The sequence below is a fragment of the Bradyrhizobium sp. Kon58 genome (assembly GCF_055807455.1).
The window spans coordinates 1-55,542 of the sequence record NZ_JBVVOT010000025.1 but is presented as its reverse complement, the minus strand read 5'-3'; the positions used below and the strand labels follow the sequence as shown (position 1 = coordinate 55,542).

Genomic DNA, 55,542 nt, shown 5'->3' with positions numbered 1-55,542 from the left:
TCCGACACCATGGCGTGACAATTGTCGAACCATAATGGTCGGGAATGATTGAACTCTTAAGGATGGCCCCGCGGAATTACGGGGATTCGAATCGATCCCGCGTGCACGATTTGGGGATGGTGCACGATGCAGATCGTATCGGGTTGCTGCTGAGCGGCGCGCTCAGGCCTTGCCGCCACTCCAATTCGCCGCGCGCTTCTCCGCGAACGACGCCAACCCTTCCGCGGCTTCCGCACTCTGGCGCTTGAGCGAATGCAGCTGCACGAGCCGCGTGTAAGCCGCATCGTCCACCGCCATTCCGCCGAACGAGCTCTCCAGCGCCAGCCGCTTGGTCTCGGCCATCGCTTCAGGTCCGTTGGCAAGCAACTGCTCGACCACCTTGGCACCGGCGGCGTCGAGATCGGTGAGCGGCACGACCTCGTGGACGAGGCCGATGCGGCGGGCGTCCTCGGCGCCGAAACGTTCACCTGTCAGCGCGTAGCGGCGGACTTGCCGTACGCCAATGGCATCGCAGAGCTGCGGGATGATGATGGCCGCGGTCAGGCCCCAGCGCACTTCGGTGATCGAGAACAGGGCGTTGTCGGCCGCGATCACGACGTCGCAGGCTGCGATCACGCCGGTGCCGCCGCCAAAGCAGCCGCCCTGCACCAGCGCGACCGTCGGGATCGGCAGTGTGTTGAGCCGCTGCACGGCCTCGAATGTCGCCCGCGACGCGGCCTCGTTCGCCTCAGTCGATTGCGGCCGCACGCCATTGATCCATTTGAGGTCGGCGCCGGCCTGGAAATGCTTGCCGTTGCCCTTGAGCACGACGACGCGAAGGTTGGGCTTGCTGCCGAGATCGTCCATGGCCGCAAGCACCCCCGCGATCAATGCACCGTCATAGGCGTTGTTGACCTCCGGCCGGTTCAACGTGACGGTCGCAACCCCACGCGCATCCAGGGTCCACAGGACGGGGCTGTCGGTCATCTTTGTTCCTCCGCTCGTTTGTTTGGCGCGCACTATGACCGAGGCTCCGCACCCTGATCCATATCTTTCGAGCGTAGGGCAGCCGCGTCCATCGCATGGCGGGTTGTGTCATGCTGCCGCGGGGCAGCATCAAGGGATCAGGGACGGACATCACATGCGCATCTGCATTTTCGGCGCGGGCGCCGTCGGCAGCCATCTCGCGGTCAGGCTGGCCCGCGCCGGCCACGAGGTCTCGTGCGTAATGCGCGGCGCGCACCTGGAGGCGGTCCGGGCCAACGGCCTCAAGCTGCGCGTCGGCGATTCCGAGGTCTCCGCCAAGGTGAACGCCTCCGGCGATCCGGCCCAGCTCGGCCCCCAAGACGTCGTGATCAGCACCTTGAAGGCAACCGCGCTGACCGGGCTGGTCTCCAGTCTCAAGCCGCTGCTGCAGGACGACACCGCCATCGTGTTCGCGCAGAACGGCATTCCCTGGTGGTACGGGATCGGCCTGCCGCCGCGGCACCCGACCCCGCCCGACATCTCCTTCCTCGACCCGGGCGGGCGCTTGCGCGCCTGCATCCCAAAAGAGCGGATCGTCGGCGGCGTGGTCTTCTCCTCCAACGAGGTGATCGCGCCCGGCGTGGTGCAGAACCTGACGCCCGACCGCAACCGCCTGCTGATCGGCGAATGCGACGATCGCAATTGCGAGCGCATCACGACGCTGCGCGGTGTCTTCACCGACGCGCGGCTGGAATCGCCGCCGGTCGCCGAGATCCGCGAGGCGATCTGGTCAAAGCTGCTGACCAACATGTCGCTGTCGGTGCTGTGCCTGCTCACCGGCCAGACCGCGCGCGGCGTGCGCGACGATCCTGCGTTCGCGGAGGTCATTCCGCGGATGCTGAACGAGGCCAACGAGATCGCCCAGCACTTCATCCCCGAGGTCAAGCGTGTATCACGCAGCGGCCCCGCCCCCAATCACAAGCCGTCGCTGCTGCAGGACTACGAGCTCGGCCGCGCCATGGAGATCGACGTCCTGGTGAAGGCGCCCCAAGCCTTCGCGCGCACCGCCGGCCTGTCGACGCCGACCCTCGATCTCATTGCCGCGCTCGCGATCCAGAAGGCGCGCGACAAGGGGCTTTATTCGGCGTGAGATTCAAGTGAGCCCGTCGATCCAGGCCGCGAGCGTATCAAGCACCTCCGCAAGCGCCTCTTCGTTGGTGCGGCCGGACTTCTTCAGCACCGCGAAGGAGTGATCGCCGCCCTCGACCTCATGCAGCGTCGCCTTCGGGGCAAGAGCGGCGATGACGGGCTTGAGGAGGCCGAGATCGGCGAGCCCGTCGCGGGTGCCTTGCAGGAACAGCATCGGGATCTCGACACGGGCCAGGTGCTCGGCGCGCTCCGTCGACGGCTTCTTGTCGGCGTGCAGGGGAAAACCGAGGAAGGCGAGCCCTTTGACATCAGGCAGCGGAGTCTTGGACTGCGCCTGCGAGGTCATGCGTCCACCGAAGGATTTTCCGCCCGCAACGAGCTTCACACCGGGGCAGAGCCGCGCGGCTTCCTCGACTGCCGCGCGGATCGCGGCATGGGCGACCGCCGGCTGGTCGGGACGGCCCAGCTTGTTTTCCATATAGGGAAAATTGAAGCGGAAGGTCGCGATGCCGCGAGCAGCGAGCCCCTCCGCAATCCTGTCCATCGATGCGTGCCGCATCCCTGCACCGGCACCGTGCGCCAGCACGTAGCAGGCGCGCGCATTGTCCGGCTGCGTCAGGATCGCGGAGACCGTGCCGATGCGCGCGATCTCGAGCTTGAGCTCTTGAATTTTGACAGCCACAATCAACCATTCCGACAGACGCTACTCCGGCCGCCTTGGTAGCGTCACCGGCGCAGCCTGAAAACACAATAATTGCCGCTGCCGACTGGCCTACCAAGCCGGAACACTGCATCAACCGAGGTTTCCATGTCCTACCGCTCCTCCTGGATGACCGAAGAGCTCGAAATCTTCCGCGATCAGTTCCGGAAATACCTTGCCAAGGATCTGGCCCCGCATGCCGAAAAATGGCGCGAGCAGAAGATGGTCGACCGCTTTGCCTGGCGCGGGCTCGGTGAGATGGGCGCGCTGCTGGCGAGCGTGCCGGAGGAATATGGCGGCCTCGGCGCCACCTTCGCCTATGACGCCGCCGTGCTCGACGACCTCGAAAGCACCGTGCCGGAGCTGACGACCGGCGTCTCCGTGCACAGCGCGATCGTCGCGCACTACATCCTCAATTACGGCTCCGAGGAGCAGAAGAAGCGTTGGCTGCCGAAGATGGCCTCGGGCGAGATGGTCGGCGCCATCGCCATGACCGAGCCCGGCACCGGCTCGGATTTGCAGGCCGTCAAGACCACCGCCAGGAAGCAGGGCAATTCCTACGTCATCAACGGACAGAAGACTTTCATCACCAACGGCCAGGCCGCCGATCTCGTCATCGTGGTCGCGCGCACCGGCGATGTCGGCGCCAAGGGCATTTCGCTGATCGTGGTCGAAACCTCAGGCGCGGATGGATACAAGCGCGGGCGCAACCTCGACAAGATCGGCCTGCATGCCTCCGACACGTCCGAGCTGTTCTTCGACAACGTCGCGGTTCCGCCGGACAACTTGCTCGGCGGCGAGGAAGGCCAGGGCTTCGTGCAACTGATGCAGCAATTGCCGCAGGAGCGCCTCGCGCTCGCCGTCGGCGCGGTCGCCGCGATGGAGCGCGCGATAAAACTCACCGTCGACTACACCAAGGAGCGGAAAGCCTTCGGCAAGCCGCTGATGGATTTCCAGAACACCGCCTTCAAGCTCGCCGAGCGCAAGACCGAAGCGATGATCGCGCGCGTCTTCGTCGACTGGTGCATCGAGCGGCTGGTCGCCAAGGACCTCGACACCGTCACGGCGTCGATGGCGAAATACTGGTGCTCGGAGAAGCAGGTCGAGACCGCCGACGAATGCCTCCAGCTGTTCGGCGGCTACGGCTACATGCAGGAATATCCGATCTCGCGCATCTTCATCGATTCCCGCATCCAGAAGATCTATGGCGGCACGAACGAGATCATGAAGCTGTTGATCGCGAGGTCGCTGTAATCAGGTCGCTATAGCCGGCTATCTCATCCGCTTGTCGGCCGCGACGAAGTCGATGAACGTCCGGACCTTGGCGGAAAGGTATTTGCGGCTCGGATAGACCGCGAACAGCTTGCCCTCGAAGAGGACCTGCCCGGGCATGACGTGCTCGAGGCGGCCGGCCGTGATATCCTCCGCGACCAGCCATTTCGGCAGGAAGGCGAGGCCCATACCTTCGAGCGCTGCCATGTGCAGCAGCGTTTCATTGCCACTGCGCAGCACCGGATTGAGCTTGACGGTCTCGGTGCCGTGCTCGCCCTCGAAGGAGAGGCTTTCACCCGGGTACAGCGCGTAGTGCAGCATCGCCTGGCCGGCGAGATCGGCAAGTTTGGTCGGGCGCCCCGCGCGATCGAGATAAGCGGGCGCGCCGACCATAAGGAACGCAACCTTGGTGATGGGCCGCGCGATCAGCGCCTCATCGGGCGCGCCGGTGGCGCGAAGTGCGAGATCGAATCCCTCCTCGACCAGATTGACCATCCGTCCGCTGAGATCGACATCGAGGCGCACCTCCGGATAGCGCGCCTGGTAGTCCGCCAGCACGCCCGCGAAGATCGTGTTCGCCATCCACACCGGCGCGGTCAGCCGCAGCGTGCCGCGTGGAACGACCGTCGCATTGCTGACGGCGGCTTCGACCTCGTCGAGCGAATCCAGCATCTGCCGCGCCTGCTCGAAATAGAGCGCTCCGCTTTCGCTCAGGCTGACGCGCCGACTGGTGCGGTTGAGCAGTCGCGTGCCCAGCCGCTTCTCGAGCTGCATCACGTGTTTGCTCGCCATCGCGGGCGAGATGCGCAGGCGTTGCGCCGCGGTCGCGAAGCTCTTCAGCTCGGCGACCAGGCAGAACACCCTCATGCTGACCAAAGAATCCACGAAATCATCAACACCCAGGAAATGAACTAATCCTGGGACGCATAATGATCAAATATGAGGAAACTATCAAATGGTTGCGACCGTCATCTTTTGGAGAACCACCGTGTCCACCACCGCCTTCGAGACTGCCTCCCCCGGCCGCGCCATTCGTATCGGCCTTTGGATCGCACAGGGCCTGCTCTTTTTCGTTTTCACCGCAGCCGGGCTGGTCAAGCTGCTGACGCCGATTCCAGAGCTTGCCGCGATGATGCCCTGGGCCGGCCAGTATTCCGCAACGTTCGTCCGGTTCATCGGGCTGGTCGATCTCGCTGGCGGAATCGGCATCCTGCTGCCGGCACTGACGCGGGTCCTGCCCCGGCTGACGGTGCTGGCCGCGCTGGGCTGCTCCATGTTGCAGGTGTTGGCGCTCGTCTTCCACATCTCGCGCGGCGAGGCGCCGGTCACGCCGCTCAACGTCGTTCTGCTCGCGCTCAGCCTGTTCGTGCTGTGGGGGCGCGACCGCAAGGCGCCGCTCGCGCCGCGCCGGTTCTGATCGGCGAGCGCCGCGGCCATGATCTCCGCCAACGGATGGTCCCGCAGGGGCCTGCTCGCCGGCACCGCGATCCTCACGGCCGGCGGCACCGCCGCCGCCAAGGAGGATCGCCTCGCCGACGGCGTCGTGATCCTGATCGACAGCAACGAGCCCTATGTCATGGGACACGCGATCAGCTACTCGGCTAACCTCTCGAAGCACTTTGCGGACAGGGGCGCTCGATTGCTGATCGAGGTCGTCGCCAACGGCAAGGGCATCGACGTCTTCCGGGCGGACAAGACCACGCTGGTCGAGCCGCTCGCGACGCTGCGGCAGTCGGTGCCCAACCTCGCCTACAGCATGTGCGCATCGTCAAAAGCGATCGCCGAAGCCAAGGAGCAGGTCTCGATTCCGCTGATAGCAGGTGCCAGCCTCGTGCCGTTCGGCATCGGCCGCGTGGTCGATCTGCAACTCAAGGGCTGGGCCTACATTCATGCGTGACGAGGCGCCCGAAAGCGGTCCGATGCCGTCGCGGCGATCGATCCTGGTGGCCATGCCGGCGCTTGTTGCCTCCTTGCGCGCGGCCGATGCGCAGGAAGGCTGGCCGCCGGTGTTCGACGCCGGCCGTAGTCAGTTCACGCTGGTGCGGCCGCGCGCGTCGATGCCCACGCTCAGGCTTCAAGACATTGGCGGGAAGGACGTCGCGTTGAGCGCGAAGCCGGGCCGCATCACCCTCGTCAATTTCTGGGCCACCTGGTGCGCGGCCTGCCGGCTCGACCTGCCCGGGCTCGCAAGTCTCGCGGGATCACGGCCCGACCGGCTCGATGTTGTCGCGATCTGCACGGATACCAAAGACCTGCGCAAGATCCGCACCTTCCTCGGCGGCCTCGCCGTGCCGAACCTCGCTTGCTATGTCGACGCCTATGGCGCGGCGGCCGAAGCGTCGACCGCGATATTCTCCATCGTCGGCATGCCCATCACCTATCTCGTTGGAACGAGCGGTCTCGTCGAGGGCTACATCGCCGGTGCGCCCGACTGGCTTTCTCCGGCAGGCGCGCGGCTGCTGCAATTCTATCGCGAGCGGGGCTAGCGCCGCTCAATTCGGATGCCACCAGCGGCCGCCGATCACGACGCCTTCGGAGACGATCTTGCGATCGCCGATCAGGTGCTCGCCGACGACGTCCTCATAGTCGAACTGGCCTTCCCTCACCGAGATCAGCGTGGCGTCGCCGACGCTGCCCGGCTTGAGGCTGCCGAGCTCGGGCCGCCGGAGCGCCATCGCGGCGTTGACCGTCGAGGTTGCGATGACGTCGTACAGCGGCATGCCCATGCACAGGAATTTCGACAGGGTCGTCACCTGGTCGAAGGCCGGGCCGTCGATGCAGAGCTGATGAATGTCGGACGAGATGGTGTCCGGATAGAAGCCGTTGGCGAGCATGGCGCGTGCGGTCTTGAACGCGAACGAGCCCTTGCCGTGGCCGATGTCGAACAGCACGCCGCGCTCTCGTGCGTCGAGCACCGCCCGCTTCACTGTACCCTGCGCGGTCGCGGGCGTGTTGGGGAAGGGCCGGAACGCATGGGTGAGCACGTCGCCGGGGCGCAGGCGCGCCAGTACCTCCTCGTAGCTCGGCGGCGGATGATCGATATGCGCCATCAGGGGCATGCCGACTTCGTTCGCGACCTCGAGCGCGATATCGAGCGGCACGACGCCCGACGTGCCCGAGGAGTGCAGACCGACGCGCACCTTGATGCCGACGATGAGGTCGCGGTTGGCGTCGGCCACCTTGGCCGCCTCGATCGGATTCATCAGCCGCAGCTCCTCGCTCTCGCCGACCATGATCCGGTGCGAGAAGCCGAAAATGCCGGCATGCGAGACGTGCAGATAAGCGAGGATACGAACCTGGCTCGGCTCGATCACATGCTTGCGGAAGCCCGCGAAATTGCCAGGCCCCGCGCTGCCGGTATCGACCGCGGTGGTGACGCCGGAGAGGCGGCAGAATTCCTCGGCATCGATACCGAGCGACGTGCCGCCCCAATAGACATGGGTGTGGAGATCGATCAGCCCCGGCGTCACGATGTAGCGAGACACGTCGCGCACGTCGGTGCCCGGATCGGCCTTGAGCCCGGTGCCGACCGCCGCGACCTTGCCGCCGGCAAAGGCGACATCGGTCACGGCGTCGAGCTTCTGGGACGGGTCGACCACACGGCCGCCGCGCAGGATCAGGTCGAAAGGCATTGTCGTCTCCGGATATGGCAGCGAGGCGGGGCTGGCAGTCAGCCCGGGCCAGGAAGGAAGCTTTACGCTTCTAGCAATTTTTGCGCCGACGAGCGTGGCAAACGCGACGATTGCTCACTGAAAAACTGGCGATCCCGGGAAGACTCGAACTTCCGACCTACGGTTTAGGAAACCGTCGCTTTATCCGGCTGAGCTACGGGACCGTGGAACCCGCCGCGATGCTAGTGGTAGTAAATAGCAGAGCGGGTGCTCTGCCCGAAGTTGGTCGGATTTATCTCGCAACGAAGTCGGCATGCGAATATCTGCACAACCATTGGCCACCTATTGCGATTTTCTCCCGTTTATGGTGCAGTTGGTCGTTTCGAGATCGGGATCGTTGTGGGATGAATATGCGGGGCTATTCGAAGGCTTTCCTGCGAAATTTTCTTCAACGAAGGCGAGTGAATAGACTCATACTGATTGCGGGCCTTGCGCTCGCTGCAAATTGTGTTGTCGGATTGAGGATAGCAGCAGCTCAGAATTCTTCGCCAATCGCATCTGCGGCTATGGAATTCTGGCTGAAGACGGAAGCTGCAGCCACATGGATGATCAATAGCGTCGGTAACCGAACAATTGTAATCGCGCCAATTGTTGCCGTTGTAATAACCCTCGTTCAGTTGCGGGCATTGAATCGACTGCGTCGCTTGCGCCATCAAGTTCGTGAGAGAGCTAAGTCGCTTGAATCGTATGAAATCCGGCAAGCAGAACGATCGAGGAAAGACGCTGGATTAGTCCAGCTCCCTCCAATCGCATTACCGACGCCGGCGCCTCCGGTTGATCTCGTAAAGGCCTGCGCTACAGGAACGTGTGTACTTTATGCAGGACCAGGCTTGCAGCCCCACATCGGAGGACCGACAAGTGTCGAATTATTATCTCAGCTGATAGATGTCGGACGCCGAACGCAAAACAGGGTTGATTGGGAAACCTTGGACCACGCCTTGGCTGAGGGGAAAGTCGATTCCGTCAAAGACGTTCTTGGCGCTCACATTCCTGCATCAACGATCAAGTCGACGCTCAAAAGTGCAATCCAGTCCGAGGCGATAGACCGAGAATTCTCGGATCGTCTTGCCGGAATTCCCTTTGCAGGTGTGCTCAGCTCGGCATTGGACAGCGCCATCGACCGTGCATTCGCAATTCGAATGCCCCAGCCCGACGAGACGCGTCCATCTGACGTGCCGGGCCTCACACAAAGCGCGACCTTCTTAATGTTCAAGGCAACCGGCACTCTTGAAGGGAACGGGAAGTTCGTCTTTACGTCCGGCGAATACCGGCAGATGCTCAACGATAATCAATCTATCAGCCGCTTTCTTTCATCGGTATTTACCCGAAACACCATTTTTTTCATAGGAAGTCGCGCCGAAGAAATCGAGCGATTCATTGTCGAGTCCAGCATCCGGGCGAACACCGACCGGACACACTACGCTCTCGTTCCGCGCGGGCAGTTCTTTGAACTCGAAAGCGCGCGGCTACTGCAGCTCTATCGAGTGCACTTGCTCGGCTACGACATTAATTCTGACGCCATCACCGAGTTTGTCCTCAAACTCCAGCAGGAAGTCGCCGCATTTGGAGATTTAGCATCAAAAAAGCGTCGCGTAGCCCCTCGTATCGATGCCGTTCGATTGGTCAACGTTGGTCCATTTGAGGATCTCCATATCCGCTTTAGCGAACGATGGACAGTCCTCCTCGGCAATAACGGAACTGGCAAGTCGTCCGTCCTCCAGGCCATTGCGCTCGTGATGTGTGGGGATGACGATCGCGCACGGCCATTGGCAGCGCGACTGCTTCGCGAGGGCGCAGATAGAGGATACATCGAGATATCGTCGGGAATGGAAAGGTACAAGACCGAACTGATCCGAGAAGCGAACCGTGTGACCGTGAGCGCACCCGCGCAGTCACCGGTCCAAACCAAAGATTGGGTTGTCCTTGGATTTCCATCTGTTCGTGGGATAGTTATATCGAACGCCACCCGTAAAACTGAACGCTACCAGACGCCTCTTACCGACGACGTGCTTCCCCTTCTGGGCAATGGTCTCGATCCCAGAATGCAAGAGCTGCATGAATGGATAAAAGCGCTCAACGCTAAGAGTGAGGACAAGCAGGTAGCCCTTGCTGAGCGAAGGCAAGCGAAAAGGCTCCGCAATGCGATCTTTAACTTAATCGACGGACTAACGCCGGGCTTCATGATCCGGTGGGCTCGGTACGACCATGATAGCGGACAAATATACGTTACTGTGTCGGCGGAGTCCGATAAGTCCAAGGACCAGCAAATTCCGCTAAGCTTTCTGAGCCAGGGCATCTCGTCGACCATCGGATGGGCCGGTATTCTACTTGCCCGGTTGCACGACATCTACCCAAATTCTCCCAATCCGGCCAAGGAGCCAGCACTACTCCTTATTGACGAGATCGACAGTCACCTGCATCCAGAATGGCAACAGATCATCGTTGGAAAACTACGAAAGCTCTTCCCGAATTTAAACGTGATCGCGACGAGTCATTCTCCACTCGTTGTGGCTGCATTAGGCAAACGCGAGGTAGTTCGTTTCCTGAGGGACGGGACCGTCGAGACAATTGAGCAGTCGTATAGTGGCTATCGTGCTGACCAGATACTTACTGACGCCGCATTCGGGTTAACAGCTACTCGCAATCCTGAAGCGGAAAACCGTGCAAAGCCACTACGCAACGAGTTTGTGCGACTGGCAAAAAAAGCGAAACGCACGCGGGAAGAGGACCAGCAGCTTCTCCAGATCGCCCATCAGCTTGATAGCAGGATAGCTCCCCCGGGTGAAACTCCTGAGGAGCGCGAGGCGATGGAGCAGATAACGAAGACACTCCAGGACCTCAATAGTCCCGATTTTGATCCGGATTCGACCTTTGAAAGACTGCAAGAACTCGACGATGAGGCACCCAAATCAGGTGATTCCTAGATGTTACGTATTGAATTCAAGCCATCGAAGCTCTCAAAAGATCAGCAGATTTTTTTCGATAATTGGCTCAAGCTTTCAAAGAAAGCACAAGACTCGATCAACGACTGCGATCCTTCCAAACGTTCGGAGCTATTTCAAAAGCACGCGATAACTAGCGTATGGAAAAGGCTGAAAATTTGGCTGTTAGAAAACTATTTTCATGGCAAGTGTGCTTACTGCGAAAGTCGGGTTGACGCCGGATTTGTTGGACATGCGGAACATTACCGACCGAAGGCGCGAGTGCAAGAAAAGGTGGGGCCTAAATGGAGAGTCGTCCCTAATCACGACGGATACTATTGGGTCGCTCTTCATTGGCAAAACCTGTTGCCTTGCTGTGAAAAATGCAATGCCGGGATGGGGAAAGGTACTCGATTTCCTGTCAGCGGAACGCGTGCGTTTGCTCCGGCAGATGGGGCTGATCCCGCCGCTCTTGATCAACGAGAAGGCCCCTCACTTCTGCACCCGTATGTTCACGACCCAAGAAAGCACTTGGTATTCCTCCCCGATGGAAGCGTGGAGGGAAGGGATAAACTAGGAAAATCGTCCATCGAAATTTTAGATCTTAATCGTGAGCGCCTTCGAGACTGCAGAAAGAAACATTTGGACTTGGTCATCGGTTGTTTTGGATCCCGCGTTCCAGAAGCCCTCCGCAAAGACGTAAAGCTCATAAGCGCTGAGATCAGCAAGATCCAATCGGACCTGGCAGACCCATCGGATGCATACTCCGAAGCGGTTCGGCAAACGCTGGAAACTGTTCGCGGTGCGCTCGCGCCAGCATAAAGGAATGGGTAGATCCCGGACCAGATCAGGTATCCGGCTGCCTTGTACGATATCAGCGTTCCTCTTGCCTAGATTCCCATGCACAAACAAGATCTGGCGATCCCGGGAAGACTCGAACTTCCGACCTACGGTTTAGGAAACCGTCGCTCTATCCGGCTGAGCTACGGGACCGCGGAACCCGCAGAGCAGGTTACCGGGGCTTCATATCAAAGCGGAGGCGGGATCGGAAGCCCTTCGCGTTGCTCAATGCGGAGGGCTGCCGGCCATCTCATGCCCGGATATTGTTGTCCTTGACCACCTTGCCCCAAATGGCGACCTGCTTGTCGAAGAAGGTCTTGAAGGCGGGACCGTCCTCGAGCAGCAGCGTCATCTGCTGGGTCTCCTTGAGCTGGGCGGCAGTCGCGGGCTCGCTCAGGATCTCCTTGGACGCCGTCGCGAGGGCTGCGACGATGTCCGGCGGCGTGCCGGTGGGCGCGAAGATGCCCCACCAGGCCAGCGTCTCGAAATCCGGAAAGCCCGCCTCGATCGCGGTCGGCGTATCCGGCAGGCCGGACAGCCGCTCGCGGCCGAGCTGCAGGATCGGACGCAGCATGTTGGTGCCGAGCTGGGCTGCGACCAGCGCCGCCGATCCCGCGATCAGGTCGACATGGCCGCCGAGCACGTCGTTCATGGCGGGGCCACCGCCGCGATAGGGCACATGCATGATCTCGACGCCGGCCTTGTTGCCGAGCACGGTCATGGCGAGATGGCCGAGCGTGCCGATGCCGACGGAGGCATATTTCACCGCGCCGGGCCTCGCCTTGCAGGCCGCCACCACGTCGGCAAAGCTCTTGTAGGGACGGCCCGCACCGGCGGCGATCACGTAAGGCGCGGTGCCGACCAGCAACACCGGCATCAGCTCGCGCTCGACATCGACGGGCGGCTTGTCGAGGATGGAGGGGATCACCGCGTGGGAATCGAAGGTGACCAGGAACGTCGAGCCATCAGGCGGGCTCTTGGCGACCTGCGCCGCGCCGAGCGCGCCGGCGGCGCCCGATTTGTTCTCGACGATGACGATGCGGTTGAGCTTGGTCTGCAGATGGCTCTGGAGCAGCCGCGCCATCGCGTCGGTCGATCCGCCCGGCGGAAACGGCACCACCAGCGTGATCTTCCCGGCCTGGGCCAACGCCGGCGTCATCGCGAGAATAGCCGGCGCTGCGAGCAGCGTCCGTCGTGTGATCGTCATGGTATCCCTCCCCTGTTTTCTCGCGCCCGGCTTTTGCTCTTGGCGCTTTAGGTCGTTCCGAAACCAGATCCCGCTTTTCTGTATTCTGGCCGTGGCGGACTGAAAATGTCCAGCACGCGGGCGCCGTCGGGGCCGGCGCGCATGGTGTGCGGCACATTACCCGGCGTGCGCCAGAAATCGCCCTTCTTCACGGCAATCTCCTCGTCCCCCTGGACGCGGATGGCGGAGCCATCGAGCAGCACGCCCCATTGCTCCTCGGGATGATGGTGCAGCGTGCCTTGCGCATGCGGCGCCAGCGTCACCACCGACAGCATCGCCTGCTCGCCGGAGAAGATGCGCGTGGTCACGCCTGCCGCGAGCTCGCGAAACAATCCGTCGCCGGTATCGTCGAGATTGTGGAATTCGTCCTTCTGGCTCACGCCATCCTCCCTTTTACGTTTTATTTTGCAGCAGACTGGCTCACGGCGGCCAGAAGGCGGTCCTTGAACTCACCCTTCACGGTAACATACACGCTCGACCAATGCCGGCTCCTGAACTCGCAGCTGCCTCGTGGGCAATATTCCTTGTCGTGATAGTCTCCATTAAGGACGCCGAACAGAGTCATTCGACCGTCCAACAGACGAAACAAAGCGCTACCTGATGCCCCTACTGTGAACTCGCAGCTCGTTTCGAATATCGACCAGTCCCTTACGTCGCGTATCTGGCACTCCTGAATCGTCTTGTTGAAGGGGCCGTACCTGTCCCTCTTTCCCGTGGCTTCGATGTCGTAACCGACAACCGCCAGGACACGCTCCAACTCGACCACAATTTCAGTCCGTTCATTGATCTCGTAAGGCGTCACTTCCGCGGCAGACTCGAGCTTTGCGACTGCCCAATCGCTGACAATCGCCTTGGGCGCACTCTCAACGCATGTGCCCATCCACAGGGTCGCTGACAGAGGAATGGTACGCCTCTCGGCTCCGAGATAGTACTCGAAGATACACTTGTCAGGTGCCGTATGGGGTTTGCAAAGGTCTCGAAACGCGTGAGCCGCCGTGGTAATCACGTCGCGCGCACCGGTCACTTGAGCGCTGCTATCTCCACCAGGACATCGCAGGACTCCACTTGCCGCAAAGCGCTTTTCCACCTCACCTGGAGGGAGACCGTTGGCTTTTGCGTAAACCCCTTCAGTTAGTCGCCGCCCTGTATCGGTCGAAGCGGCCTTGACTGCCAGATGACTCTCAGCGACGCGATCGCGATTGAAAATGGGCGCTGCCCCGCGGCCGGGGCCAAAAGGCGGCATGTTCTGCGAACCAACCTCGTTGCTTCCAGAGACCAACAGAACGAAGAAGCTAGGCAGGACGATCGCGTAATTCCTCGTCACTCGAAGTATCCCCAGCAGCAAAAAGCACGAAGCAAGTCCGACCGAAACAAAGTTGTGAAATCACTTTCGAAAGAGGCAATGGCCAACGTCGACGTACGATCGATTCGACCATTGCTTTGACTTAAGCCTCGCGTTGGTCAGGATTTGCCGTACGAGCCTTGATAACGGCCTTCGCGGATCGCCTTCAGCGTCTCTTCCTCGCGCGCGACCTGGGCGCGCACGGCGTCCAGCAGCGCCGCGGCACCAGCGGCGGCAAACGACACCACGCCGTCCTCGTCGCCGACGACGATGTCGCCGGGCGAGATCACGCTGCCGCCGATCGTGACAGGCACGTTGATCTCGCCGGGGCCGTTCTTGTAGGGGCCGCGGTGGATCACGGCGCGAGCGTAGCAGGGAAAGTCATCGGCCGCGAACGCCGCAACGTCGCGGATCGCGCCGTCGATGACATAGCCTTCGGCTTTGCGCCACTGCGCGATGTTCTTCATGATCTCGCCGACCAGTGCGCGGGTCTCATCGCCGCCGCCATCGACCACGATGACGTCGCCGGGGCCCACCAGCTCGAGCGCGCGGTGGATGGCGAGATTGTCGCCGGGACGGGTGCGGACCGTGAAGGCCGTGCCCACCAGCTTGGCGCCGCGATGATAGGGCTTGAGCCCCACGGCACCCGGCAGCCGGCCGAGATTGTCCGAAATGACCGAGGTCGGCGCACCGCGAAAACCCTCGATGATCTCGGCCGGCGGCTTCGGCACAGCGTTCGCAGCGATGGTGATGGTCATGTCCCAAAAATCCTTCCGTAATTGTCTTATTCGGCGTGCGCCGTTTACTCTGCGTCCGCCCGCGCCTTCGCCGGCCAAATCCGGAAGGCGCGCCCCTCCTTCATCCACGCCGCGCGCTCGTCGCGCAACAGGGTGCGGCGAACTTTTCCGGAATCGTCGCGCGGCGGAGCGGTGACGAGCTCGAAGCTCTCCGGATGCTTGTAGCGGCTGAGCCGGTCTTTCAAAAAATCCGCCATGCCGTCGGCGATGGCCTGACCGTCCGCATCGCCCTCCGGCTCGATGATGGCGTGTACGCGCTGGCCCAATTCCGGATCAGGCAATCCCACCACCACGCAGGAGCGCACGCCCGGGCTCTCGGAGACGGCAGCTTCGATCTCGGCGGGATAGATGTTGGCGCCGCCGCGCAGCACCATGTCGGCGAGGCGGTCACCGAGATACAGATAGCCTTCCGCGTCCAGCCTGCCGATGTCGCCGAGCGATTCCCAGCCGTCCGCGCGGCGCTTCGGCTCGGCACCGAGATAGTGATAGGTGGCATCCTTGCCGTCATTGTTGAGGAAATAGATCTCGCCGCTCTCACCAGGCGCGACGTCGTTGCCGTCTTCGCCGATGATGCGCAAGCGCGCCATCTCGCTGATCTTGCCGACGGAGCCCTTATGCGTCAGCCATTCCGTGCCGGAGATGATGCAGGAGCCTTGTCGCTCGGTGCCGCCATAGAGCTCCCAGATTCGCTCGGGCCCGAGCCAGGCGATCCAGTTCTCCTTCAGCCAGGGTGGCATCGGAGCGGCCATGTGGAAGACGGTCTGCAGGCTCGACACATCATAGGCGTTGCGCACGTGCTCCGGCAGCGCCCAGATCCGGTGCATCATGGTGGGCACGAAATTGACCCATTGCACGCGCTCGCGCGCGATTTGCCGTAGCGCCTCCTCGGCGTCGAACTTGACGAGGCCGGTGAGCTGGCCGCCGGTGAACAGCGCGTAGTGCGACACGATGAACGGCGCGTTGTGATAGAGCGGACCGGGATTGAGCAGCGAGACCCCGAAGGGGATGTTGAGCGGCGGCGCGGCGACCGTGTCGGTCACCGCCGGCTGGTGATCGAGGATCACCTTCGGGCGGCCGGTCGAACCGCCGCTGGTCATCGCCTTCCAATAGCGCGCCACCGGTGCGGCGAGCGGCTCGTCCGAAAAGCCTTCCGGCACGAAATCCGCGGGCAGTCGGTTCGGCGCGTTCCAGTCAGCTTCGCCGCCGACCACCAGCGCCGGCTTCAGGATATCGAGCACCGCGGCGGCTTCGCCGCGCGGCAGCCGCCATGACAGCGAGGTCGGCGTCGCTCCGCATTTCCACACCGCAAACGAGGTCTCGAAGAACGCATTGCCATTGGGCAAACCGATTGCGACGAAGTCGCCGGGCCTGACGCCCTTGGCCATGAACGCCCGCGCGCGCCGATTGGCGCCGCGTTCGAGCGCGTCCCATGTCAGCGTATCCTGCCCGTGACGGACGGCGATCGTGCCTTGCGGTTTGCGCTCGGCGTACCAGCGCGGCACGTCGGACAGGGGCAGCAGCATCAGGCGTTTCCACTTCGTTTTCTTGGCGTCGCCAATGAGGCGACCGCAGGATGAAGTGACGCTGTGACTCCTGCGCCACGTCAAGCAAAAAATGTCAGCATCGCAGCCATGAAATTCCCGGGTTCCATGGGTGACAAGCCGACCATAAAGGGGCAAAAATCAGTCCGACTCAGTTCGGGTTGAGTTTTGCAAGGAATGCTCTCGTAGAATGTCGGACGTAGTTGCATCGCGTCGTGCGGCGCTTGTGGTTGCCGCAGCAGGATTTTTCCTGCTGGCGCCGTCGCATGCCCAGGCACAATGGTGGAAGCGCGCGCCTGTCGACTTCGAGGCCTGCGCCGACGCCGCCGAGAAAGCCACGACCAAATCCGAGAAGACGGCTGCGCTTGCCGACTGCAACGCCAAATTCGCCGGCCGGCGCAAGGCAGGCGGCGGCTATTCCTATTACGATTTCCTCCAGGACCGCACCTTCGACATCGCCGGCCCCAATCCGACGCCGGAGGAGCAGAAGAAGATCGACGAATCCTACACCGCCTATCTCGCCAATCAGCGCCGCAGCAATGAAGCCGCGCAGGCCACCGCGCGCCAGCAGCGCGAGCAGCAGGAACAACAGCTGCAGCAGCTCCAGCGGGTCGCGTTGCGAACCGAGGTCGAGCGCGTGCCGGTGCCGGTCGAGCGGCCGAAAGTCCAACAGGCCGCCATCGGCGACGCGCGGCCGCGGCCGAAGGGCGCACCCTGCACCAAGGGCTCGTTCTCCTGCGAATGGCCGCGGCTGTCGGATGGATTGAACGACATCAAGAAGCTGTTCAGCCCGACGCCGAGCAAGCCGGCGAAGAAGGGCTGAGCTGCGCCCACAAGCCCCGCCGTCGTCCTGGCGAAAGCCAGGACCCATTACCCCAAGGGGTAGTTGGGCGGCAGACTTGTAGTTCGGTACTCCGACCGTTCACTATCGATAGATTCCGCGGTATGGGTCCTGGCTTTCGCCAGGACGACGGCTAAGGATGCGGCCTCAGTTCGTGTGCTTCTTCTTGCTGCGCTTCGGTTGAGCTACCGGCGCATTCACCGGCGCCGTTGTCGTCGGAGAACTCCCCAATTGCGACCTGCTCTCCTGCAATCGCCTGTCATAGCCCGGAGAGTTCATGACCGTCGGCGGCCGGGCCTCCGCGACCGAGGACGCGGCGCAGAGCACGGCCAACGCGAATCCGATCATCAGACGACGCTTCATCGTTGCTCCTCCCGTCGCACAGCCTGAACTCATGCGTTATCCGCGAACCTGCTGCGGCGTCAGCCGCGGTGGACCTTTGCCCGCGGCCTCAGCCTCCTTGATCAGCGCAACAATGCGGCGCGACAGCGGCACGTCGACATTGTTCTGCTCGGCGAGGGCGATGATCGCGCCCTGGAGATAGTCGATCTCGGTCTTGCGGCCCTGCTTCAGATCCTGCCACATCGAGGAACGCGCCTCGGGATCGATCTTCATGGTCCGTCCCAGGATCAGCTTGAAAATCGGATCAGGCAGCCTCAGCAAGCTGGGCGTCCAGGACGACGGGATCGGCGTCGCCGAAACCGGTGTGATGCCGGCGGCCCTCATCGCAGCCAGCCCCTCCGTCATCTGGTCGGCGAACAGCCTTCGCCATTCGCGGTTCGCCAATTGTGCGGCGAGCGGCATGTCGGACAAGGCGCTGAGCGCGTTGTTCAAATTGATGATCAGCTTGCCCCATTGCACGCCGGTGATGTCGCGGCTCGCGCGCATGGTGAGCCCCGGCACCGACAGCGCTGCGGCCGTGTTCGCATCATCCTCGCCGACATGAATGTCGCCGGAGGTCGAGCGGTGGAAGCGGCCCTCGCCCATCCCGACCACGTTGAAAGGCACCATGCCGGCGAGCACGCGGCGATCGCCCATGCGCTCGCGCAGCACCGCGACATTGCCGACGCCGTTCTGCAGCGAGACGATGACGGCATCCTGCGGCGCATGCTGCGCGATCTGGTCGGCGACACCTGCCGTGTCGGCGCTCTTCACCGTGACCAGCACGATGCCGGCGCTGTGGAAGATCGCGGGATCTTCCGACAGCGCGAAGCGGCCCGGGTCGAGCTTCGTCTCGGAGCCGTCGAAATCGGTCAGAAGCAGGCCGAACCGCTCGATCTCGGTCTTCACCCGCGGCCGCACCAGGAACGCGACGCGGCGGCCGGCAGCCGCCAGGGTGCCGCCGACGAAACATCCGATGGCGCCTGCGCCGGCCACCACGATCGGTCGATCCGTCATCACCTCGGCTGCCCCCTTTAACGATCTGCCCTCGATAGCAGAGGCTGTGCCTGCTGCCCATTCCCGCAGTTGCGGCGCAATCGCCTTGTAACCGTCATGACAGGCTCATATGTTTTCGAACGGGGCTTGTTACCGCAAGAAAGCGCCAAAGGAGAACGCCATGGGTTTGCTCGACGTCCTCAACGGCATGCAGAACGGCCCGCGTGGCCCAAGCACGCCGAGTTCACAATCCTCATCCAGCGGCGGCATGTCGCCCATGACCATGGCGCTGCTTGGCCTGCTCGCCTGGAAGGCATTCAAACATTTGAGCGGCAACCAGAGCGGCAGCGCGCCGCAGCCGTCCCCGGCACCGACACCGACGCATCTCCCCCCGTCGGTGAATGCAGGCGCTGGCGGCGGCCTCGGTGACCTGTTGAAGGGCGGCCTTGGCGGCCTGCTCGCGGGCGGCGCGGCCGGCAGCGTGCTCAGCGGCGGGCTCGGCGATCTCCTCAACCAGCTGCAGCAGAGCGGTCATGGCGACGCTGCCAATACCTGGGTCGGCAAGGGCGAGAACAAGGCGATCGCACCAGGCGATCTCGCCAATGCGCTCGGCGCCGACCAGATCGAGAGCCTTTCGGCCCAGAGCGGCCTGTCGCGTGATGAGCTGCTCTCCGGCCTCAGCCAATATCTGCCGCAGGTGGTCGATCATCTGACGCCGGACGGACGGCTGCCGACCGAGCAAGAGATCGCGGGCAGAGTCTGATTTAGTTTAGTCAAACGAGGGAAGCACGAACATGAGCATGGGTGGCTTGTTGTGGATCATCGTCGTCGGCTTCGTCGCCGGCCTCATCGCGCGTTGGCTGGCGCCGGGACCGAACAATCCGAGCGGCTTCATCCTCACCACCATCCTCGGCATCGCCGGCGCGTTTCTCGCGACCTTCATCGGCCAGGCCATCGGGCACTACAGTCCCGACCAGGGCGCGGGATTCATCATGGCCACCATCGGCGCCGTGGTGGTGCTGTTCATCTGGCACCGGCTGGTGGCGAGCGGTGTGATCAAGGGGTGACGCTCCATCGATTGGCGGCGCGGCCTATCCACAATTCGGTGTCGTCCCGGCGAAGGCCGGGACCCATAACCACAACAGGTGGTGAGGCGCGAAAACGGGAATTGCCAGTCTTCGCCAAACTGAATTCGGTGGTTATGGGTCCCGGCCTTCGCCGGGACGACACCCTATTTGCCGCACTCGCCGCGCGACTTCACGTCACCAAATGCATCCCCGCATCCATGCGCACGACCTCGCCGGTCATGTTGCTGGAGGCCGGCATCGCCAGGAAGCAGACGAGCTGCGCGATGTCTTCGGCCGATGATGCGACCTTCAGCGGCACCTTCGCCACCACGCTGTCGCGCACCTGCTTGGCGCCGGCCTCGCCACGGCCCTTGGTGAACCAGGGCGTGTCGATATAGCCCGGGCATACCGTGTTGACACGGATCAGCGGCGCCAGCGCGCGCGACAGCGACAGCGTCATGGTGTTGAGCGCGCCCTTACTTGCAGCGTATGCAATCGACGAACCGACGCCGCTGATGCCGGCGACCGAGGAGATGTTGACCACGGCGGACGGCCGCCCCGAGGCCTTGGCGCCGGCCTCCAGCAGGCTGCGCGCCGCGCGCACCATCTGGAACGGGCCGATGGTGTTGACGCCGTACAGGCGCTGGAAATCTTCTGCCGACAACCCGTCGAGATCGGCGTGAGCGACATGCTTGGTGGTGCCGGCATTGTTGACGAGCATGTCGAGCCGGCCCCAGCCGCCGGCTGCCGCAACGATCTTGCGGCAATCGTCATCCTTCGAGACGTCGCCCTGCGCGACCAGAACTTCCGGTGAGCCCGCCTTGCGGCACAGCTCCGCGGTCGCCTCCGCTTCCCTCTGGCTCGAGGAATAGTTGATGACGAGCCGCGCCCCGCTCCGTGCGAGAATTTCCGCGGTCGCAGCACCCAGGCCGGAGGCGGACCCCGTCACGATTGCGCACAAACTGTCCTTTGCCATCCGGATTTCCTTCCCCTTGATTGAACATCGACGTTCTGTTTAGCGAGTTTGCCGCGCCCTGCAAATCGAGCAAACTCCGCTAAGCGGAATTAGCCTTCTATAGTCCCTTGCGCCCATGCCCGCGCCGCAGGTTGACCTGCGATCAGCGCTTGTCAGGGCCATGGCTTTTTTGGATCATCGGGCGCAAGAAGAACCTGCGCGCCCATCCCCACGGGGCCGGATGCGCCAATGGCAAAACACGGGGAACGCTGTGGCGGAGAGTGACAATATCGTCGTCGAGACCGCGGAGAAAATCTTCGCCGATCTCGCCGATCCGCAGACCGTCAACAACGACAAGAAGGATTCGTGGCAGGCGCCGCTGTGGCAGGCGCTGAGCGAAGCCGGCTTGCCGTTGGCCTGGGTGCCGGACGATCTCGGCGGCTCCGGCGCGAGCCTTGCCGACGGCTTTGCGCTGCTGAACGCGGCCGGCCGTTTCGCAGTCGCGGTTCCCCTGGCCGAAACCATGCTGGCCGGCTGGCTGCTGGCGCAGGCGAAGATCGCATCCCCCGAGGGGGAGATGACAGTGCTGCCGGCGTCGCCGAAGGATCGCATCACCCGCGATGCCGATGGTGCGCTCTCCGGCCGCGCCCGCGGCGTGCCCTTCGCAAAGGCGGCAAAGCACTTCGCAGTGCTGGCCCACGGCAAGGACGGCGCCTCGATCGCGCTGGTCGATGCGAGCAGGGGTCGGATCGAGACCGGACTCAATGTCGGCTACGACCACAGCGACACCGTCACGCTCGACAAGGTCCAGCCCGTCACCATCAAGTCCGCCCCGAGCGGTTTCGACCAGACCACAATGATGCTGATGGGCGGCGTCGCGCGCAGCCTTCAGATCGCGGGCGCGCTGGAATCGATGCTCGACATCTCCGTGCGCTATTCCAACGAGCGCGTCGCCTTCGAGAAGAAGATCTCCAAATTCCAGGCCGTGCAGCACAATCTCGCCCGCCTCGCCGGCGAGTCGGCCGCTGCCCTTGCCGCGGCGACCTCGGCCGCCGATGCCATCGCGAACGCAAAGTCGTTCGACGACGCGGTCTACCTCGAAGCCGCCTCGGCAAAAATCCGCTGCGCGGAAGCTGCGGAAAAGGGCGGCGCTATCGCGCATCAGGTCCATGGCGCGATCGGCTTCACACTGGAGCACATCCTGCACCGCTATTCGCTACGGGCATTGGCCTGGCGCGACGATTTCGGTTCGGAAAGCCACTGGGCCGTCGAGCTCGGCAAGCTCATCGCCGTCAGGGGCGCCGACGAATTGTGGCCCCTCGTGGCTTCGCGCTGATCAGGGACGAGACAACAATGACCGCTGCCCTCCGTTTCGATCCGATCCGCCTGCCCGAGAAATGCGAGCAATTGCGCAAGGAAGTGCGCGCGTTCCTTGCGGAAGAGATCGCCGCCGGCACCTTCGACCCGCACAAGCCCAACCGCGAAGACACCGACGCGCCGGAATTTTCCCGCCGGGTCGGCGCCAAGGGTTGGCTCGGCATGACATGGCCGAAGAAATATGGCGGCCAGGAACGCTCGTTCCTCGAACGTTACGTGGTGACCGAGGAGATGCGCGTCGCCAACGCGCCGACGCGGCGGTTCTTCGTCGCCGACCGCCAGAGCGGGCCGGTTCTGATCAAGTACGCGCCCGAGCACATCAAGATGGACATCCTGCCGCGCATTTGCCGCGGCGAGATCTGCTTCGCGATCGGCATGAGCGAGCCGAACTCCGGCTCGGACCTGTTCGCCGCGAAGACGCGCGCGACCAAGACCGACGGCGGCTATCTCATCAACGGCACCAAGATCTGGACTTCGTCGGCACACATCGCCGACTACATGATCGCGATCTTCCGGACCTCGCAGCCGACCAAGGAAAACCGGCGTCACGGCCTGACCCAGTTCCTGGTCAAGATGAAGCAGCCGGGTATCCAGGTGAACCCGATCGGCCAGATCACTGGCCAGTACGAGTTCAACGAGGTCGTGTTCACCGATTTCTTCGTGCCCGACGATCATGTGCTCGGCGAAGTCGACGGCGCCTGGAAGCAGGCCACCAGCGAGCTCGCTTATGAGCGTTCGGGCCCCGAGCGCTTCCTGGAGACCTATTACGTGCTGACCGAGCTGGTTCGCGCCGTTGGTCCCAATCCTGATACCCGCAGTGCCGAAGGCATCGGCCGGCTGGTGGCGCAGCTCCACACCATGCGGCGCATGTCGGTCTCGGTCGCAGGCATGCTGCAAGCCGGCAAGGAGCCGGTCGTTGAAGCCTCCATCGTCAAGGACATCGGCACGGTGTGGGAACAGCAGCTGCCGCACCGCGTGCGCGATCTCGCCGCCTTCGTCGAGGAGACCGCGACCAACCGCGAGACGCTGGAGCGGCAGCTCGACTTCGCCATCAAGACCGCGCCGAAACTCACCATCCAGGGCGGCACCACCGAGGTGCTGCGCGGCATCATCGCCCGCGGGCTTGGTTTGCGCTAATCATTCGAGGACATCATGAGCACTTACAAAGATATCGGCGTCGAGAAAATTGGTCACGTCGGCACCATCGAGATCCGCCGCCCGCCGCTCAACTTCTTCGACATTTCGCTGATCAACCAGATCGCGGACGCGCTCGACGCGTTCGATCGCGACATCGAGATTCGCGCCTCGGTGCTGTCGGCGCAGGGCAAGGCGTTTTGCGCCGGCGCGAATTTCCAGGATCCGGCACGGCAGGCGCAAGAGGCGCGCGAAGCCGATAAGACGGCCAAGGGCGATCCAGCCGACAGCCTCGGGGCGATCAATCACCTCTACATCCAGGCCGTGCGCATCTTCCGCGCCAAGAAGCCGATCGTCGCGGCCGTGCAGGGCGCCGCCATCGGTGGCGGATTGGGCCTCGCAGTCTCGGCGGACTTCCGGGTCACCTGCCCCGAAGCGCGGTTCTCCGCGAACTTTACCAAGCTCGGCTTCCATCCCGGCTTCGGCCTGACCGTGACGCTGCCCGAGCTGATCGGCAAGAACAACGCCGAGCTGATGTTCTACACCAGTCGCCGCGTCACCGGCGAAGAGGCCTTCAAATGGGGCCTCGCCAACGAACTGGTGCCGCAGGACCAGGTCAAGGCGGCCGCACTGAAGCTCGCCGGCGAAATCGCCGAATGCTCTCCACTCGGCCTCGTCTCCACCCGCGCCACGATGCGCGCTGGCCTCGCCGACCGCGTGATGGCCGCGACCAATCACGAACTCGAGGAGCAGACCCGCCTGCGCGCGACGGAAGACTTCAAGGAAGGCGTGAAAGCCACGGAAGAACGGCGGACGGCGAATTTCAGGGGGCGGTGATTGCGGCAGGGTCGCGCCGCACGCCCTCTCTCGATCCGTCATCCTGAGGTGCGAGTAGTGCGATGCCGAGCATCGCGCTGGGAGCCTCGAAGGATGAGCGGCCCCGCCGGTGGCCGTCGCCCTTCGAGGCTCGCCGAAGAGGCGAGCACCTCAGGGTGACGGATCACGACCAAGCACTCAACTGACGCGGAACGTCACCCCACCGAGCAAAAACTCGCTGCCTGCAACGGCATGTCCCTTCGCCCTGGCAGCATGCAGCACGCCGGCCACATCGGCGACCCGAAACTCCAGCGCGCTCATGATTTCGCTGGCGCCTTTGACGAAGCGAAAGCTCGCATTGGGCAGCTTCAGCTCGGCCCCACCGTCAGCACCGCCGCTCGGCGCAACGCCGATGATCTTGCCCCAATGCTCGGCCAGCCCTTGCGGGTCCGGGCTCTGCATCTCCACGCTCGTCAACGTCTGCGTCACGTCCTTGCGGATGAATTTTTGCCAATCGGGGCCGGCCGGTGGATAGGGCCCCAAAATGTCGTCGCTGCCTTCGGTGTGGTTGAACTCGATGAAGGCGGCGCGGCAGTCGCGGGGATGGAGCTGCACGCCGTGATAGGGCGCGTGGTCGATGACGTTGGCGGTGCGCACGCCCAGCGCGTTGGCGTTACGACCGCGCTCGTCGGGATCGTTGCAGCAGAAGATCGCCATGTAGCCGCCGCGCCCGCCGCTCTTCTCGATGAAGCGGCCGGCGGTGGTGCCGTCCTTGAACGGCGCGACCACCTCCAGCAGAATCGTGTCGACCGGCAGCAGCGCGTTCTCCAGGCCGTACTTCGCGACATTGCCGTCGCGGTAGCAGACAGAGAGGCCCATGATATCAGCGATGTCAGTGATCACGGGCGCGAGCTGCGGCGCGACCAGGCAGATCTGCCGCAACCGCATATAGGGCGCCATCGTCATGCGCCCTTGAAGGCCGGTTTGCGCTTCTCGACGAACGCCTTTGCGGCCTCCTTATGATCCTCGGTATCGCTGCAGCGGGTGTGGTGGATTGCCTCGCCGTCGAAGCAATCCTCCAGCGCCAGATGCTCGGCGTTGTTGATGTTGCGCTTGATGAAGCCGAGCGCGATCGACGGGCCCTGCGCCAGCGACATTGCGAGCTCGTGCGCGGCCGCGTCGATCTCCGCGTCGGGCACGACCTTCGTCACCATGCCAATCGCATGCGCTTCTTTCGCCGTCAGCACCGGCGAGGTCAGATAGAGCTCGCGCGCCCGCGCGCTGCCGAGCAGCTGGGTGAGGAAATAGGTGCCGCCGTAATCGCCGGAGAAGCCGACCTTTGCGAACGCGGTTGTGATCTTGCAGGATTCGGAGGCGACGCGGAGGTCGCACGACAGCGCCATCGACAGACCCGCGCCGGCCGCAGCACCATCGAGCTGCGCCACCACGGGCTTTGGCATCTGGTGCAGGATGCGCGACACTTCCATGCCGCGGCGCAGGTTCGCCATCTTTACTTCGAACGGCAGCGGCGCCCGGCCCTCGGCCATCGACTTGACGTCGCCGCCGACGCAGAAACTGCCGCCCGCGCCCTTGAACAAGACCGCACGCACCTCCGGATCATCCGCCGCGCGCCGTGCCGCCACGACCAGCCCGGCGACCATGTCCGGGTTGAGCGCGTTCTTCCGCTCCGGACGGTTCATGGTGATGGTGAGCAGCCCGCCTTCGAGCTTCTGCAGGACCATGTCGTTGCTCATGGGACGTCTCCCTTGTTGTTGTTTGCTTCGGTCTATCGACGCTCGTCATTGCGAGCGAAGCGAAGCAATCCAGAAATGTTTCTGCGGAGACAGCCTGGATTGCTTCGTCGCTTCGCTCCTCGCAATGACGAGGTTTATTTCTTCACCAACGGACAGCGCGACTGCTCCAGGGACTGGAACGCCTCGCTGCCGGGCACAGTGGCGAGCAGCTTGTAGTCGTCCCAGCGGCCCTTGGATTCCGACGGCTTCTTGACCTCGAACAGGTACATGTCGTGCAGCATGCGGCCGTCCTCGCGGATCTTGCCGTTCTTGGCGAAGAAGTCGTTGATCGGCGTCTCCTTCATCACTTTCATGACTGTTGCGGCGTCGGTGGTGCCGGCCGCCTTCACCGCTTTCAGATAGTGAGTCACGGAGGAATAGACGCCCGCTTGCGCCGAGGTCGGCGGCCGCTTCATGCGCTCCTGGAAGCGCTTCGAGAACGCGCGGGTGTCGTCGTTGAGATCCCAGTAGAAGGCTTCCGCAAGCAACAGGCCCTGCGCGGTCTCGAGCCCGATCGAATCGATGTCGGTCACGAAGGCGAGCAGCGGCGAGACTTTCTGGCCGCCCTTGGTGATGCCGAACTCGGCCGCCTGCTTGATGGCGTTGACGGTGTCGCCGCCGGCGTTCGCGAGCCCGATCACCTTTGCCTTCGAGGCTTGGGCCTGGAGCAGGAACGACGAGAAATCCGACGTGTTGAGCGGATGGCGCACGCTGCCGAGCACCTTGCCGCCGGTCTTAGTCACGACGGCGCTGGTGTCCTTCTCCAGATCCTGGCCGAAGGCGTAGTCGGCGGTGAGGAAGTACCAGGTGTCGAGGCCCGACTTCACGGCAGCAAGGCCGGTCACATTGGCCTGGCCGTAGGTGTCGAACACGTAGTGGATGGTGTAGGGACCGCAAGCCTCGTTGGTGAGGCGGATCGAGCCCGGGCCGTTGAACATGATGATCTTGTTGCGCGCTTTCGCGATCTCGCCGGCAGCAAGCGCAGTCGCGGAGGCCGCGACGTCGTAGATCATCTCGACGCCCTGATTGTCGAGCATGTCTCGGGCGATGTTGGCGGAGAGATCGGCCTTGTTCTGGTGGTCGGCAGCCAGCACCTGAATCTTGCGGCCGAGCACCTCGCCGCCAAAGTCCTCCACGGCCATCTTGGCCGCGGTCTCGCTGCCGGGGCCGGTGATGTCGGCATACAGGCTCGACATGTCGAGAATGCCGCCGATCTTCAGTGGCGGCTTGTCCTGCGCCTGCACGGCGCTTGCACTCAGCGCCAGCGCAGCAGCGAAAATGCCCGACAAAACATGCTTCATCGAAAAAGACCTCCCTTGATCGCCTGTCTCTAATGGCGGCTTGGTTATTGGTGTTGTCGCAATCATGCCGCATGCGCGACAGCGCAGCAAGCGCGCGGGACGATGCAGATGAACGATCGACACGCGCTTTCCGCAAAGCGGAATGACGAGATGCGGAAGAGTGCCTCTGCCGTCATTGCGAGCGCAGCGAAGCAATCCAGGATCTTTCCTCGGAGGGACTCTGGATTGCTTCGCTGCGCTCGCAATGACGAAGTATGAACAAACAGTCTTCGCGCCCCACCGCGCTTGAGTTATGGTTGGAGCGCAACGCAACCTTTCCGGGCAACGTGACGCGACTGCTTCATCTCATCGTCGCATGTCTTCTGGTCGCGGCTTGCGGTGCGTCCGCCACGCCGTGCCAGTTCGAGTCCCAGGGCGAAGGCCGCGTGGCCGCGATCGATGCGCGCAGTCTGCGTCTCGATGACGGCCGGGAAATCCGTCTGACCGGAATCGAGCCGACCGCGACCACGAGGCAGGCGCTGACCACGCTGCTCGTCGGTCGCGACGTTATTTTGCGCAGCGCTGACGACACGCCCGACCGCTACGGTCGCCAGGGCGCGCTGGTCTTTGTCGGCGAGAGCGACATCTCCGTGCAGGCGACGCTCCTCGTCCAGGGCGACGCCATCGTCTCCGCCGAGATCGCAGATAAGGACTGCGCGGCCGCCCTGATGGCGTCGGAAGCCGAGGCGCGGCGCCAAAAAAAGGGCAGCTGGGCTGACCCGTCGGCCATAAAAAACGCGGAAAGTCCGGACGATATTTTGGCGGGGATCGGGCGTTTTGTGGTGGTCGAGGGCAAAGTCCTGTCGGTCCGGCAAGCTGGGGCAATGACCTACCTCAACTTCGGACGAAACTGGACACGCGGCTTCGCCGTGACTATTTCAAAGCGCATGGTACCCGCGTTCGAAAGCGCCGGGATCGCTCTTAAGTCTCTGGAAAATAAACGTATTCGTGTCCGGGGCTGGGCTGAGGGGAATACGGGGCCGCGTATCGATGTACGCCTCGTGGGACAGATCGAGTTGCTGGGCGCAAACGAGCCGACAGGGGTAAGGCCCTAAAAGGGGCCAGGCACGGATTAAGCGACGTGAATGGGGTGCTAGGACGGCACGGACGAGGTGAACGCCGCCTGCGGGCAGCGCCGGCTGCGCTATGCCTCGTGCTGGGTTCAGCCCTCGCCGGCTGCGGCGATATGGGCCGCTTCCAGACTGCGGCGGCCCCGCCGACCGTCGCGATGCCCAAGCCGAAGCCAGCCGTCGCGCAGACCCCCGCCACCGAGAAGGAGCACGAGCGCATCCTGGCGAGCTATGGCGGCACCTACGACGACCCCAGGCTCGAATCGCTCGTCACCAAGACCGTGGACCGGCTCGTCGCCGCGTCCGACCGCCCCGACCAGGGCTACCGGGTCACGATCCTCAATTCCGGCGCGGTGAACGCCTTCGCGCTGCCGAACGGCCAGCTCTATGTCACGCGCGGCCTGCTTGCGCTGGCGAGCGACACCTCGGAATTGTCCTCCGTGCTCAGCCACGAGATGGCGCATGTGCTGTCCAAGCACGCCGCGATGCGCGAAGACCAGGCCCGCCAGGCCGCGATCGTCACCCGCGTCGTCACCGACATGAGCAACGATCCCGATCTCACCGCGCTCGCCCTCGCCAAGACCAAGCTGACCATGGCGAGCTTTTCGCGCAATCAGGAGTTCGAGGCCGACGGCATCGGCGTCGGCATTTCCGCCAAGGCGCATTTCGACCCTTATGGTGCCGCACGCTTTCTCTCGGCGATGGAGCGCAATGCCGAGCTGAAGGTCGGCAAGACCTCGCTCGATCCGCGCGCACAGGATTTCACCTCGTCGCATCCGGCAACGCCCGAGCGCGTGCAGAACGCGCAGACCATCGCGCGGCAATACGCTGCGCCAGAGGGCGGCGAGCGCGACCGCGAGACCTATCTCGCCGCGATCGACAATCTCGTCTACGGCGAAGACCCCAGCGAAGGCTTTGTCCGCGGCCGGCGCTTCCTGCATCCGAAGCTCGGCTTCACCTTCCAGGCACCGGATAATTTCACGCTCGACAATACCGCGCAGGCCGTGATCGGCGTGCGCGACGGCGGCTCGCAGGCGATGCGTTTCGACGTCGTGCGGGTGCCGGCCGAACAGTCGCTCGGCGATTACCTGAATTCCGGCTGGATGGAGGGCGTCGAGAAGGCCTCCACCGAAGACATCACCATCAACGGTTTTCCGGCTGCGTCCGCCACCGCCAAGGGCGACCAGTGGCAGTTCAAGGTCTATGCGCTGCGCTTCGGCAGCGACGTCTACCGCTTCATCTTCGCGGCCCGGCAGAAATCGACCGAGAGCGAGCGCAACGCGCGCGAGACCGTCGGTTCATTCCGCCGCCTGACCCTCGACGAGATCCAGGCCGCGCGCCCGCTGCGCATCAAGGTCATCACCGTGCAGCCCGGCGACACCGTGGAATCGCTCTCCCATCGCATGGCCGGCGTCGATCACCCGGCCGAGCGTTTTCGCGTCCTCAACGGGCTCGATCGCAACGCGCAGGTGAAGGTGCGTGATCGTGTGAAGGTCGTGGCGGATTGACGAGCGCCGTAGGGTGGGCAAAGCGAAGCGTGCCCACCACTTTCTATCGCAATCGTTGAAAGATGGTGGGCACGGCGCTTACGCGCCTTTGCCCACCCTACAAGCTCCGCCCGATCAGCGCCCCGCGTCCATATCGCCGGCCTCGCGCTGGCCGCTGAGCCAGAGCGCGAGCAAGGTCCAGAACGCACCCGACAGCAGGTACGCACCCGAGGCGATGACGCCGAGATTGGTGGCAAGCAACAGAGCGACCAGCGGTGCAAAGCCGGCGCCGAACAGCCAGGCCATGTCGGAGGTCAGCGCCGAGGCCGTGTAGCGATACGCCTGCTTGAAGTTCGATGCGATCGCACCCGACGACTGGCCGAACGACAGACCGAGCAGGATGAATCCGATCACCATGTAGATGGTCTCGCCGAACGCGCCGGCATCGAGCAGCTGCGGGGCAAAGCCGCTGTAGATCGCGATCGCGATCGCCGATCCCATCAGCAGCGACTTGCGGCCGACGCGGTCGGCGATGACGCCGGAGAGCACGATCGCGCCGACGCCGAACACGGCGGCGACGATCTCGATGATCAGAAAGCGCACCGGGCTTTCGCGGGTGAACAGGAACACCCAGGACAGCGGAAACACCGTGACCATGTGGAACAGCGCGAAGCTTGCCAGCGGCGCGAACGCACCGAGCATGATGTTCTGGCCTTCGCGCGCCACCGTCTCGGAGATGCGCGAGGGCTGCAATTCGCGGGTCTCGAACAGCGAGGCATATTCTTCCGTCGTCACCATGCGCAGGCGCGCGAACAGCGCCACGACGTTGATGGCAAAGGCGACGAAGAACGGATAGCGCCAGCCCCAATCGAAGAAATCGTCGGCCGAGAGATTCCCGGCGAAATAGGCGAACAGCCCGCTCGCCACGATCAGACCGAGCGGCGCGCCAAGCTGCGGCACCATCGCGTACCAGCCGCGCTGCGACGGCGGCGCGTTCAGCGCCAGCAGCGAGGCCATGCCGTCCCAGGCGCCGCCCCAGGCCAGACCCTGTGCGATGCGCGCCAGCGCCAGCAGCCAGATCGCGGCAGCGCCGATCTCGTGATAGCCGGGCAGGAACGCGATCGCGACGGTGGCGGTGCCGAGCAGGAACAGCGCCGAGATCAGCTTGGCCGTCTTGCCGTATTCGCGGTCGACGGTCATGAAAATGACGGTACCGATCGGCCGGGCCATGAAGGCCAGCGCGAAGATCATGAAGGAATAGAGGGTGCCGGTCAGTTCGCTCGTGAACGGAAACACCAGGCGCGGGAAGACGATCACCGAGGCGATCGCAAAGACGAAGAAGTCGAAGAATTCCGAGGTGCGGCCGATGATGACGCCGATGGCGATCTCGCCGGGACTGGCCTGGTCGTGGCCGTGCTCGCCCGAGTGCTCTGCCATTGCGGGGGTCTGTGCCGTCGCCATTCGTGCGCCCTTAACGTCCTGAAAACCAAAGCCGACCGCCCGGCAAGGCGCCAGGCAATTGAGCCTGTCTGGCGTAACATCCCGCACTGCAACATTGGACAAATTGTCCAATGTCCGGATTGCTGCGCCGCAGCTACCCCTTGGCCCCGCAAAAGAAACTCATTCTCATAAGGCTCGGCCCGTGTCCCGTTTCAAGATCCTGGCGCTGCTACCCCTGGCAGTTGCGCTCAGCGGCTGCAACTACGTCGTGCTGGCGCCGGCCGGCGATATCGCCGCGCAGCAGCGCGACCTCGTCATCATCTCCACCGTCCTGATGCTCCTGATCGTCGTCCCCGTGATGGCGCTGACGGTGCTGTTCGCCTGGCGCTACCGCCAGTCCAACACCGACGCCCGCTACGAGCCGGAATGGGACCACTCGACCAGCCTCGAGCTGGTGATCTGGTCGGCGCCGCTCTTGATCATCGTTTGCCTGGGCGCGCTGACCTGGATGGGCACGCATCTGCTCGACCCCTATCGCACGCTCGGCCGCATCCATGCCGACCGCGCCGTGGACCAGTCCAAGGCCCCGCTCGAGGTCGACGTCGTCGCACTCGACTGGAAGTGGCTCTTTATCTATCCGGACTACGGCATCGCCACCGTCAACGATCTGGCAGCTCCGGTCGATCGTCCGATCAACTTCCGCATCACCGCGTCCTCGGTGATGAACTCGTTCTACATCCCCGCGCTGGCCGGCCAGATCTACGCGATGCCTGGCATGGAGACCAAGCTCCACGCCGTCGTCAACCACGCCGGCACCTACCGGGGCTTTTCCGCGAACTACAGCGGCGCCGGCTTCTCCGGCATGCACTTCAACTTCCAGGGTCTCGACGACAAGGGCTTTGACGCCTGGATCGCCAGCGCCAAGTCCGGCGGCGGCTCGCTCGGCCGCGCCGAATATCTCCAGCTCGAAAAACCCAGCCAGAACGAGCCGGTGCGGCGCTACGGCACCGTCGATTCCGATCTCTACCGCCTGATCCTCAACATGTGCGTCGAGACCGGCAAGATGTGCCAGAGCGAGATGATGGCGATCGACGCCAAGGGCGGCCTCGGCCATGAGGGCCTGAACAACACCCTGCCGCTGGCCTACGACAAGTACGCCCGTCGCGGCACGGCGCTTGGGCCGGAGCCGAGCTTCGTCGCAGGTACCTGCACGCCCGATGCGCCGCAGGGCAGGACCACCGCCTCCATCACGGCACCTGTCGACCCCGCGCCGCTGCTCGGCGCCGGCCTGAAGCGGCCGACCTTCACGCCGCTGAAGTCCTCGTCCTTCTTCCTCGGACAACGTCCGAAGTCAGATTCGTAAAGAGATCCCGCATGTCTCCTGATCTTCTCAAGCTCATCTTCGGCCGGCTCACCTTCGAATCGCTGCCGCTGCACGAGCCGATCGTCGTCGCCACCTTCGCGGTGGTGGCGACCGGCGGCCTCATCATGTTTGCCGGCCTGACCTATTTCCGCGTCTGGGGTTATCTCTGGAGCGAGTGGTTCACCAGCGTCGACCACAAGCGCATCGGCATCATGTACATGATCCTCGGCATCGTGATGCTGCTGCGCGGCTTCGCCGACGCGCTGATGATGCGGTTGCAGCAGGCGCTCGCCTTCGGCGGCTCGGAGGGTTATCTCAACTCCCATCACTACGACCAGGTCTTCACCGCCCACGGCGTGATCATGATCTTCTTCGTGGCGATGCCGCTGGTCACCGGCCTGATGAACTTCGTCGTGCCGCTCCAGATCGGCGCGCGCGACGTGTCGTTCCCGTTCCTGAACAATTTCAGCTTCTGGATGACGGTCGGCGGCGCGGTGCTGGTGATGGCTTCGCTGTTCATCGGCGAATTCGCCCGCACCGGTTGGCTCGCTTATCCGCCGCTGTCGAACATCGGCTACAGTCCGGATGTCGGCGTCGACTATTACATATGGGGACTACAGGTCGCGGGCGTCGGAACGACACTGTCCGGCATCAACCTGATCTGCACCATCGTCAAGCTGCGGTGTCCCGGCATGACCATGATGCGGATGCCGGTGTTCACCTGGACCGCGCTCTGCACCAACGTGCTGATCGTCGCTTCCTTCCCGGTTTTGACCGTCGTGCTCGCGCTGCTCTCGCTCGACCGCTACGTCGGCACCAACTTCTTCACCAACGATTTCGGCGGCAGCCCGATGATGTACGTGAACCTGATCTGGATCTGGGGTCATCCCGAGGTCTACATCCTGGTTCTCCCGGCCTTCGGCATCTTCTCGGAAGTGACATCGACCTTCTCGGGCAAGCGGCTGTTCGGCTACACCTCGATGGTCTACGCCACGGTGGTCATCACCATCCTGTCCTACCTGGTCTGGCTGCACCACTTCTTCACGATGGGGTCGGGCGCAAGCGTCAACTCCTTCTTCGGCATCACCACGATGATCATCTCGATCCCGACGGGCGCGAAGATGTTCAACTGGCTGTTCACGATGTATCGCGGCCGCATCCGCTTCGAGCTGCCGATGATGTGGACGATCGCGTTCATGCTGACCTTCGTGCTCGGCGGCATGACCGGCGTGCTGCTTGCGGTGCCGCCGGCCGACTTCGTCCTGCACAACAGCCTGTTCCTGATCGCGCACTTCCACAACGTGATCATCGGCGGCGTCGTGTTCGGCGCGTTCGCCGGTATCGGCTACTGGTTCCCGAAGGCATTCGGCTTCAAGCTCGACCCGTTCTGGGGCAAGCTGTCGTTCTGGTTCTGGGTCACCGGCTTCTACCTCGCCTTCATGCCGCTCTATGTGCTCGGCCTGATGGGCGTGACCCGCCGGCTCCGTGTGTTCGACGACCCGAGCCTGCAGATCTGGTTCATCATCGCCGGCATCGGCGCCTTCCTGGTCTTCCTCGGCATCCTCTCGATGCTGATGCAGTTCGCCGTCAGCTTCCTCAGGCGCGAGCAGCTCAAGGACGTCACCGGCGATCCCTGGGATGCGCGCACGCTGGAATGGGCGACCTCCTCGCCGCCGCCGGCCTACAACTTCGCTTTCACTCCCGTCGTTCACGACAATGACGCGTGGTGGGACATGAAGAAGCGCGGTTATCAGCGCCCGCTCACCGGGTTCAAGCCGATCCACATGCCCAGCAGCACCGGCACAGGCATCATCCTCGCCGGCTTCGCCACCGCGATGGGATTCGGTTTGATCTGGTACATCTGGTGGCTGGCGGCCGCGAGCTTCATCGCGATGCTCGCCGTCGGCATCGGTCACACCTTCAACTATCACCGCGATTTCGACATTCCGGCCGACGACGTCATCCGGGCCGAAGACGCGCGCACGAAACTGCTCGCCGGAGCCAAGTAAATGACTGTCGCTGTCAATCCCACGCAAGCCGGCGAGCCGATCTTCTACCTCGCCGACGAACACCCGCATCCGGAAGGCTACAGCACCTCGCTCGGTTTCTGGATCTATCTGATGAGCGACTGTCTCATCTTCGCGATCCTGTTCGCCACCTTCGGCGTGCTCGGCGGCAATTACGCCGCCGGTCCGGCGCCGAAGGATCTGTTCGAGCTGCCGCTGGTCGCGGTCAACACCTCGATGCTGCTGCTGTCGTCGATCACCTACGGCTTCGCCATGCTGACGATGCAGCAGAACAAGATCGCGCAGACCCAGATCTGGCTGGCGATCACCGGCCTGTTCGGCGCCGCCTTCATCGGCATCGAACTGTCCGAGTTCGCCCACATGATCCACGAGGGCGCGACGCCGCAGCGCAGCGCCTTCCTGTCCGCCTTCTTCACCCTGGTCGGCACCCACGGCCTCCACGTCAGTTGCGGCCTGATCTGGCTGGTGACCCTGATGGTGCAGGTCTGGAAGTTCGGCCTGATCGAGGCCAATCGCCGCCGCCTGATGTGCCTGTCAATGTTCTGGCACTTCCTGGACGTGGTCTGGATCGGTGTCTTCACCTTCGTTTATCTCCTGGGAGTTCTGCGATGAACACCGATACTCACGCCGCCCACGCGGACGATCATCATCACGGTGATGGCCACGCTCACGGCTCGTTCTCGACCTACATGCTCGGCTTCGTGCTCTCGGTCGTGCTCACCGCGATCCCGTTCTGGCTGGTGATGAGCGGCGCGCTTCCGAGCAAGCAGATCACCGCGCTCGTGATCATGGCCTTCGCGGTCGTGCAGATCGTCGTGCACATGATCTACTTCCTGCACATGAACACGACGTCCGAGAACGGCTGGAGCATGATGGCTCTGATCTTCACCATCGTCATGGTGGTGATCGCCCTGTCGGGTTCGCTGTGGGTGATGAACCACCTCAACAGCAACATGATGCCGATCCACCAGATGACCGGGATGAAGTGAGCGAGGCTCTGAAGTGAGCAAGACCCGGACCGTGACAAGCAAGATAGACAGGGCTCGCGGAAAGGCCGCGCGCCCGCCCTTGTGGCTCGCGGTCCTCTCGCTCACGGCCTTTGCGCTTCTGATCGCGCTCGGCGTCTGGCAGGTCGAGCGCCGCGCCTGGAAGCTGGCGCTGATCGATCGCGTCGAGCAGCGCGTTCATGCTCCGGCCCAGCCGATCCCCTCGCCGGCGGCATGGCCGACCGTCTCCGCCGCAACCGACGAATACAGGCACGTCAGCGTCATCGGCCGTTTCCTGCATGACCGCGAGACGCTGGTTCAGGCCGTCACCGAAGAAGGCCCGGGCTATTGGGTGGTGACGCCGCTTCAGCGTAGCGACGGCACGCTGGTCCTGGTCAACCGCGGCTTCGTGCCGTCCGATCGGCGCGACGCGTCGACGCGCCGGGACGGCAATCCGCAAGGCCAGGTCGAGATCACCGGCCTGTTGCGCGTGACGGAGCCAAAAGGCGGATTCCTCAGGACCAACGTGCCTGAACACAATCGGTGGTACTCGCGGGATGTCGCCGCGATTGCGGCGGCACGCGGCCTCGACCGCGTCGCGCCCTTCTTCATCGATGCCGAGAGATCACAATCCGGCAACGGCCCAATCGGCGGATTGACCGTGATCAGCTTTCCCAATAACCACCTGATCTACGCGCTGACGTGGTTTGCCCTGGCGTTCATGCTGGCCGGTAGACTTTTCGTCACATTCGGCGGCGGGCTGTTCCGCCGCAAGGAGCCCTGGAGCGGCTTCGTCCACGAAGCGGCCGCCGGCTCCGATGCCGTCGCCCGCAGGACGGGATCAGATGCTGGAACGATCGTCGAGCCCACCTGACGACGGAAGGACGCAGGGCGCCGTCACGCTGCAATCGCAGGCGGACGCGCGCAGCGAGCTGATCGGCGCTGCGCCGACCGACGACGAGACCAACCGCAAGAACATGGCGCTGCTGATCCAGCTGCGCTGGACCGCAGTGGTCGGCCAGATCGTGACCATCGGCGGCGTGCATGTCTGGCTCGGCATTCCCCTGCCCCTCACCCGCATGGGCGCGGTGATCGGCGCACTGATATTTCTCAACATCTCCAGCCTGGTCTGGGTGCGCCATCGCGCCGCGATCACCAACAACGAGCTGCTGGTCGCCCTCATGCTGGACGTCGCCGCGCTGACGGCGCAGCTTTACCTCAGCGGCGGCGCCACCAATCCCTTCACCTCGCTGTTCCTGCTCCAGGTGACGCTGGGCGCGGTGCTGCTCGATGGCCGCTCGACCTGGTCGCTGGTCGCGCTGACCTGCGCGAGCTTCGTCTGGCTGACCGTCGCCTACCGGCCGCTCGATCTGCCGCCGAACCCGCTGAGCGAGACCTACACGCTCACGGTTGCCGGCATGCTGCTGGGCTTCGTGCTCAACGCCGTGCTGCTGGTGGTGTTCGTCACCCGCATCAACAGGAATTTGCGCGAGCGCGACGCGCATCTGGCGGCGCTGCGCCAGCATGCCGCCGAGCAGGATCATATCGTGCGCATGGGCCTGCTCGCCTCCGGCGCGGCTCACGAGCTCGGCACGCCGCTCGCCTCGCTCTCGGTCATCCTCGGCGACTGGCGCCGCATGCCCGACCTTGCCGCCGATCAGGAGCTGGCCGAGGACCTCGCGGAGATGGAGACCTCGCTGCAACGCTGCAAGTCGATCGTGACAGGCATTCTGGTGTCGGCGGGCGAAGCCCGCGGCGAAGGATCGTCGCCGACGACGGTTGCCGCTTTCGTCACCGCGCTGGTGGATGAGTGGCGCGACGCGCGCTCGGCGCGGACGCTGTATTTCGTCAACACCTTCGGCGAGGACGTCGCGATCGTCTCGGACGTCGCGCTGAAGCAGGTGATCTTCAACGTGCTCGACAACGCCTACGAGGTCTCGCGCGACTGGGTTGAGCTCGTTGCCGGGCGCGAGGGCGATCATCTCGTACTGTCGATCAGCGATCGCGGCCCCGGCTTTGCGCCCGAGATGCTGGCACAGCTCGGAAAGCCCTATCAATCGAGCAAGGGTCGCGCCGGCGGCGGGCTCGGCCTGTTCCTGGTGGTGAACGTGGTACGCAAGCTAGGGGGCAGCGTGACCGCCGAGAACCACAGGAAGCGAGGCGCCACCGTCCGTCTCACGCTGCCGCTCGCAACGCTGGCGATCGGAGGCAGCTTTGACGCCTGACCGTTCGCTCATCGTCGTCGAGGACGATGCCGGCTTCGCGCGCACCCTGAAGCGTTCGTTCGAGCGCCGCGACTACGAGGTCGTGCTCGCCGCCTCGATCGAGGACGTGCGGAAAGTTCTGGAGGAGCGATCGTTCGGCTATGCCGTCGTCGACCTCAAGCTCGGCGGCGCCTCGGGGCTGGCCTGCGTCGAGCTTTTGCACGCGCACGATCCGGAGATGTTGATCGTGGTGCTGACGGGCTTTGCCAGCATCTCCACCGCCGTCGAGGCCATCAAGCTCGGCGCATGCCACTATCTGGCCAAGCCGTCGAACACCGACGACATCGAGGCCGCCTTCAACAAGGCCGCAGGCAATGCCGAGGTCGCGCTCGACGCCCGGCCGACATCGATCAAAACGCTGGAATGGGAACGCATCCACCAGACCCTGATCGAGACCGACTTCAACATCTCGGAAGCGGCAAGACGGCTCGGGATGCACCGGCGTACGCTGGCGCGGAAGCTCGAGAAGCGGCCGGTGAAGTAAGGAGGAGCGGATCGAAGCCGCTCCTCTCCACTGGCTAGGCTTGCCTGCCATATCGCGCGATGACGTCGGCCAGCGCGATATGGCCGGCGCAGGATCCTGCTCCCGGATCATGGCTCCCGCTCTCCACGGCGGTGGCGTAGACGACCCCGGGATCGGCCTCGAGTTGCTGGCGCAGCCCCGCCAGCTTTGGCCAGCGGCTCCTCTCCGCGACGGCGTGGAAGTCGAGCCAGCGCGCCACACCTGCCAGCAAGGCGTCGGCGAGGGTCGGCCGGTCGGCCAGCAGGAACCTTGCCGGCTCGATCATGGCTTCGAGCTTGTCGTGGCGTTCGATCACCTTTCTCCTTCCGAACTCCCGCAAGGCCGAGCGCATGGCGTCGTCCATCGCCACGCCTTCCATTGCGACCCAAAGCGGCGCGAAGGCGCCGGTAAAGCCGGTATTCACGAACGCCATCAGCTGATGCATGCGATCGGCTTTCGGCGACAACGGATCAAAGCTGATGCGCCGTTCGGTATCCCTGGCTTCGAGCCAAGCCGCGATCGCCATGGTTTCCGTCAGCACATTGCCCTGGTCCGTGATGAGTGCAGGCGTCTCGTGTCGCGGATTGATCCTGGCGTATGACGGGCTCAGCATCTCGCCCAGCATGTCGACGCGACACAGGCGATATGGCCTGCCCAGCCATTCAAGAGCCGCAACGAGTCCCATGGAGCTTCCCATCGGGAAGCCGTAAAGTAGGATTGGATCCATCGATCTATTCTCCGTGATTTCTGATGATCACGCTGCGCAGCGGTCCCGAACCCTAGTCGCTCGCTCCATCAAGTAAATTGCGAACATTTTTGTAACCTGGAGTCCGCCGATGAAAGATCTCGTTTCGAGATGTCCCATCGAGGAAGTGATGCAGATCCTGAGCGGCCGGTGGCCTACGCTTCTGATCTACTATTTGAAGCAGGGCACCAAACGGTTCAGCGATTTGCGTCGGGACAATCCGACCATCTCGCACAGGATGCTCGCCCTCGAGCTTCGCAAACTGGAGGACGCCGGTATCGTGACCCGCACGGAATTCGACGGATACCCGTTGAGAGTCGAGTACGATCTGACCGCCGCCGGCCACACCTTGGTGCCGTTGATCGATGCGTTGGGCGCCTGGTGGTCGACAGTTGCGACTGACGCCGGCGGAGACGGCCGCGAGACCGGAAGCGGCGCTTCGGGAGGCGCATCGCGGGTTTGATCCCGTTCAGGACCGCATAGGCTCAGAAGCAATTCGGCCCGCTGACCGTCCCGAGCCAGGGCGGTCAGCGTCTCCAAAACGAAAAGCCCGGCCAACCGGCCGGGCTTTTGATCTGTTGCGATGAACGCGCGAGAGGCTTACGCGGCCTCGTCGGCGACCGTGGCGCCGCCATCGGTTTCGTCGCTATCGCCCTCGGCGTCCGCATCGGCTTCGCCTTCGGCGGCTTCGGACTTGGCGCCGGTGCGGCGCGGGCTCTTGGCGAGCTGGGCCTCGATCTCCTTGACCGCTTCGGTCTCGGTCGAGTGCTGCACCACGGCGATCTCGCGGGAGAGACGGTCGAGCGCGGCTTCATAAAGCTGGCGTTCGCTGTAGGACTGCTCCGGCTGCGACTCGGAGCGATAGAGGTCACGCACCACTTCCGCGATCGCGACGATGTCGCCCGAATTGATCTTCGCTTCGTATTCCTGGGCGCGGCGCGACCACATGGTGCGCTTGACGCGGGCGCGGCCCTTGAGGGTCTCGAGCGCACGCTTCACCAGCGCGGGCTCGGACAGCTTGCGCATGCCCACATTGGCGACCTTGGCGGTCGGCACGCGCAGTGTCATCTTGTCCTTGATGAAGTTGATGACGAACAGCTCGAGCTTCGCGCCGGCAATCTCCTGCTCCTCGATGGCCAGGATCTGGCCGACACCGTGAGCGGGATAGACGACGAATTCGTTGGCCTTGAAGCCCTGACGCTGGGTCACGACCTTCTTTTCCTCGACCTTCGGCGCAACAGCCGCGGGCTTCACGGCCGGCTTGGCGGCAGCGACAGGGGCCTTGGCGGGAGCAGCAGCAACAGGAGCCTTCGGCGCGGCGGGCTTGGCAGCGGGAGCCTTGGCAGCGGGCGTCTTTGCAACAGCGGGCTTTGCGGCAGGCTTGGCGGCAACAGGCTTGGCAACGGTCGCTTTCGCGGCCGGCTTGGCAGTCTTATTAGGCATTGCGCTTCTTTTGTTCTTCGAGGACTTTGCAGCCGGCGCCTTCGTCGCGGTCCGACCCTTGGATGCGCTACGGCTGGCCGCGGCGACTTTCTTGGCGTCCTTATGGGAAGCCTTCGCTGAAGTACTCTTTTTACGCGTTTTCTGTGACACAGCCTGCGCGCGGAAACTGCCACGCCCCTGTTCGACATTTGGTTTCACGGGAACCCAACGGGGCCGACGGGGCTAACCAGGGTTCGGCTCAATGTGCCCAATATAGCACATTTCCCGCAAAAATCAATGATTTAGGGGTCTTAAGGGCTGGTTTTCGGCGATAACGACGCTAATAGGGTTAAGTTTGACCCGAATTAGTCGCCGGAGCCGGGGTTCGCCGAGAAATACTTGTCGAACTTGCCCTCCATGCCGTCGAAATCCTTGGCGTCGGCAGGTGATTCTTTCTTCTGGGTGATGTTCGGCCAACTCTTGGCGTAGTCGGCGTTGACCGTGAGCCACTTTTCCAGGCCCGGTTCCGTGTCCGGCTTGATGGCATCGGCGGGACATTCCGGCTCGCACACGCCGCAATCGATGCACTCGTCAGGATGGATGACGAGCATGTTCTCGCCCTCGTAGAAACAATCGACTGGGCAGACCTCTACGCAGTCGGTGTACTTGCACTTGATGCACGCTTCAGTGACGACGTAAGTCATCCAACGCTCCGAAAAGCTCTTTTAAAAGTCGCGGCTTGCGTAGCGCGGATGGCCCGGCGCCGCAAGCTCAGGAACGGCCGATCATGACGGCTTTATGCGCTTGATCGACCAAGAAATGAATTCAAAGCGCAATTAATTGCGCTGAGAATTCGGATGGCCTTCGCTGAGCTCTTCGTAGAGCACACGGGCCGAGGCGGCATCGCCGCGGCGCTCGTTGAAGGCGATGACTCTCAAGACGCGCACGGTGCGATCGAGCGCGACGGTGAGCACGTCGCCGATCTTGATCGCATGCCCCGGCGATTTCTCGCGTGCACCGTTGACGCGAACATGGCCGGACTCGACAAGCTCGGCAGCGGAGGTGCGCGCCTTCACCACCCGCGCGTGCCATAGCCATTTGTCGATGCGCTGCCGCTCGGTCGTGGGCTCACTCCTTACGCCCGGACAGCTGCTCCTTTAGCGCAGCGAGTTTTGCAAACGGCGAGTTCGGATCGACCGGACGATCGCGCTCGCGCGGGGTCGCGCTCGATGCATAGGGACGCAGCGAGGGTCCGCCCTGGCGGTCGCGGCCCTTGTCGCGGTCGCGGCCACGATTGTCGCGGCCCTTGTCGCGATCGCCGCCACCGAACTTGCCCTTGTTGCGATCCTTGTTGTCGCGATCCTTGTTGCCGCCATTCTTGCCCTCGAAGCGGCGGTTCTTGTCGTCGCGCCCCTCCGGACGCGGCGCGGCTTCGGTGCCGCCTTCGCGCGGCTTGCGGAAATCCCTGCCGCCATCGCGACCAGAATCGCGACGATGACCACCGCCATGACGATGGCGCTCACCGCGTTTCTCGCCGTCGGCGGCAGGCGCGGCTTCGCCTTCGGCAGGCGCAGCGCCTGCTTCAGCAGCCGCCTGCGGACGCGGCTGGTGACGCTGGTTGCGATGTCGCTCGTGGCGCGGCTTGCGATCGTCGTGACGGCCGGCGGGACGCCAGACCTCGATGAGCTCGGGTTCAGCGGGGGTGGCCGCGGCTTCCACAGGTGCCGCCGCATCGGCCGACGCAGCGGCTTCGGTTGCAGCAGTCTCTGCAGGCGCGGTTTCGGCGGGGACAGCTTCGGCGGGAGCGGTTTCAGCAGCTTGAACGGCTGCCGCAGCCTCTTCCGCAGGTGGCGCGATGCCGGGAGCGTCTTCCGGCGTGACGGACGCCTCAAGCGCCGGCTCTTCAGGCGCGGGCTCGTCATGCTGCTCCATGCCGGGCGCGTCTTCGACGGTCACAGGCTCGGCGGCGGCTTCGATCGCGGTGTCCGCGGGCGTTGCGGCGTCCTCGGCCGGCGTTTCGGTTGCGGGCGTCTCTTCGCTGGAGGCTTCAGCAACAGCCGCCTCGGCAACAACCGGTTTCGCCGGCAGCGGCGGGCGCTTGTCCATGCGATAGCCGAGCGCACGCAGCACGGATGCAAAGTCTTCGCCGGCCGAACCGGTGAGCGAGGTCATCGCCTGCGTCACGACAAAGCTGCGGCCGTCGAACGCACCGGCGGGCTTTTCGCCGGACGCGTTCTCGCGCCAGGCCAGCGCTGGACGGATCAGATCGGCCAGGCGCTCCAGGATGTCGACGCGCACGGCGCGCTCGCCGGCCTGCTTGTAGCCGAGCACGCGATAGGCATCGCGCGGCAGCTGCTTGTCGACCGGGAACGAGGTGCGGCCCGAGCTTGCCAGATGCTGCGCGCCCGACAGCGCGGAGGGATCGACATTGTCCTGCTTCAGCGCCCAGAGCAGCGCGGCCAGCGCACGCCCGGCCGGCTTGAGCATGCCGGGGAAATAGAGGTGATAGGCGCCGAAGCGGACGCCGTATTTGCGCAAGGTCGCGCGCGAGGGCTGATCGAGGTCCTTGAGCTCGTTGGCGATCTTCGGGCGCTCCAGCACGCCGAGCGCCTCGACGAGCTGATAGGCGATGCCGCGGGCTATGCCGGTGACGTCCTCGGCCTTGCTGAGCTCGAACAGCGGCCCGAGCAGCTTTTCGATATGCGTCTTGAGCCAGAGCTCGAGCCGGGCCTGCACCTTGTCGCGAGGCGCGCCCGTGAGCCGCTCGTCGGAGATGATGCGGATGCGCGGATGCAGCGCGTCCTCTGCGGCAGAGAGCCGCGCCACGGCGTCGCCGGTCCAGCGGATCATGCCTTCCGAAGTCAGCACGAACTGCTCGTCCGGCGCATTGCCCAGTTTTTCGGCGCGCGCGTTGATCTCGCCGGCGAGCACGGCCTGCGCTGCAGCCTGCAACGCTTTCGCATCGGAGCCGGCTTCCGCCGCATCCGGTGCAAAGGTGAAGCCATCGAGGCGGCCGATGACATGGCCTTCGACGATGACTTCGCCGGTCTTGCCGATTTCAGTATTCAAGCTCGTGTTCTCCCGCAGGCGGCGCATCAATACACTGGTCCGGCGATCAACGAAACGCTCAGTCAAGCGTTCATGGAGCGCATCCGATAATTTATTTTCGACCTCGCGGGCGATCCCCTGCCAGCGTTCCGGGTCTTTCAGCCAGTCGGGACGGTTGGCGACGAAGGTCCAGGTGCGAATCTGTGCGATCCGGGCCGACAGCGTGTCGATATCGCCGTCGACGCGGTCGGCCTGGTCGATCTGGGTCCTGAACCAGGCGTCGGGGATGCATCCCTTGCGCATCAGGAAGCCGTAGAGCGTGGTGACCAGCTCGGCATGGGCGGCCGGCGACAGCTTTCGATAATCGGGGATCTGGCAGGCCTCCCACAGCCGTTCCACGGCGTCCTTGCCATGCGCGACATCGCGCACCTCGGCGTCGCGGGCGGCGTGGTCGAGCACGCGCATGTCCTCGGCGATGGGCGCGCGCGTCAGCGCCTCATGGCCGGGGGCGAGGTTCAGCGAGACCTGGAGCGCGCCAAGGGAGGCGAAATCCAGCTTCGAATTGCGCCATTGCAAAACCTTCACGGGATCGAAGGTGTGGTTCTGCAGCGCATTGACGAGCTCGGGCTCGAACGGCGCGCAGCGACCGGTGGTGCCGAAGGTGCCGTTGCGGGTGGCGCGGCCGGCGCGGCCGGCGATCTGGCCGAATTCGGACGGCGTCAGGCGGCGGAACTGATAGCCGTCGAACTTGCGGTCGGAGGCAAAGGCGACGTGGTCGACGTCGAGATTGAGGCCCATGCCGACGGCGTCGGTGGCGACGAGGTAATCGACCTCGCCGTTCTGGAACATCGCCACCTGCGCGTTGCGGGTGCGCGGCGACAGCGAGCCCAGCACCACGGCGGCACCGCCATGCTGGCGGCGGATCAGCTCGGCGATGGCGTAGACCTCGTCGGCCGAGAAGGCGACGATGGCGGTGCGGCGCGGCTGCCGCGTGATCTTGCGGTCGCCGGCGAATTCCAGCTGCGACAGGCGCGGCCGGGTGATCATGGAAACGCCGGGCAGCAGCCGCTCGATGATCGGGCGCATCGTGGCAGCGCCCAGCAGCAGCGTCTCGTCGCGGCCGCGGCGGTTGAGGATGCGGTCGGTGAAGACGTGGCCGCGCTCCAGATCGGATGCGATCTGCACCTCGTCGACCGCCAGGAACGAGACGTCGAGATCCCGCGGCATCGCCTCGACGGTCGAGACCCAATAGCGCGGCGCTTTCGGCTTGATCTTCTCCTCGCCGGTCACGAGCGCGACGGCATCGGGGCCGACCCGGGCTGCGATCTTGTTGTAGACCTCGCGCGCCAGCAGACGCAGCGGCAGCCCGATCATGCCGGAGGGATGCGCGAGCATCCGCTCGATGGCGAGATGGGTCTTGCCGGTGTTGGTGGGACCAAGCACCGCAGTGACGCCGGCGCCGGGAAGCCGCTCGGAAGCGAAGGGGGAGGAGGAAAAAGGCATCTGGGGGATTAGGTAATGGCGATTGGGGCGAATGTCAGTGCTGTTTTGGGGCGGTGGCGCGAAGGGCCGGCCTCACACACTGCTGTCATCGCCCGGCTCGACCGGGCGATCCAGTATTCCAGAGGCGGCGCAGATCAAGCCGAGAGGGCGCGGCGTACTGGATGCCCCGGTCAAGCCGGGGCATGACGGCGGAGAATGCGGCGCCCCTCCCCAAATCCCGCGCAACTGTCTCACTTTGCGACGCTTTTCCCGTTGGCTTTAAGCTTCGGAACGAGTTGAGAACGAATCGCGGCCGAATCGATGACTCCCCCTTGAGTCCTGTTCCGTTCACGCAAGATGTCGCGGGAGGCTTATTGGGTTCGCACTAGATGGAGTTTTGGCCTGCCGCACAAGCGACGTTTCGATGGCGGAATTGTTAAAGCTGGGGACGGCGCGGAGTCGAATCAGAATCGGGGAGGAGTCAAATGGATTCCCGGCTCTCGACCCCTCCAAACAAAAAGTGCGAAAACAACCCCATGCACAGTAGGCATGTCGTTGAATTCATTGATGTTTATTTTTGCCAAAAGGGAAGTCCGTAGCCCGCATGGAGCGGAGCGCAATGCGGGGGCCAAGCAAAGAACCCGGATTGCGCTGCGCTCCATCCGGGCTACGGCAGCGAGGCCGGGGCTACGACAGCCAGGCCCTACTGCGTCTTCGCGACCCTGGGCGGCTGGGCCGTGGTGATAAAGCTGGTTGCTTCCAGCATGGCCGGGCCGAGCGGGGTCGGCACTTTCAGCCAGAACGGGACCAGGATGCGCGTGCCGGCGATCGGGGCGAAGGCGACCTCGATGTTGCGCTGGGCGGCGAGATATTTGATCACGGGGCGGTCGGGGATGTAGCCGGCGATGGGCACGAAATATAGCGAGCAGACCACGACCTGGCCGTGATAGCCCTTCTCCGCCTTGACGTTCTCCATGCGCTTGAAATCGAGCTTGAGCTCGTAGCGCATGCGGCCGTCGAACACGGCGGCGCTGCCGTGGCAGGCGTCCGCCGACAGCACATCGCCGGTGCCTGAGACGCGCACCAGCGAGGCCGTCATCGGGTCCCAGACGCCGCGGCGATGCGCGTCGGTGACGACGATGCGGTCGGGATCGACCGGCGGCTCTGGCAGAATCGCAAAATCCTTCACATTGCCCTTGTCGAGCGTGATGCGGATCTCTTCGGTCTTCTTCGAGGTGGTGGTGGAGGCCTGGTAGCCGGTCGCGACCAGCGCGCCGTTGACCACGCGCCCTTGCGAGGCGCCGGTGCCGGACCCGCCCGCGAAGGATTTTAGAAGCCCCGAGGTGCCGCCGGAGGCCGCGGCCGCGAACACATCGTCCTGGATGTCGATATTCCAGGCGCCCTTGCCGACCGGAATGCCCGCCAGCGTCGCCTCGTATTGCGCCTCGAGCTTGCCTTGCGCCGCCGCGGGCTCCGCCGCCCACGCCAAAACCAGCCCGAAAAGGGCCGCCATGACCCAGCGGCCGGCAGAGCGCGGATGACTTGCGCGCGGATTCCTTGCGCGCCGCTCCGCTGAGCGCAGCTCATTTGGACGCAGGCCGGACGCAAGATGAGGCGTTGTGAGCACGAAACAATCCAATCGGGGCGCGAACGGTTGTTACTTAAGCCAAAAAGCGCGCCAAGCAATGCATCCGGGCCTATCCGCGCCCGGAACTCCACTGGACTCTTCGGGCGCGAATACGCCCTTTATGTGATGGTAAGGCGCGACAATCATTGCCGTTTTGGTGATCGGGGCGGGTTAGAACCGCGCACCTCACTCCGCTGCCTCTTCCCCCTCGCCCCGCTTGCGGGGAGAGGGTCGGGGTGAGGGGAGCTCTCCTGGGGGGAGGTGAGAATTGAGTACACTCAACCCACAGCGCCCTCGCGGAGACTCCCCCTCACCCGGAATCCGCGCTGATCGCGCGCATTCCGGCCTCTCCCCGCAGGCGGGGAGAGGCGAAAGCAGCAGCCAAAACCTTGACGTCCCGCCGCTTCCCCCCTATACGTCCGCCCGCTCCCTGCAAGGACAGAGAATTTGCCCGTGGCGCCCCGAATGGCGGCCGCACATCGTTGGGAAAGATTGAGGATTTTGCCATGTCTCGCCGCTGCGAATTGACGGCCAAGGGCCCCCAGGTCGGCCACACGGTCAGCCACTCCAACATCAAGACCAAGCGCCGCTTCCTGCCGAACCTGGTCAACGTGACCTTCATCAGCGAAGCGCTGGGCCGCAACGTGCGCCTGCGCGTCTCCACCAACGCGATCAAGAGCGTCGACCACAATGGCGGCCTCGATCCCTTCCTGCTCAAGGCCAAGGCCGCCGTGCTGTCGCCCCGCGCCCTCGAGCTGAAGCGCGCCATCCAGAAGAAGGTCGGCCCGACCCCGGCGCCGGAGAAGAAGGCGAGCTAAGAATTTTCGGATTGGCGAGGGCTTGCGTCGCGAGGCGTAGGCTCAGCCGGATCAAGTTTTGCGTGACGGCCGGATCGGAAGATCCGGCCGTTTTTGTTTTTGCGGTGCAAATGTCTATGTCGCCGCATCGCTTGGAGTAGGCTACGCTAAGATCATCAATTGACACGATTTTTGGGAGCCTCTCAACGACGGCCGTATCGTCCTTCGCGCGCGGCCTAGATCGAGGTAGCTTTTGAGAGAGCACTCGCCGAGCGGAAGCACGTCATCCTAATGCATAGTTACCAAAAACAAACGGTTGCCGTGCAGAATCAGACCGACGAGCGCGTCGAAGGTGAACGACAAACCTTTCTTCGTGTCGCGGAGATTGTGTTGAGCAAGTCTCGTGTCCCACTTAGCGCTGGTGAGATTGTTGATCGAGGAGTCGAGCAAGGACTCTTTGGCGACCACACAATGGGTCGCACACCCCAGAAATCCATGCAGGCTCGGCTTAGCATGGACATCCTACACAGAAAGACTGACTCACGATTTGTCCGAACTGGTCGCGGGCGCTTTACCCTTCGCGCTTCGCTAGGAGCACCAGTAAGTGAACCGGACATTGCGCCGGGCGAAGTTCAGTCTGAATACGTAGCCGAGCGCCGTGTACTAAATACGCCGCGAGAAGAAGTTCTGTGCGTTCCAGAGCCTGCATATCGCGATGTCCTGACCTTTCAGGGTATAGACACCGATACACCCTTGATACTCGGGCAGCTTCTTAGCGAAAAAACTACCACCTATCTCGGGCGAGCTGAGGCTGAGGTCAACAACGACGCGAAGCAATTCATAACGTACGTCTTGGTTCAATGTGGTCAGCGCTTGCTGTTCTTCAAGCGATCCTATCTCAGCCGAGCAGCCGAATTTCTAAGAGGATCGAAGTGCATTGGCTTCGGTGGCCACGTCAGCGCCGCTGATCTCGATATGCTTTCGCGAGCCGACTTTGGTTTGTCAGCTTGCGGACGCAGAGAGCTCGCGGAAGAGCTTTTTTTGCCAGACCGAACCAGACGGAAACGCAAGGTCTCGGCTGAGGCAAGTCTTACAGACAAGCCTACTATCGATCTCTTTCAGAGCGTTCCACTAGAGTGTTTGGGAGTTCTGAACGACGACTCTTCGGAGGTCGGAAGGCGGCACGTTGCCGTTGTTTACCGTGCATGGCTTCCCGATTGGAACACAGCCAAGAAGCTGCAGAAGGGCGATTCATCGATCAAAGGCTTGGGATGGATCGATCTTTCAAAGGACAAGGTCGACATAACAGATTTCGAATATTGGTCGCAGCTATGTTTGCGACGCTTTTATCCGTCCACTCTCTTCACGCGAGCAAGACTCGAAATCGTAAATAACTCTCGCTTCGCGAGCGACCGCATCTTAGTTGTCGCGGGCCGAATTGGATCGGGGAAGTCGGAGACCGCCAATTACCTCAGCCAACGCCTACACTGCTCTTTGATCAAGACTGGGGAGTTGGTTCGCGCGCTAATGGAATCACCTCCAATCGGGGAGATTGGACGAGAGGAATTTCAAACTCGAGCATACAAATTCATCAGCGCGGAAGGCGGCACTAAGAAGTTGGCTGACGCCATAGCGAGCCAAATCGCGCACGAAGGTGGCAATCGTACGATTGTCGATGGAATTCGAAATCTCGACACCTTCGAGCACTTAGAAAGAAAGTGCGCTGGCGGGATCGGACTACTCTTTGTGCAGACTCCACCGGATCTCGCGTTCGACATGTATCGCGCCAGAGAGGCAGGAACGCTGAAATTCAGCTATCGCGATTTTCTTAAGGTATACGATGCCCCAGTAGAGGGGGAGATCTCAAGCCTGGGGCGCCGAGCAAACGCCTACATCTACAACTCTTTTGGGATGGAGGCCTTTCGGCGAACGCTAGACGAACTATTGCCGCAAATGCGTTCATAGCGCTGGAAACAAAGACGGTTCAGCGGCCAAGCGATACCTCATGAATGCCTTGAGGGCCTTAATTGATTGCGATACGACGAGTTTCTCCCCAAGACCTGAATGGTCGTCCTTCACGATCTCCGCATAGGTCCGACCGCCAAAGCCGTCAGGACAAAAAATGGTGTCCCAGTAGAACTCTCTAGTTCCTCTTGGAGAATTACTCAAAGCGCCTAGGGTTTCGCCAACAAAGGTGTGGACGTTTAGACCGTCACAATAGCCGACTACAGCTCGCGCAATAGCTCTAGTCGTGAGCGTCGAACAAGCCGCCACAAACTGCTCGGGGGCAAGAGAGTCCCACATCGGCTGAGTAAGCCCACCCGGAAACGACTTATCCCCGAAGCCTTCCAGAACGAGCCCTGCATGCTCAACAATGCAGGGTATCTGAATCTGTCGATACGCAGATTCAACTTTGAACTTCACCATAGACTCAAGATCGCATAATAGCGGCTCCGTTGTTGCGATCTTCCTAAAGCGAATATCGAAGAGCTCGCCCAGCGTCTTTCCGGTGTACTCAAGCTCGATCGTGTCCTTCGCTAATGCCCATTCCTCCTTCTTGTAATCGCTCCAGGAGCAATACGCGATTTGTATGGGAGAGGAGCTCATCACTAGATTCTCATCTCATGAAGCACTTCAGCGACGTTCTTTGAAATATCTTCCGCCCCAACGGGTATGACATCGATGTTGCGCTCATTGAAGAGGCGCCGCTCGAATTCCGACGGCTCTGGCAGAACTATATATGCTCTTCTTCCGCTCGAAGAGTTCGGCAGATCGGAAAATAAGCGATTCACGATGTGAAACAAGTAATTCACATTCGGATCGCGGAAGCTGTATCCGATAAACAGAACGGCTCTACCGAGTATGTCGCCCCGTAACTTGAAGTCCATTGGACTTTCCAATCGCATCCGCTCCATGTATTGCGATTCGGAGACAACCATCTGTTGAGGACTATTGAAGTCGCCGTGAAATTTGACGACTTCGATCACGGACCTATCATGCGCAATTGTGTGCTCGCCGGATACGATGTGCGTGTTCCGTCCGCTCTTCTTTAGAGCTCGTTCGATAAAATCGTCATAATTTGTTGTATAATAGAGGCTGCAACGATCCAGTTGGACCAGCTCTGAATGCACCGGCGAAGCAAGAATGTCTGCATCCGTCGCTTCAGCGAATTGTAGCGAAAGCCAATTCGTTAGCGGTGCGAGTTCGCGGTTCAAAATCTTGAAGTACTCCAAGATTTGGAGGTCACTTCCCCGCATCCGCAGCAAATTCTCGTCATTACAGCCAATCAGCTTCGCTGCTTGGTCCACCATCGCTTCCCAAGACGGCCCTCTCTTGGTTCCTCCGTCCCAGGTAACTGACATCGACGCTCCTGCGCCGACAAACGGGACGACGCGCCTATCGCGGTATAGTCTTCGAAGATCGGGGGGACAGGTCATCGAACCTTCTTCACCAGTAAACGAGTAAGACTGTGAAAATGCGGGATGTTGTTATGGGGATGCGTCTCGTGAATGATCGAGTCAGACTCAGCCAAGACCGTGTGGCCTTCGTATTGCTCTACATAAAACGAATGAGCCAATAGGGTTGGCGAAAAGTTCGGATGGGCAGATAAATCATGGGGCCCATCATTGAATGAAACAAGGAAGTGATACCCGCCAAGCCGTGTCCTCAGCAGCGCCGTTTGGATCAGTGAGGATATCTCTTCAGAGGAACTAAGGCAGTGCGCTAAGCCATAGAGCACAATCACATCAAATAATTCATCCCTAGTAAGATAAGCACCTCCGTCCAAGACGAGCCATTCAATTCGCGGGTCTGGAAACGAGCGCCGACCATTTTCTATAGCCTTCGCGGAGCAATCAACTGCTGTTACGCTTGCGCCGCATTGAGCAAATGCGGCGGCGTTCTTCCCTTCCCCACAACCTAAATCGAGTACGCGAACTCCACGTAAATCCCGATGCTCTTCGAGAAATGATTTCACTAAAGAGCCGGGGGACGTCCCCCAAAAGCAATCACTCGATGAATAGCCTTCATCGTAACCGCCGCTGTCTCTTGTCATTTGCCTGCAATATGGATTGAATCAGAAGCAGATAGCTTAGGGATACTGCCGGACCAACGCAATCAGCGGTTGATAGAGAAAAGACCCCTGTCCCCGGCGAAGGTCGAGATCGCGCAGGCGAGCTCGTTTCGAGCCGTCCTGCATCGAGAACTGGAAGTTCATACGACGTGGCGACGATCCAAGACTCAGAGTTGTCGATCCATCACTTGCCGCCGCACAACGAGCCACCCCGTAGTGCTACTAGTTAAGCCAAGGTCCTATTGATCTCCCGCAGTGGTTGCGCTTCTGTGCAACTTTCCGGGGGGATTCTTCTAATGCGCAATTTGGGCCTGGCGGTCCTTGCGACCGCTCTTGCTGGCTGTGCGTCGTCTTCATCTGACATCTCGGCGGCTTACGTCTCGCCGGTGCAGTATCAGCAGTACAACTGCCAGCAGCTCGCGCTCGAGGCGCAGTCGGTATCAGCCAGAGCTGCGACCCTCTCCGGCGTTCAAGACAGCCAGCGCACCAAGGATCAGGTCGCGACGGGCGTTGCCGTCGTTGTGTTCTGGCCCGCGGCGTTCCTGGTTGGCGGCGACAAACAGGCTGCGGCCGAACTCGCCCAAATGAAGGGACAGTTGATCGCGGTCGAGCAGGCCTCGATCGCAAAGAAGTGCAACATTCAATTCCAGGGCAAGCCCCAGGAACCGCCGAAGTAGGCGTCGTCGCGCCCCTACCCCCGAAAATCAATGCTCCGCAGCACGATCCCCGGCGGCGTGCCTTCGAACTCGGTCGCCTGATATTTGCGCCCGGTGCAGGCTTCGATGCGTTCGCGCAGGCGCGTGAACTGCTCTTCGCGCTCGCTGGGCCGGGCGCGCGGGCCGCGCTCGAGGTCGTCCATGGCGGAGGTCGAGATCGCGCAGGCGATCTCCTTTGCGCCGTCCTGCATCGAGAACTGGACGATGCCGCGGTCCTGGTCGTGGGCGATGAAGCGGCTGGTGGTGAGCGTCATGGGGTACTCCTTTGTCCGCGCGTCGTGCCGGGCTTGTGCGCAATTGCGCATGAGGGGCGCCGGTCAGCGTATCGAAGCACGCTGTGGCACAAGCATGCACAACAACTGACTTCGGTGGTTATGGGTCCTGGCTTTCGCCAGGACGACGCCGGTGTTTGCGAGCGTTGCGCGATAGCGCCACGAGTTGGCTCGCCGTTAGCCGTCGCCGTTGAGCCTTGCGAAATCGTCGAACAGCGCGGCCACCAGCGCGCGGTGGCGGGTGTCTTCCGCGGGCAGGCTCGCGGCATAGAGGTTGAGCAGATGGCGGGCCTTCACGGCGGCCTCCGGCCAGGACGCGGCCGGCACCGACATCATGCGGTTTTCGAGATCGGCTTCGCGCTCGCGCAGCTCCCTGACCTGGGCCTCGACATCGGCCAGCGCGCGGCGCAGATCGGTTGCCTTCTGGGCGGCCATGCCGCGGTGGCTGTCGAGATCGACCGGGATGTCAGTCATTTCAGGCACTCGCGTCGATACGTTGGGCATCCGCCAGGTCGACCGAGCCGATCGACAGCATCTCCGTCGCACCGCGCACGCCTTCGGAGGGCACCGTGATCATGGTGGCGACGCGGCGATAGGACGCGAACGACAGGCCCTCGATCATCTCCTCGTCGGTGACGACCTCATAGGCGCCGGCCGGCAATTCGCGCTCGAGGCCGCGGATGTGGAATGGATGCTTGAAGGTGATGGTTTCTCGCCGCGAGCGGATGGTCATGCGCGCCTGCCTTTCGCAAAGAAGGGGCCCCAACCGACGCCAGCTGGTCGCGACCATGCGCCCCTTGCGCGGCAATAGCCAGCTTTATGTCAGCGCGGGCCGGGACTTAAGGCGCAAGCGCGGTGCTCGCGCGCGGCGTTTTAGTCCTCGCCATCGGCGGGGCGCGGGCGTACGCTCGACCACGTCAGCGCAGCTCACGCAATTGCCGCGCGTCGATGTTGCGCTGCATCTTTCGCGCCTCGTGTGCGCGGCGGCGATCTTTCAATGGCTCGGGTGGGTGCATCTCACAGCCCTGCTTAGCGACCATTGCAGCGCCGATCTCGCACGCGGACGAACTCGAAACCCAGGAGGAGACGACGTCATGGCCAAGGGACAGCAACGCAGCAACCGCGAGACCAAGAAGCCGAAGAAGGACAAGATCAAGACCAGCGCCGCAGCGCCCAGCCGCAAGGATGCTGCGTGGCAGCCGGAGATCGGGCAGAAGAAGAAGTAGCGGCGAGGCCTCTTTCACAACGGCGGGGCTCTCGCATAGGACGCCTCAGCGGCGCCTGAGCGAGCGCCTCGTCCTTCGAGACGACCGCTTCGCGGTCTCCTCAGGATGAGGCTTGGCTGCATGCATCTGCGTGAAATGCCGCCGCATACTCATCCCTCATCCTGAGGGCCCGCCGCAGGCGGGCGTCTCGAAGGATGGCCGCAGTCGAACTTCCAGCCATACATCTCCCTCTCCCCACTCTTTTCCGCTATACTCGCCCGGGTAGCATCAGCGGGAGGGGTATCCTGTGGAGCACGAGCGCAACGCCGAGCATACATCCGAGCCGAAGAACCTCGTCATCTGCTGTGACGGCACCGGCAACGAGATCTCGGAGAACATCTCCAACGTCCTGAAGCTCTATCGCTGCCTGCGCAAGACCGACAAGACGCGGCCGCGGCAGATGGTGTTCTACGATCCCGGCGTCGGCACGGTGACGGAGCCGTCGACGTGGCACCGCTGGAAAGCCAACGTCAATTTGGTGCTGGGGCTCGCCACCGGCTACGGGCTCGATGACAACACGCTGTCGGCCTATTGCTTCCTGGTCGAACATTACGCGCCAGGCGACAGGATCTATCTGTTCGGCTTCTCGCGCGGCGCCTATACCGTGCGGGTGCTGGCGGGGCTGATCCACAAGATCGGCCTGATCTCGCCGGAGCAGGCCAACCTCGCAGGCTCTGGCCTCGTCGCCTACAAGCAATATTCCGGCACCGGGCGCGGCAACGATGTCAGCGACCTCATCGACGAGGGTTTTGACGACAGCGGGCCGCTGCCGAAAAACAAGTTCGATCTCGCCGCCCAGTTCGCGCGCATTACTTCGTCGCGCTGGCCGACCATCCACTTCATCGGCGTCTGGGACACAGTGGCGAGCGTGATCGTGCCGCGCGCCGACCGGGGCTATTTGCCGAGCTTCGAGGAGCTCGCCTTCACGCTGCGCAATCCCAGCGTCAACATCTTCCGCCAGGCGATCGCGATCGACGAGCAGCGCTGCATGTTCCGCCTCAAGCAGTATGAGGAGCCGCAGGAGTACTGGCGCAACCGCTTCGTGCCCGATCACAAGAAGGAGCCGCAGGACATTTTGCAGGTGTGGTTCGCCGGCGTGCATTGCGACGTCGGCGGCGGCTATCCGGAAGCCGAGAGCGGCGAGTCCAAATATCCGCTGCTCTGGATGATCGAGGAGGCGACCAAGGCGGGCCTGAACTTCAACCCGCGCACGGTGAACCAGCTCGCCTGGGGCATCCAGCGCAAGAACTCACCGTTCCAATACGTGCCGCCTGAATACACCGGGAAGGCGGGCGAGCTGCACAATTCGATGACGGCGGTGTGGCGCGTGCTGGAGTATCTGCCGAAGCGCGCGATCTACAAGGAATGGCCGGAGCGCAAGGTGTTTCTCGGGCTCTACATCCCCGATTGCGAACCGCGCCTGATCCCCGAAGGCGCGCATGTGCACGAGAGTGTGTTGAAGCGGATGGCGGTGGAGCCGGGCTATCGGCCGGTGAATCTGCCGAAGGATTATGTGACGGTGCCGATGCCGCTGCCGCCGCATGTGGGCATGGCGGCGGAGGCGGGGGAGGCGGGGGAGGCGGGGGAGATCGTGGTGGGGTGAGGTTTGCCTGGCGGCGGACCGTGAGGGAAGTAGACCGGCGCTCCACCAAAGCCGTCGTCCTGGCGAAAGCCAGGACCCATACCGCGTGATTTTTCGGTGGCGGAAGGTCGGCGTACCGAACAACGAATCTTCGCCAAACTACGTCTTGGGGTAATGGGTCCCCTGAGTTCACAAACGAAGTGCAACACTTCCATCTGGAGGTGTTGCCATGGGGCGGACTTACAAACAGC

Annotated in this window: 57 protein-coding genes and 2 tRNA genes (1 of these 59 only partly in view); 28 read left to right on the top strand and 31 right to left on the bottom strand. The window is 62.9% G+C overall.

Going from position 1 to position 55,542, the window contains the following annotated elements; translation table 11 throughout:
* Position 1 carries a 1-nt sliver of a TRAP transporter substrate-binding protein gene (locus AC0L20_RS30200; protein WP_473294249.1) on the bottom strand. 986 nt of this gene lie to the left of the window's left edge, so a 1-nt sliver of its 987-nt coding sequence is all that appears in the window; only part of the start codon is in view: it crosses the left edge, with 1 base visible at position 1; its stop codon lies off the left edge, out of view.
* 161 nt (positions 2-162) lie between these two features.
* On the bottom strand, positions 163-966 hold the full coding sequence (locus AC0L20_RS30195) for an enoyl-CoA hydratase-related protein (RefSeq protein WP_473294248.1): 804 nt from the start codon (positions 964-966) through the stop codon (positions 163-165).
* A 154-nt stretch (positions 967-1,120) separates the two neighbouring features.
* On the opposite strand from AC0L20_RS30195, the gene AC0L20_RS30190 reads away from it, so the two are divergent.
* On the top strand, positions 1,121-2,095 hold the full coding sequence (locus AC0L20_RS30190) for a ketopantoate reductase family protein (RefSeq protein ID WP_219684548.1): 975 nt from the start codon (positions 1,121-1,123) through the stop codon (positions 2,093-2,095).
* A 3-nt stretch (positions 2,096-2,098) separates the two neighbouring features.
* Here AC0L20_RS30190 and AC0L20_RS30185 read toward each other — a convergent pair whose 3' ends face one another.
* On the bottom strand, positions 2,099-2,776 hold the full coding sequence (locus AC0L20_RS30185) for an alpha/beta hydrolase family protein (RefSeq protein WP_473294246.1): 678 nt from the start codon (positions 2,774-2,776) through the stop codon (positions 2,099-2,101).
* 126 nt (positions 2,777-2,902) lie between these two features.
* On the opposite strand from AC0L20_RS30185, the gene AC0L20_RS30180 reads away from it, so the two are divergent.
* Positions 2,903-4,048 carry an acyl-CoA dehydrogenase family protein gene (locus AC0L20_RS30180; protein ID WP_018452979.1) on the top strand — a complete coding sequence of 382 codons (1,146 nt, stop codon included), beginning with the start codon at positions 2,903-2,905 and terminating at the stop codon, positions 4,046-4,048.
* A gap of 18 nt (positions 4,049-4,066) precedes the next feature.
* On the opposite strand, the gene AC0L20_RS30175 is transcribed toward AC0L20_RS30180, so the two are convergent.
* Positions 4,067-4,951, bottom strand: coding sequence for a LysR family transcriptional regulator (locus tag AC0L20_RS30175; RefSeq protein ID WP_473294245.1), 885 nt, complete (start codon positions 4,949-4,951; stop codon positions 4,067-4,069).
* A 103-nt stretch (positions 4,952-5,054) separates the two neighbouring features.
* Between AC0L20_RS30175 and AC0L20_RS30170 the strand changes: the two genes are divergently transcribed.
* From AC0L20_RS30170 to AC0L20_RS30160, 3 genes are read left to right on the top strand one after another with little or no spacing between them, the layout of a single operon-like run.
* Positions 5,055-5,483, top strand: coding sequence for a DoxX family protein (locus tag AC0L20_RS30170; RefSeq protein ID WP_473294242.1), 429 nt, complete (start codon positions 5,055-5,057; stop codon positions 5,481-5,483).
* Between the two features lie 18 nt (positions 5,484-5,501).
* Positions 5,502-5,963, top strand: a complete 462-nt coding sequence (locus AC0L20_RS30165) for a DsrE family protein (protein ID WP_473294240.1) — start codon at positions 5,502-5,504, stop codon at positions 5,961-5,963.
* A complete protein-coding gene (locus tag AC0L20_RS30160) occupies positions 5,956-6,552 on the top strand; it encodes a TlpA family protein disulfide reductase (protein ID WP_473294237.1) in 597 nt (198 codons plus the stop codon). The genes AC0L20_RS30165 and AC0L20_RS30160 overlap by 8 nt, the downstream gene beginning before the upstream one ends.
* A 6-nt stretch (positions 6,553-6,558) precedes the next feature.
* Here AC0L20_RS30160 and AC0L20_RS30155 read toward each other — a convergent pair whose 3' ends face one another.
* The gene (locus AC0L20_RS30155) at positions 6,559-7,698 is read right to left on the bottom strand and encodes an amidohydrolase/deacetylase family metallohydrolase (protein WP_473294235.1); all 1,140 of its coding nucleotides are present in this window, start codon (positions 7,696-7,698) and stop codon (positions 6,559-6,561) included.
* A gap of 126 nt (positions 7,699-7,824) precedes the next feature.
* Positions 7,825-7,901, bottom strand: a tRNA-Arg gene (locus AC0L20_RS30150).
* A gap of 342 nt (positions 7,902-8,243) precedes the next feature.
* On the opposite strand from AC0L20_RS30150, the gene AC0L20_RS30145 reads away from it, so the two are divergent.
* On the top strand, positions 8,244-10,661 hold the full coding sequence (locus AC0L20_RS30145) for an AAA family ATPase (protein ID WP_473294233.1): 2,418 nt from the start codon (positions 8,244-8,246) through the stop codon (positions 10,659-10,661).
* A complete protein-coding gene (locus AC0L20_RS30140) occupies positions 10,662-11,480 on the top strand; it encodes an HNH endonuclease family protein (protein ID WP_473294230.1) in 819 nt (272 codons plus the stop codon). It begins immediately after the preceding gene.
* 94 nt (positions 11,481-11,574) lie between these two features.
* Here the strand turns inward: AC0L20_RS30140 and AC0L20_RS30135 are convergent.
* The 6 genes from AC0L20_RS30135 to AC0L20_RS30110 form a co-directional block, all read right to left on the bottom strand.
* Positions 11,575-11,651, bottom strand: a tRNA-Arg gene (locus AC0L20_RS30135).
* A 97-nt stretch (positions 11,652-11,748) separates the two neighbouring features.
* Positions 11,749-12,705 carry a tripartite tricarboxylate transporter substrate-binding protein gene (locus AC0L20_RS30130; protein WP_473294227.1) on the bottom strand — a complete coding sequence of 319 codons (957 nt, stop codon included), beginning with the start codon at positions 12,703-12,705 and terminating at the stop codon, positions 11,749-11,751.
* A gap of 47 nt (positions 12,706-12,752) precedes the next feature.
* Complete coding sequence (locus AC0L20_RS30125; protein WP_106941607.1) at positions 12,753-13,124, bottom strand: cupin domain-containing protein; 372 nt, start codon at positions 13,122-13,124, stop codon at positions 12,753-12,755.
* 20 nt (positions 13,125-13,144) lie between these two features.
* On the bottom strand, positions 13,145-14,068 hold the full coding sequence (locus AC0L20_RS30120; RefSeq protein WP_473294224.1) for a hypothetical protein: 924 nt from the start codon (positions 14,066-14,068) through the stop codon (positions 13,145-13,147).
* Between the two features lie 137 nt (positions 14,069-14,205).
* The gene (locus AC0L20_RS30115) at positions 14,206-14,844 is read right to left on the bottom strand and encodes an RraA family protein (protein WP_275172775.1); all 639 of its coding nucleotides are present in this window, start codon (positions 14,842-14,844) and stop codon (positions 14,206-14,208) included.
* Between the two features lie 44 nt (positions 14,845-14,888).
* Positions 14,889-16,406 carry an AMP-binding protein gene (locus AC0L20_RS30110; RefSeq protein WP_473294223.1) on the bottom strand — a complete coding sequence of 506 codons (1,518 nt, stop codon included), beginning with the start codon at positions 16,404-16,406 and terminating at the stop codon, positions 14,889-14,891.
* Positions 16,407-16,614: 208 nt separating this feature from the next.
* Here AC0L20_RS30110 and AC0L20_RS30105 point away from each other — a divergent pair, with 208 nt between their 5' ends.
* Positions 16,615-17,247: a hypothetical protein gene (locus AC0L20_RS30105; RefSeq protein ID WP_456766624.1), complete on the top strand. Its 633-nt coding sequence runs from the start codon at positions 16,615-16,617 to the stop codon at positions 17,245-17,247.
* 165 nt (positions 17,248-17,412) lie between these two features.
* On the opposite strand, the gene AC0L20_RS30100 is transcribed toward AC0L20_RS30105, so the two are convergent.
* Positions 17,413-17,628, bottom strand: coding sequence for a hypothetical protein (locus AC0L20_RS30100; RefSeq protein WP_473294222.1), 216 nt, complete (start codon positions 17,626-17,628; stop codon positions 17,413-17,415).
* A gap of 36 nt (positions 17,629-17,664) precedes the next feature.
* Entirely contained in the window at positions 17,665-18,666 is a 1,002-nt protein-coding gene (locus tag AC0L20_RS30095) for a 2-dehydropantoate 2-reductase (protein ID WP_473294221.1), read from the bottom strand.
* A gap of 157 nt (positions 18,667-18,823) precedes the next feature.
* Between AC0L20_RS30095 and AC0L20_RS30090 the strand changes: the two genes are divergently transcribed.
* Both AC0L20_RS30090 and AC0L20_RS30085 read left to right on the top strand, forming a co-directional pair.
* On the top strand, positions 18,824-19,405 hold the full coding sequence (locus AC0L20_RS30090; protein WP_473266025.1) for a YidB family protein: 582 nt from the start codon (positions 18,824-18,826) through the stop codon (positions 19,403-19,405).
* Between the two features lie 31 nt (positions 19,406-19,436).
* On the top strand, positions 19,437-19,709 hold the full coding sequence (locus tag AC0L20_RS30085) for a GlsB/YeaQ/YmgE family stress response membrane protein (RefSeq protein WP_196236584.1): 273 nt from the start codon (positions 19,437-19,439) through the stop codon (positions 19,707-19,709).
* A gap of 190 nt (positions 19,710-19,899) precedes the next feature.
* Here the strand turns inward: AC0L20_RS30085 and AC0L20_RS30080 are convergent, their stop codons facing one another.
* Positions 19,900-20,685, bottom strand: coding sequence for an SDR family NAD(P)-dependent oxidoreductase (locus AC0L20_RS30080; RefSeq protein WP_473294219.1), 786 nt, complete (start codon positions 20,683-20,685; stop codon positions 19,900-19,902).
* A 250-nt stretch (positions 20,686-20,935) separates the two neighbouring features.
* On the opposite strand from AC0L20_RS30080, the gene AC0L20_RS30075 reads away from it, so the two are divergent.
* The 3 genes from AC0L20_RS30075 to AC0L20_RS30065 are packed head-to-tail and all read left to right on the top strand — an operon-like array spanning position 20,936 to position 24,012.
* Positions 20,936-22,000, top strand: a complete 1,065-nt coding sequence (locus AC0L20_RS30075; RefSeq protein WP_473294216.1) for an acyl-CoA dehydrogenase family protein — start codon at positions 20,936-20,938, stop codon at positions 21,998-22,000.
* A 17-nt stretch (positions 22,001-22,017) separates the two neighbouring features.
* Positions 22,018-23,178, top strand: coding sequence for an acyl-CoA dehydrogenase family protein (locus AC0L20_RS30070; protein WP_008133127.1), 1,161 nt, complete (start codon positions 22,018-22,020; stop codon positions 23,176-23,178).
* 15 nt (positions 23,179-23,193) lie between these two features.
* Entirely contained in the window at positions 23,194-24,012 is an 819-nt protein-coding gene (locus tag AC0L20_RS30065) for an enoyl-CoA hydratase/isomerase family protein (RefSeq protein WP_473294215.1), read from the top strand.
* A 177-nt stretch (positions 24,013-24,189) separates the two neighbouring features.
* Here AC0L20_RS30065 and AC0L20_RS30060 read toward each other — a convergent pair whose 3' ends face one another.
* The 3 genes from AC0L20_RS30060 to AC0L20_RS30050 form a co-directional block, all read right to left on the bottom strand.
* A complete protein-coding gene (locus AC0L20_RS30060) occupies positions 24,190-24,951 on the bottom strand; it encodes a VOC family protein (protein WP_473294214.1) in 762 nt (253 codons plus the stop codon).
* A 2-nt stretch (positions 24,952-24,953) separates the two neighbouring features.
* Positions 24,954-25,745 (bottom strand): enoyl-CoA hydratase, encoded by a 792-nt coding sequence (locus AC0L20_RS30055; protein WP_473294213.1) that lies wholly within the window; start codon positions 25,743-25,745, stop codon positions 24,954-24,956.
* A gap of 134 nt (positions 25,746-25,879) precedes the next feature.
* Positions 25,880-27,085, bottom strand: a complete 1,206-nt coding sequence (locus tag AC0L20_RS30050) for an ABC transporter substrate-binding protein (RefSeq protein WP_018452962.1) — start codon at positions 27,083-27,085, stop codon at positions 25,880-25,882.
* A 254-nt stretch (positions 27,086-27,339) separates the two neighbouring features.
* Here AC0L20_RS30050 and AC0L20_RS30045 point away from each other — a divergent pair, with 254 nt between their 5' ends.
* On the top strand, positions 27,340-28,179 hold the full coding sequence (locus AC0L20_RS30045) for a thermonuclease family protein (RefSeq protein WP_473294212.1): 840 nt from the start codon (positions 27,340-27,342) through the stop codon (positions 28,177-28,179).
* A gap of 35 nt (positions 28,180-28,214) precedes the next feature.
* Positions 28,215-29,702 (top strand): M48 family metalloprotease, encoded by a 1,488-nt coding sequence (locus tag AC0L20_RS30040; RefSeq protein ID WP_473294280.1) that lies wholly within the window; start codon positions 28,215-28,217, stop codon positions 29,700-29,702.
* A gap of 114 nt (positions 29,703-29,816) precedes the next feature.
* Here the strand turns inward: AC0L20_RS30040 and AC0L20_RS30035 are convergent, their stop codons facing one another.
* A complete protein-coding gene (locus tag AC0L20_RS30035; RefSeq protein ID WP_473294211.1) occupies positions 29,817-31,142 on the bottom strand; it encodes an MFS transporter in 1,326 nt (441 codons plus the stop codon).
* A gap of 181 nt (positions 31,143-31,323) precedes the next feature.
* Between AC0L20_RS30035 and cyoA the strand changes: the two genes are divergently transcribed.
* Genes cyoA through AC0L20_RS30000 form a run of 7 tightly spaced genes read left to right on the top strand, consistent with a single transcriptional unit; the run spans position 31,324 to position 38,245 of the window.
* Positions 31,324-32,484 (top strand): ubiquinol oxidase subunit II, encoded by a 1,161-nt coding sequence (gene cyoA, locus AC0L20_RS30030; RefSeq protein WP_473294210.1) that lies wholly within the window; start codon positions 31,324-31,326, stop codon positions 32,482-32,484.
* 11 nt (positions 32,485-32,495) lie between these two features.
* Positions 32,496-34,493, top strand: coding sequence for a cytochrome o ubiquinol oxidase subunit I (cyoB, locus tag AC0L20_RS30025; protein WP_473294209.1), 1,998 nt, complete (start codon positions 32,496-32,498; stop codon positions 34,491-34,493).
* Positions 34,494-35,123, top strand: coding sequence for a cytochrome o ubiquinol oxidase subunit III (cyoC, locus tag AC0L20_RS30020; protein WP_473294208.1), 630 nt, complete (start codon positions 34,494-34,496; stop codon positions 35,121-35,123). It abuts the gene before it with no gap.
* Positions 35,120-35,500 carry a cytochrome o ubiquinol oxidase subunit IV gene (gene cyoD / locus AC0L20_RS30015; protein ID WP_275172757.1) on the top strand — a complete coding sequence of 127 codons (381 nt, stop codon included), beginning with the start codon at positions 35,120-35,122 and terminating at the stop codon, positions 35,498-35,500. The genes cyoC and cyoD overlap by 4 nt, the downstream gene beginning before the upstream one ends.
* A 13-nt stretch (positions 35,501-35,513) precedes the next feature.
* Positions 35,514-36,371, top strand: a complete 858-nt coding sequence (locus tag AC0L20_RS30010) for an SURF1 family protein (protein WP_473294207.1) — start codon at positions 35,514-35,516, stop codon at positions 36,369-36,371.
* On the top strand, positions 36,343-37,722 hold the full coding sequence (locus tag AC0L20_RS30005) for an ATP-binding protein (protein WP_473294206.1): 1,380 nt from the start codon (positions 36,343-36,345) through the stop codon (positions 37,720-37,722). The genes AC0L20_RS30010 and AC0L20_RS30005 overlap by 29 nt, the downstream gene beginning before the upstream one ends.
* Positions 37,712-38,245 (top strand): response regulator transcription factor, encoded by a 534-nt coding sequence (locus AC0L20_RS30000; RefSeq protein ID WP_473294205.1) that lies wholly within the window; start codon positions 37,712-37,714, stop codon positions 38,243-38,245. The genes AC0L20_RS30005 and AC0L20_RS30000 overlap by 11 nt, the downstream gene beginning before the upstream one ends.
* Before the next feature lie 34 nt (positions 38,246-38,279).
* Here the strand turns inward: AC0L20_RS30000 and AC0L20_RS29995 are convergent, their stop codons facing one another.
* A complete protein-coding gene (locus AC0L20_RS29995) occupies positions 38,280-38,990 on the bottom strand; it encodes a glutathione S-transferase family protein (protein ID WP_473294204.1) in 711 nt (236 codons plus the stop codon).
* A 109-nt stretch (positions 38,991-39,099) separates the two neighbouring features.
* Between AC0L20_RS29995 and AC0L20_RS29990 the strand changes: the two genes are divergently transcribed.
* Positions 39,100-39,471 (top strand): winged helix-turn-helix transcriptional regulator, encoded by a 372-nt coding sequence (locus tag AC0L20_RS29990; protein WP_473294203.1) that lies wholly within the window; start codon positions 39,100-39,102, stop codon positions 39,469-39,471.
* A gap of 137 nt (positions 39,472-39,608) precedes the next feature.
* Here AC0L20_RS29990 and AC0L20_RS29985 read toward each other — a convergent pair whose 3' ends face one another.
* The 5 genes from AC0L20_RS29985 to AC0L20_RS29965 form a co-directional block, all read right to left on the bottom strand.
* On the bottom strand, positions 39,609-40,451 hold the full coding sequence (locus tag AC0L20_RS29985) for a CarD family transcriptional regulator (protein ID WP_084462125.1): 843 nt from the start codon (positions 40,449-40,451) through the stop codon (positions 39,609-39,611).
* A 344-nt stretch (positions 40,452-40,795) separates the two neighbouring features.
* Complete coding sequence (gene fdxA / locus AC0L20_RS29980) at positions 40,796-41,134, bottom strand: ferredoxin FdxA (protein WP_007599264.1); 339 nt, start codon at positions 41,132-41,134, stop codon at positions 40,796-40,798.
* Between the two features lie 132 nt (positions 41,135-41,266).
* A complete protein-coding gene (locus AC0L20_RS29975; protein ID WP_084462124.1) occupies positions 41,267-41,536 on the bottom strand; it encodes an RNA-binding S4 domain-containing protein in 270 nt (89 codons plus the stop codon).
* 22 nt (positions 41,537-41,558) lie between these two features.
* The gene (locus AC0L20_RS29970; protein ID WP_473294202.1) at positions 41,559-44,981 is read right to left on the bottom strand and encodes a helicase-related protein; all 3,423 of its coding nucleotides are present in this window, start codon (positions 44,979-44,981) and stop codon (positions 41,559-41,561) included.
* Positions 44,982-45,663: 682 nt separating this feature from the next.
* Positions 45,664-46,473 (bottom strand): DUF3108 domain-containing protein, encoded by an 810-nt coding sequence (locus AC0L20_RS29965; RefSeq protein ID WP_354063450.1) that lies wholly within the window; start codon positions 46,471-46,473, stop codon positions 45,664-45,666.
* Between the two features lie 620 nt (positions 46,474-47,093).
* On the opposite strand from AC0L20_RS29965, the gene rpmB reads away from it, so the two are divergent.
* Positions 47,094-47,405, top strand: a complete 312-nt coding sequence (rpmB, locus tag AC0L20_RS29960; RefSeq protein ID WP_026232426.1) for a 50S ribosomal protein L28 — start codon at positions 47,094-47,096, stop codon at positions 47,403-47,405.
* 270 nt (positions 47,406-47,675) lie between these two features.
* A complete protein-coding gene (locus tag AC0L20_RS29955; RefSeq protein ID WP_473294201.1) occupies positions 47,676-49,349 on the top strand; it encodes an HTH domain-containing protein in 1,674 nt (557 codons plus the stop codon).
* Here AC0L20_RS29955 and AC0L20_RS29950 read toward each other — a convergent pair.
* The 3 genes from AC0L20_RS29950 to AC0L20_RS29940 all read right to left on the bottom strand — a co-directional run bounded on the left by AC0L20_RS29950 (position 49,344) and on the right by AC0L20_RS29940 (position 51,438).
* Positions 49,344-49,991 (bottom strand): non-canonical purine NTP pyrophosphatase, encoded by a 648-nt coding sequence (locus AC0L20_RS29950; protein WP_473294200.1) that lies wholly within the window; start codon positions 49,989-49,991, stop codon positions 49,344-49,346. The two genes, AC0L20_RS29955 and AC0L20_RS29950, sit on opposite strands and share 6 nt — an antisense overlap.
* Positions 49,992-49,993: 2 nt before the next feature.
* On the bottom strand, positions 49,994-50,746 hold the full coding sequence (locus AC0L20_RS29945; protein ID WP_247820920.1) for an SIR2 family NAD-dependent protein deacylase: 753 nt from the start codon (positions 50,744-50,746) through the stop codon (positions 49,994-49,996).
* A 71-nt stretch (positions 50,747-50,817) separates the two neighbouring features.
* A complete protein-coding gene (locus AC0L20_RS29940) occupies positions 50,818-51,438 on the bottom strand; it encodes a class I SAM-dependent methyltransferase (RefSeq protein WP_473294198.1) in 621 nt (206 codons plus the stop codon).
* A 314-nt stretch (positions 51,439-51,752) separates the two neighbouring features.
* Between AC0L20_RS29940 and AC0L20_RS29935 the strand changes: the two genes are divergently transcribed.
* Complete coding sequence (locus AC0L20_RS29935) at positions 51,753-52,133, top strand: hypothetical protein (RefSeq protein WP_473294197.1); 381 nt, start codon at positions 51,753-51,755, stop codon at positions 52,131-52,133.
* 14 nt (positions 52,134-52,147) lie between these two features.
* Here the strand turns inward: AC0L20_RS29935 and AC0L20_RS29930 are convergent, their stop codons facing one another.
* The 3 genes from AC0L20_RS29930 to AC0L20_RS29920 form a co-directional block, all read right to left on the bottom strand.
* Complete coding sequence (locus AC0L20_RS29930) at positions 52,148-52,426, bottom strand: DUF1488 family protein (protein WP_085351675.1); 279 nt, start codon at positions 52,424-52,426, stop codon at positions 52,148-52,150.
* A gap of 195 nt (positions 52,427-52,621) precedes the next feature.
* Positions 52,622-52,918 (bottom strand): hypothetical protein, encoded by a 297-nt coding sequence (locus tag AC0L20_RS29925; RefSeq protein ID WP_456766645.1) that lies wholly within the window; start codon positions 52,916-52,918, stop codon positions 52,622-52,624.
* A gap of 1 nt (position 52,919) precedes the next feature.
* Positions 52,920-53,177, bottom strand: a complete 258-nt coding sequence (locus tag AC0L20_RS29920) for a hypothetical protein (RefSeq protein ID WP_027515171.1) — start codon at positions 53,175-53,177, stop codon at positions 52,920-52,922.
* A gap of 361 nt (positions 53,178-53,538) precedes the next feature.
* On the opposite strand from AC0L20_RS29920, the gene AC0L20_RS29915 reads away from it, so the two are divergent.
* Together AC0L20_RS29915 and AC0L20_RS29910 are read left to right on the top strand one after the other, a co-directional pair.
* Positions 53,539-53,670, top strand: coding sequence for a hypothetical protein (locus AC0L20_RS29915; RefSeq protein WP_007599247.1), 132 nt, complete (start codon positions 53,539-53,541; stop codon positions 53,668-53,670).
* Between the two features lie 286 nt (positions 53,671-53,956).
* Positions 53,957-55,312: a DUF2235 domain-containing protein gene (locus AC0L20_RS29910; RefSeq protein ID WP_473294196.1), complete on the top strand. Its 1,356-nt coding sequence runs from the start codon at positions 53,957-53,959 to the stop codon at positions 55,310-55,312.
* Positions 55,313-55,542: the final 230 nt, after the last annotated feature.

Excerpts from the sequence above, each read along its gene's own strand:
- AC0L20_RS30195 (WP_473294248.1), bottom strand. The coding sequence starts at position 966 with ATGACCGACAGCCCCGTCCTGTGGACCCTGGATGCGCGTGGGGTTGCG.
- AC0L20_RS30190 (WP_219684548.1), top strand. The coding sequence starts at position 1,121 with ATGCGCATCTGCATTTTCGGCGCGGGCGCCGTCGGCAGCCATCTCGCG.
- AC0L20_RS30180 (WP_018452979.1), top strand. The coding sequence starts at position 2,903 with ATGTCCTACCGCTCCTCCTGGATGACCGAAGAGCTCGAAATCTTCCGC.
- AC0L20_RS30165 (WP_473294240.1), top strand. The coding sequence starts at position 5,502 with ATGATCTCCGCCAACGGATGGTCCCGCAGGGGCCTGCTCGCCGGCACC.
- AC0L20_RS30160 (WP_473294237.1), top strand. The coding sequence starts at position 5,956 with ATGCGTGACGAGGCGCCCGAAAGCGGTCCGATGCCGTCGCGGCGATCG.
- AC0L20_RS30155 (WP_473294235.1), bottom strand. The coding sequence starts at position 7,698 with ATGCCTTTCGACCTGATCCTGCGCGGCGGCCGTGTGGTCGACCCGTCC.
- AC0L20_RS30145 (WP_473294233.1), top strand. The coding sequence starts at position 8,244 with ATGGAATTCTGGCTGAAGACGGAAGCTGCAGCCACATGGATGATCAAT.
- AC0L20_RS30140 (WP_473294230.1), top strand. The coding sequence starts at position 10,662 with ATGTTACGTATTGAATTCAAGCCATCGAAGCTCTCAAAAGATCAGCAG.
- AC0L20_RS30130 (WP_473294227.1), bottom strand. The coding sequence starts at position 12,705 with ATGACGATCACACGACGGACGCTGCTCGCAGCGCCGGCTATTCTCGCG.
- AC0L20_RS30115 (WP_275172775.1), bottom strand. The coding sequence starts at position 14,844 with ATGACCATCACCATCGCTGCGAACGCTGTGCCGAAGCCGCCGGCCGAG.
- AC0L20_RS30110 (WP_473294223.1), bottom strand. The coding sequence starts at position 16,406 with ATGCTGCTGCCCCTGTCCGACGTGCCGCGCTGGTACGCCGAGCGCAAA.
- AC0L20_RS30105 (WP_456766624.1), top strand. The coding sequence starts at position 16,615 with ATGTCGGACGTAGTTGCATCGCGTCGTGCGGCGCTTGTGGTTGCCGCA.
- AC0L20_RS30100 (WP_473294222.1), bottom strand. The coding sequence starts at position 17,628 with ATGAAGCGTCGTCTGATGATCGGATTCGCGTTGGCCGTGCTCTGCGCC.
- AC0L20_RS30090 (WP_473266025.1), top strand. The coding sequence starts at position 18,824 with ATGGGTTTGCTCGACGTCCTCAACGGCATGCAGAACGGCCCGCGTGGC.
- AC0L20_RS30085 (WP_196236584.1), top strand. The coding sequence starts at position 19,437 with ATGAGCATGGGTGGCTTGTTGTGGATCATCGTCGTCGGCTTCGTCGCC.
- AC0L20_RS30080 (WP_473294219.1), bottom strand. The coding sequence starts at position 20,685 with ATGGCAAAGGACAGTTTGTGCGCAATCGTGACGGGGTCCGCCTCCGGC.
- AC0L20_RS30070 (WP_008133127.1), top strand. The coding sequence starts at position 22,018 with ATGACCGCTGCCCTCCGTTTCGATCCGATCCGCCTGCCCGAGAAATGC.
- AC0L20_RS30065 (WP_473294215.1), top strand. The coding sequence starts at position 23,194 with ATGAGCACTTACAAAGATATCGGCGTCGAGAAAATTGGTCACGTCGGC.
- AC0L20_RS30060 (WP_473294214.1), bottom strand. The coding sequence starts at position 24,951 with ATGGCGCCCTATATGCGGTTGCGGCAGATCTGCCTGGTCGCGCCGCAG.
- AC0L20_RS30055 (WP_473294213.1), bottom strand. The coding sequence starts at position 25,745 with ATGAGCAACGACATGGTCCTGCAGAAGCTCGAAGGCGGGCTGCTCACC.
- AC0L20_RS30050 (WP_018452962.1), bottom strand. The coding sequence starts at position 27,085 with ATGAAGCATGTTTTGTCGGGCATTTTCGCTGCTGCGCTGGCGCTGAGT.
- AC0L20_RS30045 (WP_473294212.1), top strand. The coding sequence starts at position 27,340 with ATGAACAAACAGTCTTCGCGCCCCACCGCGCTTGAGTTATGGTTGGAG.
- AC0L20_RS30035 (WP_473294211.1), bottom strand. The coding sequence starts at position 31,142 with ATGGCGACGGCACAGACCCCCGCAATGGCAGAGCACTCGGGCGAGCAC.
- cyoB (WP_473294209.1), top strand. The coding sequence starts at position 32,496 with ATGTCTCCTGATCTTCTCAAGCTCATCTTCGGCCGGCTCACCTTCGAA.
- cyoC (WP_473294208.1), top strand. The coding sequence starts at position 34,494 with ATGACTGTCGCTGTCAATCCCACGCAAGCCGGCGAGCCGATCTTCTAC.
- cyoD (WP_275172757.1), top strand. The coding sequence starts at position 35,120 with ATGAACACCGATACTCACGCCGCCCACGCGGACGATCATCATCACGGT.
- AC0L20_RS30005 (WP_473294206.1), top strand. The coding sequence starts at position 36,343 with ATGCTGGAACGATCGTCGAGCCCACCTGACGACGGAAGGACGCAGGGC.
- AC0L20_RS29995 (WP_473294204.1), bottom strand. The coding sequence starts at position 38,990 with ATGGATCCAATCCTACTTTACGGCTTCCCGATGGGAAGCTCCATGGGA.
- AC0L20_RS29990 (WP_473294203.1), top strand. The coding sequence starts at position 39,100 with ATGAAAGATCTCGTTTCGAGATGTCCCATCGAGGAAGTGATGCAGATC.
- AC0L20_RS29985 (WP_084462125.1), bottom strand. The coding sequence starts at position 40,451 with ATGCCTAATAAGACTGCCAAGCCGGCCGCGAAAGCGACCGTTGCCAAG.
- fdxA (WP_007599264.1), bottom strand. The coding sequence starts at position 41,134 with ATGACTTACGTCGTCACTGAAGCGTGCATCAAGTGCAAGTACACCGAC.
- AC0L20_RS29970 (WP_473294202.1), bottom strand. The coding sequence starts at position 44,981 with ATGCCTTTTTCCTCCTCCCCCTTCGCTTCCGAGCGGCTTCCCGGCGCC.
- AC0L20_RS29965 (WP_354063450.1), bottom strand. The coding sequence starts at position 46,473 with ATGGCGGCCCTTTTCGGGCTGGTTTTGGCGTGGGCGGCGGAGCCCGCG.
- rpmB (WP_026232426.1), top strand. The coding sequence starts at position 47,094 with ATGTCTCGCCGCTGCGAATTGACGGCCAAGGGCCCCCAGGTCGGCCAC.
- AC0L20_RS29955 (WP_473294201.1), top strand. The coding sequence starts at position 47,676 with ATGCATAGTTACCAAAAACAAACGGTTGCCGTGCAGAATCAGACCGAC.
- AC0L20_RS29950 (WP_473294200.1), bottom strand. The coding sequence starts at position 49,991 with ATGAGCTCCTCTCCCATACAAATCGCGTATTGCTCCTGGAGCGATTAC.
- AC0L20_RS29945 (WP_247820920.1), bottom strand. The coding sequence starts at position 50,746 with ATGTCAGTTACCTGGGACGGAGGAACCAAGAGAGGGCCGTCTTGGGAA.
- AC0L20_RS29940 (WP_473294198.1), bottom strand. The coding sequence starts at position 51,438 with ATGACAAGAGACAGCGGCGGTTACGATGAAGGCTATTCATCGAGTGAT.
- AC0L20_RS29935 (WP_473294197.1), top strand. The coding sequence starts at position 51,753 with ATGCGCAATTTGGGCCTGGCGGTCCTTGCGACCGCTCTTGCTGGCTGT.
- AC0L20_RS29930 (WP_085351675.1), bottom strand. The coding sequence starts at position 52,426 with ATGACGCTCACCACCAGCCGCTTCATCGCCCACGACCAGGACCGCGGC.
- AC0L20_RS29925 (WP_456766645.1), bottom strand. The coding sequence starts at position 52,918 with ATGACTGACATCCCGGTCGATCTCGACAGCCACCGCGGCATGGCCGCC.
- AC0L20_RS29920 (WP_027515171.1), bottom strand. The coding sequence starts at position 53,177 with ATGACCATCCGCTCGCGGCGAGAAACCATCACCTTCAAGCATCCATTC.
- AC0L20_RS29915 (WP_007599247.1), top strand. The coding sequence starts at position 53,539 with ATGGCCAAGGGACAGCAACGCAGCAACCGCGAGACCAAGAAGCCGAAG.